General features: G+C 64.7%; 52 protein-coding genes, 1 tRNA gene and 1 pseudogene (2 of these 54 only partly in view). 35 read left to right on the top strand and 19 right to left on the bottom strand.

Features of this window, described 5'->3' with window-relative positions; translation table 11 throughout:
- Both P6U24_RS36330 and P6U24_RS36325 read right to left on the bottom strand, forming a co-directional pair.
- On the bottom strand, positions 1-1,087 hold the 5' portion of the coding sequence (locus P6U24_RS36330; protein WP_407157176.1) for an AMP-binding protein. It extends 488 nt beyond the left edge of the window; 1,087 of the gene's 1,575 nt are visible here — the first part of the coding sequence; its start codon is at positions 1,085-1,087; its stop codon lies beyond the left edge, outside the window.
- 134 nt (positions 1,088-1,221) lie between these two features.
- Entirely contained in the window at positions 1,222-1,632 is a 411-nt protein-coding gene (locus P6U24_RS36325; RefSeq protein WP_407157175.1) for a VOC family protein, read from the bottom strand.
- A 107-nt stretch (positions 1,633-1,739) separates the two neighbouring features.
- On the opposite strand from P6U24_RS36325, the gene P6U24_RS36320 reads away from it, so the two are divergent.
- Together P6U24_RS36320 and P6U24_RS36315 are read left to right on the top strand one after the other, a co-directional pair.
- Complete coding sequence (locus tag P6U24_RS36320) at positions 1,740-2,714, top strand: Bug family tripartite tricarboxylate transporter substrate binding protein (protein WP_407157174.1); 975 nt, start codon at positions 1,740-1,742, stop codon at positions 2,712-2,714.
- A 255-nt stretch (positions 2,715-2,969) separates the two neighbouring features.
- Positions 2,970-3,242, top strand: a complete 273-nt coding sequence (locus P6U24_RS36315) for a DUF3551 domain-containing protein (protein WP_407157173.1) — start codon at positions 2,970-2,972, stop codon at positions 3,240-3,242.
- Between the two features lie 100 nt (positions 3,243-3,342).
- On the opposite strand, the gene P6U24_RS36310 is transcribed toward P6U24_RS36315, so the two are convergent.
- Positions 3,343-3,969 carry a S1C family serine protease gene (locus tag P6U24_RS36310; RefSeq protein ID WP_407157172.1) on the bottom strand — a complete coding sequence of 209 codons (627 nt, stop codon included), beginning with the start codon at positions 3,967-3,969 and terminating at the stop codon, positions 3,343-3,345.
- 281 nt (positions 3,970-4,250) lie between these two features.
- Here P6U24_RS36310 and P6U24_RS36305 point away from each other — a divergent pair, with 281 nt between their 5' ends.
- The 5 genes from P6U24_RS36305 to P6U24_RS36285 all read left to right on the top strand — a co-directional run bounded on the left by P6U24_RS36305 (position 4,251) and on the right by P6U24_RS36285 (position 8,626).
- A complete protein-coding gene (locus P6U24_RS36305; RefSeq protein WP_407157171.1) occupies positions 4,251-4,421 on the top strand; it encodes a hypothetical protein in 171 nt (56 codons plus the stop codon).
- Between the two features lie 372 nt (positions 4,422-4,793).
- Positions 4,794-5,411 carry a hypothetical protein gene (locus P6U24_RS36300; protein WP_407157170.1) on the top strand — a complete coding sequence of 206 codons (618 nt, stop codon included), beginning with the start codon at positions 4,794-4,796 and terminating at the stop codon, positions 5,409-5,411.
- Positions 5,398-5,775 carry a transcriptional regulator gene (locus P6U24_RS36295; protein WP_407157169.1) on the top strand — a complete coding sequence of 126 codons (378 nt, stop codon included), beginning with the start codon at positions 5,398-5,400 and terminating at the stop codon, positions 5,773-5,775. Before P6U24_RS36300 ends, P6U24_RS36295 begins: the two co-directional genes overlap by 14 nt.
- Positions 5,776-5,841: 66 nt before the next feature.
- Complete coding sequence (locus P6U24_RS36290; RefSeq protein WP_407157168.1) at positions 5,842-6,588, top strand: di-trans,poly-cis-decaprenylcistransferase; 747 nt, start codon at positions 5,842-5,844, stop codon at positions 6,586-6,588.
- 97 nt (positions 6,589-6,685) lie between these two features.
- Positions 6,686-8,626 (top strand): tetratricopeptide repeat protein, encoded by a 1,941-nt coding sequence (locus tag P6U24_RS36285; protein WP_407157167.1) that lies wholly within the window; start codon positions 6,686-6,688, stop codon positions 8,624-8,626.
- Here P6U24_RS36285 and P6U24_RS36280 read toward each other — a convergent pair.
- Positions 8,623-9,846, bottom strand: coding sequence for a helix-turn-helix transcriptional regulator (locus P6U24_RS36280; RefSeq protein WP_407157166.1), 1,224 nt, complete (start codon positions 9,844-9,846; stop codon positions 8,623-8,625). The genes P6U24_RS36285 and P6U24_RS36280 overlap by 4 nt on opposite strands.
- A 168-nt stretch (positions 9,847-10,014) precedes the next feature.
- Here P6U24_RS36280 and P6U24_RS36275 point away from each other — a divergent pair, with 168 nt between their 5' ends.
- Positions 10,015-10,536: a GNAT family N-acetyltransferase gene (locus tag P6U24_RS36275; RefSeq protein ID WP_407157165.1), complete on the top strand. Its 522-nt coding sequence runs from the start codon at positions 10,015-10,017 to the stop codon at positions 10,534-10,536.
- 47 nt (positions 10,537-10,583) lie between these two features.
- On the opposite strand, the gene P6U24_RS36270 is transcribed toward P6U24_RS36275, so the two are convergent.
- Entirely contained in the window at positions 10,584-11,006 is a 423-nt protein-coding gene (locus tag P6U24_RS36270; RefSeq protein ID WP_407157164.1) for a GFA family protein, read from the bottom strand.
- 334 nt (positions 11,007-11,340) lie between these two features.
- On the opposite strand from P6U24_RS36270, the gene P6U24_RS36265 reads away from it, so the two are divergent.
- The 3 genes from P6U24_RS36265 (at position 11,341) to P6U24_RS36255 (ending at position 12,900) form a co-directional block, all read left to right on the top strand.
- A complete protein-coding gene (locus tag P6U24_RS36265; protein WP_407157163.1) occupies positions 11,341-12,216 on the top strand; it encodes an AraC family transcriptional regulator in 876 nt (291 codons plus the stop codon).
- A gap of 77 nt (positions 12,217-12,293) precedes the next feature.
- Complete coding sequence (locus P6U24_RS36260) at positions 12,294-12,440, top strand: hypothetical protein (protein ID WP_407157162.1); 147 nt, start codon at positions 12,294-12,296, stop codon at positions 12,438-12,440.
- 205 nt (positions 12,441-12,645) lie between these two features.
- Positions 12,646-12,900 carry a hypothetical protein gene (locus tag P6U24_RS36255; protein WP_407157161.1) on the top strand — a complete coding sequence of 85 codons (255 nt, stop codon included), beginning with the start codon at positions 12,646-12,648 and terminating at the stop codon, positions 12,898-12,900.
- Positions 12,901-12,930: 30 nt separating this feature from the next.
- Here the strand turns inward: P6U24_RS36255 and P6U24_RS36250 are convergent, their stop codons facing one another.
- The 3 genes from P6U24_RS36250 to P6U24_RS36240 all read right to left on the bottom strand — a co-directional run bounded on the left by P6U24_RS36250 (position 12,931) and on the right by P6U24_RS36240 (position 15,915).
- Entirely contained in the window at positions 12,931-14,577 is a 1,647-nt protein-coding gene (locus P6U24_RS36250) for an acetolactate synthase large subunit (protein ID WP_407157160.1), read from the bottom strand.
- Positions 14,578-14,590: 13 nt separating this feature from the next.
- Entirely contained in the window at positions 14,591-14,809 is a 219-nt protein-coding gene (locus P6U24_RS36245; protein ID WP_407157159.1) for a hypothetical protein, read from the bottom strand.
- Between the two features lie 146 nt (positions 14,810-14,955).
- Positions 14,956-15,915, bottom strand: a complete 960-nt coding sequence (locus P6U24_RS36240; protein ID WP_407157158.1) for a LysR family transcriptional regulator — start codon at positions 15,913-15,915, stop codon at positions 14,956-14,958.
- 103 nt (positions 15,916-16,018) lie between these two features.
- On the opposite strand from P6U24_RS36240, the gene P6U24_RS36235 reads away from it, so the two are divergent.
- A complete protein-coding gene (locus P6U24_RS36235; RefSeq protein ID WP_407157157.1) occupies positions 16,019-17,200 on the top strand; it encodes an MFS transporter in 1,182 nt (393 codons plus the stop codon).
- Positions 17,201-17,215: 15 nt separating this feature from the next.
- Complete coding sequence (locus tag P6U24_RS36230) at positions 17,216-18,250, top strand: aldo/keto reductase (RefSeq protein WP_407157156.1); 1,035 nt, start codon at positions 17,216-17,218, stop codon at positions 18,248-18,250.
- 42 nt (positions 18,251-18,292) lie between these two features.
- Here the strand turns inward: P6U24_RS36230 and P6U24_RS36225 are convergent, their stop codons facing one another.
- Entirely contained in the window at positions 18,293-18,970 is a 678-nt protein-coding gene (locus tag P6U24_RS36225; protein ID WP_407157155.1) for a GNAT family N-acetyltransferase, read from the bottom strand.
- A 327-nt stretch (positions 18,971-19,297) separates the two neighbouring features.
- Positions 19,298-20,611, bottom strand: a complete 1,314-nt coding sequence (locus P6U24_RS36220) for a CapA family protein (RefSeq protein WP_407157154.1) — start codon at positions 20,609-20,611, stop codon at positions 19,298-19,300.
- A gap of 149 nt (positions 20,612-20,760) precedes the next feature.
- Here P6U24_RS36220 and P6U24_RS36215 point away from each other — a divergent pair, with 149 nt between their 5' ends.
- The 11 genes from P6U24_RS36215 to P6U24_RS36165 all read left to right on the top strand — a co-directional run bounded on the left by P6U24_RS36215 (position 20,761) and on the right by P6U24_RS36165 (position 31,768).
- Complete coding sequence (locus P6U24_RS36215; protein WP_407157153.1) at positions 20,761-21,720, top strand: N-carbamoyl-D-amino-acid hydrolase; 960 nt, start codon at positions 20,761-20,763, stop codon at positions 21,718-21,720.
- 81 nt (positions 21,721-21,801) lie between these two features.
- The gene (locus P6U24_RS36210; protein ID WP_407157152.1) at positions 21,802-23,406 is read left to right on the top strand and encodes an ABC transporter substrate-binding protein; all 1,605 of its coding nucleotides are present in this window, start codon (positions 21,802-21,804) and stop codon (positions 23,404-23,406) included.
- Between the two features lie 14 nt (positions 23,407-23,420).
- Positions 23,421-24,362 (top strand): ABC transporter permease, encoded by a 942-nt coding sequence (locus P6U24_RS36205; RefSeq protein WP_407157151.1) that lies wholly within the window; start codon positions 23,421-23,423, stop codon positions 24,360-24,362.
- Complete coding sequence (locus P6U24_RS36200; RefSeq protein ID WP_407157150.1) at positions 24,359-25,279, top strand: ABC transporter permease; 921 nt, start codon at positions 24,359-24,361, stop codon at positions 25,277-25,279. Before P6U24_RS36205 ends, P6U24_RS36200 begins: the two co-directional genes overlap by 4 nt.
- A 31-nt stretch (positions 25,280-25,310) precedes the next feature.
- Positions 25,311-26,300, top strand: a complete 990-nt coding sequence (locus P6U24_RS36195) for an ABC transporter ATP-binding protein (RefSeq protein ID WP_407157149.1) — start codon at positions 25,311-25,313, stop codon at positions 26,298-26,300.
- Positions 26,297-27,271: an ABC transporter ATP-binding protein gene (locus P6U24_RS36190; RefSeq protein WP_407157148.1), complete on the top strand. Its 975-nt coding sequence runs from the start codon at positions 26,297-26,299 to the stop codon at positions 27,269-27,271. The genes P6U24_RS36195 and P6U24_RS36190 overlap by 4 nt, the downstream gene beginning before the upstream one ends.
- A gap of 40 nt (positions 27,272-27,311) precedes the next feature.
- A complete protein-coding gene (locus tag P6U24_RS36185; RefSeq protein WP_407157147.1) occupies positions 27,312-28,325 on the top strand; it encodes a formamidase in 1,014 nt (337 codons plus the stop codon).
- 250 nt (positions 28,326-28,575) lie between these two features.
- Positions 28,576-29,001 (top strand): hypothetical protein, encoded by a 426-nt coding sequence (locus P6U24_RS36180; RefSeq protein WP_407157146.1) that lies wholly within the window; start codon positions 28,576-28,578, stop codon positions 28,999-29,001.
- A gap of 250 nt (positions 29,002-29,251) precedes the next feature.
- Positions 29,252-30,850 carry an alpha-amylase family glycosyl hydrolase gene (locus tag P6U24_RS36175; protein ID WP_407157145.1) on the top strand — a complete coding sequence of 533 codons (1,599 nt, stop codon included), beginning with the start codon at positions 29,252-29,254 and terminating at the stop codon, positions 30,848-30,850.
- Positions 30,851-30,964: 114 nt separating this feature from the next.
- Positions 30,965-31,138, top strand: a complete 174-nt coding sequence (locus P6U24_RS36170; RefSeq protein WP_407157144.1) for a hypothetical protein — start codon at positions 30,965-30,967, stop codon at positions 31,136-31,138.
- Between the two features lie 339 nt (positions 31,139-31,477).
- On the top strand, positions 31,478-31,768 hold the full coding sequence (locus tag P6U24_RS36165; RefSeq protein WP_407157143.1) for a hypothetical protein: 291 nt from the start codon (positions 31,478-31,480) through the stop codon (positions 31,766-31,768).
- A 262-nt stretch (positions 31,769-32,030) separates the two neighbouring features.
- On the opposite strand, the gene P6U24_RS36160 is transcribed toward P6U24_RS36165, so the two are convergent.
- Positions 32,031-32,264, bottom strand: a complete 234-nt coding sequence (locus P6U24_RS36160; protein ID WP_407157142.1) for a hypothetical protein — start codon at positions 32,262-32,264, stop codon at positions 32,031-32,033.
- Positions 32,265-32,326: 62 nt separating this feature from the next.
- Here P6U24_RS36160 and cyoB point away from each other — a divergent pair, with 62 nt between their 5' ends.
- A complete protein-coding gene (cyoB, locus tag P6U24_RS36155; protein ID WP_407157141.1) occupies positions 32,327-34,333 on the top strand; it encodes a cytochrome o ubiquinol oxidase subunit I in 2,007 nt (668 codons plus the stop codon).
- A gap of 24 nt (positions 34,334-34,357) precedes the next feature.
- On the opposite strand, the gene P6U24_RS36150 is transcribed toward cyoB, so the two are convergent.
- Positions 34,358-34,777, bottom strand: coding sequence for an NUDIX hydrolase (locus P6U24_RS36150; protein WP_407157140.1), 420 nt, complete (start codon positions 34,775-34,777; stop codon positions 34,358-34,360).
- Positions 34,778-34,960: 183 nt separating this feature from the next.
- Between P6U24_RS36150 and P6U24_RS36145 the strand changes: the two are divergent.
- From P6U24_RS36145 to P6U24_RS36125, 5 genes and pseudogenes are all read left to right on the top strand, one after another.
- Positions 34,961-35,164 (top strand): annotated as a pseudogene (locus P6U24_RS36145) (patatin-like phospholipase family protein); the annotation flags it as partial.
- 85 nt (positions 35,165-35,249) lie between these two features.
- Entirely contained in the window at positions 35,250-35,915 is a 666-nt protein-coding gene (locus tag P6U24_RS36140; RefSeq protein WP_407157139.1) for a patatin-like phospholipase family protein, read from the top strand.
- Positions 35,916-36,061: 146 nt separating this feature from the next.
- A complete protein-coding gene (locus tag P6U24_RS36135; protein ID WP_407157138.1) occupies positions 36,062-37,258 on the top strand; it encodes an NADH-quinone oxidoreductase subunit D in 1,197 nt (398 codons plus the stop codon).
- Between the two features lie 185 nt (positions 37,259-37,443).
- Positions 37,444-38,328, top strand: coding sequence for a manganese catalase family protein (locus P6U24_RS36130; RefSeq protein WP_407157137.1), 885 nt, complete (start codon positions 37,444-37,446; stop codon positions 38,326-38,328).
- Between the two features lie 209 nt (positions 38,329-38,537).
- Positions 38,538-40,292 (top strand): SDR family oxidoreductase, encoded by a 1,755-nt coding sequence (locus P6U24_RS36125; protein WP_407157136.1) that lies wholly within the window; start codon positions 38,538-38,540, stop codon positions 40,290-40,292.
- Between the two features lie 16 nt (positions 40,293-40,308).
- Here P6U24_RS36125 and P6U24_RS36120 read toward each other — a convergent pair whose 3' ends face one another.
- Together P6U24_RS36120 and P6U24_RS36115 are read right to left on the bottom strand one after the other, a co-directional pair.
- A complete protein-coding gene (locus P6U24_RS36120) occupies positions 40,309-40,698 on the bottom strand; it encodes a c-type cytochrome (protein ID WP_407157135.1) in 390 nt (129 codons plus the stop codon).
- Positions 40,699-40,712: 14 nt separating this feature from the next.
- The gene (locus P6U24_RS36115; protein WP_407157134.1) at positions 40,713-42,668 is read right to left on the bottom strand and encodes a thiamine pyrophosphate-binding protein; all 1,956 of its coding nucleotides are present in this window, start codon (positions 42,666-42,668) and stop codon (positions 40,713-40,715) included.
- A gap of 392 nt (positions 42,669-43,060) precedes the next feature.
- Here P6U24_RS36115 and P6U24_RS36110 point away from each other — a divergent pair, with 392 nt between their 5' ends.
- The 4 genes from P6U24_RS36110 (at position 43,061) to P6U24_RS36095 (ending at position 48,365) form a co-directional block, all read left to right on the top strand.
- A complete protein-coding gene (locus P6U24_RS36110; protein ID WP_407157133.1) occupies positions 43,061-45,358 on the top strand; it encodes an MHYT domain-containing protein in 2,298 nt (765 codons plus the stop codon).
- Between the two features lie 428 nt (positions 45,359-45,786).
- The gene (locus P6U24_RS36105) at positions 45,787-46,020 is read left to right on the top strand and encodes a hypothetical protein (protein ID WP_407157132.1); all 234 of its coding nucleotides are present in this window, start codon (positions 45,787-45,789) and stop codon (positions 46,018-46,020) included.
- Between the two features lie 538 nt (positions 46,021-46,558).
- The gene (locus P6U24_RS36100) at positions 46,559-47,542 is read left to right on the top strand and encodes a hypothetical protein (RefSeq protein WP_407157131.1); all 984 of its coding nucleotides are present in this window, start codon (positions 46,559-46,561) and stop codon (positions 47,540-47,542) included.
- Positions 47,543-48,083: 541 nt separating this feature from the next.
- Complete coding sequence (locus tag P6U24_RS36095) at positions 48,084-48,365, top strand: GYD domain-containing protein (RefSeq protein WP_407157130.1); 282 nt, start codon at positions 48,084-48,086, stop codon at positions 48,363-48,365.
- Positions 48,366-48,438: 73 nt separating this feature from the next.
- On the opposite strand, the gene P6U24_RS36090 is transcribed toward P6U24_RS36095, so the two are convergent.
- The 5 genes from P6U24_RS36090 to P6U24_RS36070 form a co-directional block, all read right to left on the bottom strand.
- A tRNA-Arg gene (locus P6U24_RS36090) sits at positions 48,439-48,515 on the bottom strand.
- Positions 48,516-48,678: 163 nt separating this feature from the next.
- A complete protein-coding gene (locus P6U24_RS36085) occupies positions 48,679-49,083 on the bottom strand; it encodes a YccF domain-containing protein (protein ID WP_407157129.1) in 405 nt (134 codons plus the stop codon).
- 98 nt (positions 49,084-49,181) lie between these two features.
- Positions 49,182-52,301, bottom strand: coding sequence for an EAL domain-containing protein (locus P6U24_RS36080; protein WP_407157128.1), 3,120 nt, complete (start codon positions 52,299-52,301; stop codon positions 49,182-49,184).
- 238 nt (positions 52,302-52,539) lie between these two features.
- Entirely contained in the window at positions 52,540-54,306 is a 1,767-nt protein-coding gene (locus P6U24_RS36075; RefSeq protein WP_407157127.1) for a putative bifunctional diguanylate cyclase/phosphodiesterase, read from the bottom strand.
- A 167-nt stretch (positions 54,307-54,473) separates the two neighbouring features.
- A complete protein-coding gene (locus P6U24_RS36070) occupies positions 54,474-55,436 on the bottom strand; it encodes a sensor histidine kinase (RefSeq protein WP_407157126.1) in 963 nt (320 codons plus the stop codon).
- Between the two features lie 189 nt (positions 55,437-55,625).
- Between P6U24_RS36070 and P6U24_RS36065 the strand changes: the two genes are divergently transcribed.
- Positions 55,626-56,386, top strand: partial view of an SDR family NAD(P)-dependent oxidoreductase gene (locus P6U24_RS36065; RefSeq protein ID WP_407157125.1) — the 5' portion only. It continues 82 nt past the right edge of the window; the window shows 761 of its 843 coding nt (coding positions 1-761); its start codon is at positions 55,626-55,628; its stop codon lies off the right edge, out of view.

The following is a 56,386-nucleotide window of genomic DNA, read 5'->3' as shown; positions in this document are numbered from 1 at the left end:
CGGTCGGGCGCCCGTCATCATCGGTGATGCGGATGGTGTATTCAGGCGCGGCGCGTCCGATCGCCATCGGCGTGTTCGGCTGGTCGACCTCGCCGACGATGCCGTGGGTGATGGTCTCGGTCATGCCCCACCAGCCGATGATCTTGATGCCGAACGCGGCGAAGGCCGGCGGCTCGCACGCTGCCGTGCCCCAGAGCCTAAACTTGTGCTGCTTCGGGATCTCGTGCTCGAGCAAGGCCTTCATGCAGAACGGGATGGTCGAGGTCCAGGTCGCGCCGTGCTCGAGCGCGACGCTCCAGAACCGGCTTGCCGAGAAGCGCGGCTGGATGATGCAGGAAGCACCGACCCACAAGCTTGCGAGCATGGAGTAGGCGAGCGCGTTGGTGTGGAACAGCGGCAGATAGGTCTGGTGGACATCGTTCGCGTGCAGGTCCTGATGCGCTGCGTTGATCTTGGCGCCCCACAGCGCGTTGGCATGCGTCCACAGCACCGCCTTCGGCCGTGACGTTGTGCCCGAAGTATATTGCACGCTGCAGGGCGCCAGCGGATCGGCCAGGCGCCGCGGCCGATCGGCGCTGTCGGCAAACAGATGCTCGAAGCTGTCCCCATGCGACGCTGCGCTCGAAGCAGGCTGCCCCGGGTCATGCGAGATCACGGCGATCCAGCGCAGCTCCTTGCAATGCGCCGATATCAGCTCGGCATAGGCCGGCTGCGTGATGGCGGCGACCGCGCGGCAATGGCCGGCAAAATAGTCCATCTCGGCGGCAGCGCAGCGGGTATTGGTGGTGACCGCGATTGCGCCCAGCTCGACGCAGGCGAACCAGGCCAGCATCGCCTCGATGCAATTGTCCAGATGGATCAGCACCGCGTCACCGGGCTTGACGCCGCGCCTGACCAGGCCGGCGGCGAGCGCGCCGACCCGATCATGGATTTCACCGTAGCTCCAGTGGCGTGCCGGCGCGTCGAACGGCGCCCAGATCAGGAACGGATGCTCGCGCCGCGTCTCGCTTCGCATGCGCAGCAACCAGGGAACGTCCATGCCGTCGAACGGCATGACCGTGCCCGGCACAAAGGGCGATTCCGGCATGTGTCCTCCCGTGCGGCCTTCGATGAGGTCGCTTCGTCTTGCTTGGGAGCAGTTGTGCCACCGGATGCGCCGATCGGCAAATGGCTGTTATGTACTGGTCATCCGCTGCACCTCGGCGCGATGACAACGCTAGACTAGCTCTCGTAGGACGAGATCTCGATCAGGCTGCCGTCCGGGTCGCGGCAATAGACCGAGCGCAGCGTGCCGCGGGCGCCCTGCCTCGCGTCCGGTCCGGCCTCGATCGCCACCCCGTGCGCCTTCAGATGCGCGACCACCTCGTCCGGCGTGCTCGTGGTCAGGAAGCACAGATCGTCGCTGCCGGCGCATTCATGATCGGCGGTGAACCACTCGACCTTGTCCGCATCCCTCGGCCGCACGTTGATCTTCTGGTTGCCGAACACCAGCGAGGTGCGCTTGGCCTTGCCTCCTCCGGGATCGAATATCTTGACCTCCATGCCAAGGATCGTCTGGTACCACGCAGTGGTGCGGGCAACGTCGGCGACATTGATGACGAGATGGTCGAGCGCGTGAACCTTGACCGGCATGGGTGCTCCTTTGTGTCGCATGGCGGCCATGCTGGTCGCCTCCTGCTGCGTCTGTTACAACGCAGAACAAAGGCGGTTCAATAACAACCATATGTCTGAGGAAACACATGATTTCACGTCGTCGCGCGCTGGGCCTGGTCGCATTGGGGCTCCCCGCCATCGTCACGTCGCGCCGCGCGGCCGCGCTCGATTATCCGACCCGTCCGGTGCGCTTCGTGGTCGGCTATCCGCCGGGCGGCGCCACCGACATCCTGGCGCGCCTGGTCGGCCAGAAGCTCTCGGAGATGACGGGCCAGCAATTCGTGATCGAGAACAAGCCGGGCGCCGGCAACAACATCGGCACCGAGGCGGTGGTGAATGCCCCCGGTGACGGCTACACCGTGCTGCTGATCAATCCCGCGAACTACATCAACGCTTCGCTCTACGCCAATCTGAAGTTCGATTTCGTGCGCGACATCGCGCCCGTGGCGAGCTTCAACCGCGTGCCGAACGTGATGACGGTCAACAAGGATGTGCCGGCCAAGAACGTCGCCGAGTTCATCGCCTATCTGAAGGAGAATCCCGGCAAGGTGAACATGGCGTCCTCCGGCAATGGCACCTCCGTGCATCTGTCCGGCGAGATGTTCATGGCGATGACCGGCACCAAGATGCAGCACGTGCCGTACCGCGGCGCCGCACCGGCGATCACCGACATGCTCGGAGGGCAGGTGCAGCTGATCTTCGACAACATGCCCTCGATCATCCAGCACATCCGCTCCGGCGCCCTGCGTGCGCTCGGCGTCACCACCGCCGAACGGTCGTCGCTCCTGCCCGACGTGCAGGCGATCGCCGAGACGGTGCCGGGCTATGAGGCGAGCGCCTTGTTCGGAATGGGCGCGCCGAAATCGACGCCGAAGGAGATCATCGAGAAGCTGAACAAGGCCATCAACGTTGCGCTGGCCGACGCCAATATCAGAGATCGCCTGGTCGATCTGGGTGGCGCGCCGCTGATCCAGTCGCCGGAGGAATTTGGCAGGATGATCGCGGATGAGACCGCCAAATGGCAGAAGGTTGTCGCCTTCGCCGGACTGAAGGTCGAATAGTCGCTCTCGTCCGTCGCACTCGTGCGATTTTGATATCGAGCGCAGCAGCGGCATACGAAGCTACGGCGGCAACTCATGAGCGTTTCACACGCGGCGAAGAAAATTCTCGCAGGTCACGTCACTGTGTCGGTTATAGCCGCTTGTGCGTGAACCGGCGCGTGCCAGATCTACACAGAGGGAGTGCAGATGAGCAAAGGCCGTTTTTCGAACACGGGGTTGTGGTCGATTGCGGCGCGGCACGGAGGAGTAGATATCATGCGTAAGATGGTTTGGACGGCAGTGGCCCTGGTCGGGGCAGGCTTTGCGAGCGTGGCCGGCACGGCGCCTGCAGCCGCCTTTGATTATCCCTGGTGCGTGCAGGGCCGCGGCGTCGGCTATCCCGGCGACTGCTCCTATCAGACCTTCGCGCAGTGCCAGGCCAGCGCATCCGGCCGCAATGTCGGCTGCGGCATCAATCCGCGGGTCGCCTTCGAGCGGGCCTATCGCGGCCCGTACTACCAGTCGGGCCCTCGCCCGGCCCACTACTGAGTGGCTTGCGATTGAGCCGAGAGCTCAAAAGCGCTGTCATTCCTGACAGCGCTTTTTTCGATGAGGCGATCAAGCATGAGGCGCCCCGCGCGAGCGTGGCTCATTTCTTCTCCGCCTGCTCGGCCGCAGAGCACGTGATCAGCAGCGTATAGGCGCGGGCATTGCCGGCGATCTCGGGCGTCTTCAGATCGCCCTTCGCTTCAGCGGTCTGATAGGGGACCACGCTGTTGTCGAGGAAGTCGCGCAGCGCTCCGGTCTTGATCGCGAAGTTGATGTTCTCCGGGATGTTGCCGGTGGCGCGGGCGAACTTCATCGCGTTGAGCTTGCTCGAGACCACGCCGACGATCTCGCCGGAGGTATCGAGCAGCGGGCCACCGGAATTGCCGGGCTGCACCGCCGCGCTAATCTGCAGGAAGCGCGTGTCGTTGAGGATGCCGCTCAGCGAGGAGACGATTCCCGTCGTTACCGTGAAGTCCGAGGACAGCAGACCGTGATAGGGAAAGCCGATCGCGACCACGGAATCCCCTGACCGAATCGAGCGGTCGCGGATCCTGGCGTAGTCCTTGAACGAGGCGGCGGGGCCCTGCAGCAGCGCGAGGTCGTTGGATTCGTCGGCCGACACCACGCGCAATGTCGCAGGCGCGTCGCCGGTGAGATTGCCGCGGATCTCGCCGCAGCCGGAAATCACGTGGTTGTTGGTGACGATGTGCCCGTTTGGGCTGACCACGAAGCCGGTGCCGGTCTTGCCTTCCGTCGCTCCTGGCCGGCTTGGTACCTTTATCGGCGGGCTGCGGATCCGATTTGGCGGCGACAGGCCTGGCGGCCGAGAAGTCTCCGGCGCTGTTGATCCCCTGGGCCTTGATCTTGGCGACGCAGTTGGCGAGCACCGGCAGCAAGGGGCCGGTCGAGGTGAGATTGAACTGGTAGGTATTGCCCCCGGTCGTCGCCGCCATCAGGCTGGATTTTTGCAGCGTGCGCGCGACGTTCAGGGGCAGGATCGCCGTCATCATGATCTTCGAATTGGCATTGGCGAAGATCCTTGCCGCCGATTGCCCGTCGAAAATGACGTCGATCGGGATGCTCTGGCCGGTGGTGAAGCTGAACGCCGGGCTGGCGAAGCCGAGCAGCCAGGAATTGGCGGCGTTCTGCCCGATCACCAGGATGATGCCGCTGGCATAGGCGGTCGTCGCGGCACAATGCGAGAACGCGCCTGTCTTGTCGTCGGTGAAGGCGCCGCCGATCCAGCCGCCGACCTTGATGCTGCCGTAAGGCCCCGCCGCGAGCGCGGAAGAGATGATTGCCGCCTGCAACAGGCAGGCTGCCACGAATGCCCTGAACATGAACGTCCCCTGACCCGAACCAGCCCCATTGTACCCTGTTCGTTCTGGCCAAAGCACCTGGAAGTGGCGCGTCTCTTTCGAGCTCATCATGACTTGTCGGCGTTATCACGGCGCTTCCAGGCCCGCTTGCATTGACTTTGCGGTCCGATATACTTTGCAATGCAAAGTTCGAATCGGGTCGGCACGGCCGGCGTTTCGGTCAAGGTTTGGGATGAGCGATCTCGACAAGGCGCTTGCCGACATCATCGCCATTCGCAGCCAGCTCGCTGCGGGAACGGCGTTTCGCGGTTACGGACCGGCGACCATGGCTGCGACCGCGGCGGTCGCGCTGACGACCACTTTGCTGCAGCACATCCTCCTCGCTGACCCGACCGGGCAGCCGCTGGCGTTCCTGCTTGGCTGGGCCGCCGCCGCCGTGATCTCGCTGTCGATGATCGGGATCGAGATGCGCGCGCGCTCGCGCCGGCATCATTCGGGACTCGCGGACGTGATGATCCACCAGGCCGTCGAGCAATTCCTGCCTGCCGGAATCGCCGGTGTGCTGCTGGCGGTGCTGTTGTGGAAATTCGCGCCTGAAACACTGTGGATGCTGCCCGGGCTATGGCAGTTGCTGACGTCGCTCGGCGTCTTCGCTTCGGTACGGTCGCTGCCGCGCACGGTGGCGCTCGCCGGCGCCTGGTATTTCCTGGCGGGATTTGCCGTGCTGCTGCTCGCGAGCACCAATCACGTCCTATCGCCCTGGACCATGGGCCTGCCATTCGCGATCGGGCAGGGACTGATGGCGGCGATCCTGTATTTCGCGTCCGGAGAGGCTGATGCCGAAGAGTGAGAATAGCGCGCCGTTTTCCTATGACGGCCTCGATCGCGTGATCCACGAGAAGGCGCGGCTCGGCCTGATGACCTCTCTGATGGCGCACCCGAAGGGCTTGGCGTTCGCCGACCTGAAGCAGCTCTGCGGGCTCACCGACGGCAACCTCTCGCGGCATCTGCAGGTGCTCCAGGAAGCCGGTCTGGTCGAGGTCACCAAGGGCTATGAGGGCAACCGTCCGCACACCACCTGCCGCCTGACCAAGCCCGGCCGCCGCCGCTTCCTCGACTATCTCGCCGTGCTCGAAGGGCTGGTGCGCGACGCCGCCCGGGCCGCGGGCAGGGAGCAGGCACCGCTATCCGGGCTCGGCATGCTGCCGACCTGAGCCCATCCCAGCCTTTCCACCCATTTTCGCCGCTTCTCGTCGTGTTTCTCGTCATGGAGCTTTGTAATGCAAAGTCTTTCTGAGCCTCGGCCGCCGGCATTGCCGAATGAGAGGCTGCATGTCGGCATTATCATGGACGGCAATGGCCGCTGGGCGACGCGCCGCGGCCTGTCGCGGCTGCGCGGCCACGAGGCCGGCGTCGAAGCGATCCGCCGGGTGGTCGAGGCGGCACCCGACCAGGGCGTCGGCACGCTGACGCTCTATGCCTTCTCCACGGACAATTGGCGGCGGCCGCGCGCCGAGGTCGCGGGGCTGATGACGCTGCTCCGCGTCTATCTCGCGCGCGAGGTGGAAAGCTTGATCCGCAACGGCGTCCGCCTCACCGTGATCGGCCGTCGCGATCGCCTGCCGGATGGCATCGCGAGCGCGATCGGGCGCGCCGAAGCCGCGACCGCTGGTGGCACCACGCTGCATCTGCGCATCGCCGTCGATTATTCCGCGCGGGATGCCATCCTGAATGCCGCATGGAAGGCACGCGGTGTGGCAAGCCTGGATCGCGAGACCTTCTCGGCACTGATCACCGGCGAAGCCGGCCTGCGCGACGTCGACCTCATCGTCCGCACTTCGGGAGAGCAGCGGTTATCCGACTTCCTGCTTTGGGAAGGTGCCTACGCCGAGCTGCACTTCACGCCCCGGATGTGGCCCGAATTCGATGCCGAGGACCTCGCCGAAGCGCTGGCCTCGTTCCGGCGCCGCGAACGTCGCTTCGGTGGTCTCGCGGCGCTGCCGCTGGAGCCCGCGCCGAGTCTGTGACGCCGGCGCTCGCGCCCCGCACTGCAGCGCATGCAATCTTTCCGGGTGTTCGGGAATCATCTAGTGCTGCGTGCAGGAATCCCTGCCGAGAGTGTCGATGAGCCGCCAGCAGCGCCGGACTTCCGGCAAGTCTTCCGCAAGGGCGGCGTCCCCGCAGCGCGAGCAGACACCCGAAGCTCTTTGCGCCGCAGCGCTGCGGCTGCTCCAGGCCGGCCAGCCGGCCGACGCCGAGGCCGCGTGCCGCAAAGCCCTGACGCTCGATGCCGGCCACGCCAACGCGCTGCATGCGATGGGCCGGGTCTGCCTGGCTCTGGGCCGCCAGCAACTCGCGATCGAATGGTTTGCCCGCGCCATCACCCAGGATCCGACCGTCGCGGACTATTTCTCCGACCTCGGCGAGGCCCTGCAGCTGTGCGGCCGGTTCGACGAGGCGATCAAGGCCTATGACCGCGCCCTGCAGATCAAGCCCGATGAACTGGAGAGCTGGCAGCAGCTCGGCCGCCTGTTGCAGCGGCAGGCCCGCTTGGGCGAAGCCGCGCAAGCCTATGACCGTGCATTGCAGCTCGCGCCCGAGAATGCCGAGTTGTGGCATCAGCTCGGCGAGGTGCTGAAAGCGCAGGATCGCCGCGAGGAGGCCGTGCTCGCCTTTGAGCAGGTGCTGAAATTCGAGCTCGGCCATGTCGATGCCGCGAACGCGGCCGGCCTGCTCCATTTCGAGTCCGAGCGCTATGATGCCGCGATCGCGCATTTCGATCTCTCGCTGCAGCAGAAGCCGGACCAGGCCGGCGTGCTGTGTCTCAAGGCCATCTCGCTGCGCCGGCTGCGTCGATATGAGGAGGCCTTTGCGAGCGCCGAGCGGGCGCATGCGCTGGCGCCGCACGATCCCGACATTGCCAATAGTCTTGGCTGCATCCTGCAAAATCTCGGTCGCCATGACGATGCGATCGCGGCGTTCGACAAGGCGATCGCGATCCGGCCTGCATTCGCCGAGTTCCACAATCACCGCGGCACCTCGCTCGCGGAGCTGCATCGCTTCGACGAGGCCTTTGCAAGCTTCGACCGGGCGATCGCGCTGAAGCCGGATCTGGCGGACGCGCATTGGAATGCCGCGCTGTTCAAGCTCCTGGTCGGCGATTTCGCCGCCGGCTGGGCGGCCCGCGAATGGGGCCGCAAGTGCCGCGCGGTCGGCTTCGTCGAGCGCAGTTTTGACGCGCTGCTGTGGATTGCCGATGCGCCGCTCGCTGGGAAGACCATCCTGCTGCACGGCGACGAAGGTCTTGGCGATACCATCCAGTTCAGCCGTTACGCCACCATGGTCGCGGCGCAGGGCGCGCGCGTGCTGCTCGAGGTCGATCCGGTACTGCAGCCGCTGCTCGCCAATGTCTCCGGTGTCGCTGCGTGCCTGGAGCGCGGCCGCGACCCGCTGCCGCCAGCCGATTTTCATTGCCCGCTGTCGAGCCTGCCGCTGGCATTTGGCACGCGACTGAACACGATTCCGGCCGCAATGTCCTATCTGCCGGCGCCGGACCAAGACCGGTTGCGGCGCTGGGAGCACCGGCTAGGGCCGCACGACCGCCTGCGCATTGGTCTGGTGTGGTCGGGCAATCCGGCGCATCTCAACGATCACAATCGCTCGCTGCCCTTGCACAGGCTTGCGCCTGTCATCGAGCTCGACGCTCGCTTCGTCAGCCTGCAGAAGGACGTGCGGCCGGCGGACCGTGCGGTTCTCGCGGCATCCCCTGCCATCATCGATCTTACGGCTGATATCAGCGACTTCGTCGACACCGCGGCGCTGATCTCCTGCCTCGATCTGGTGCTGACCGTCGACACCAGCGTGGCGCATCTTTCCGCCGCGCTCGGCAAGCCGACCTGGATCATGCTGCCGCATACGCCTGACTACCGCTGGCTGCTCGGCCGCGACGACAGTCCGTGGTATCCGAGCGTGCGGCTGTTCCGCCAGGATGCCAGCCGGGACTACACGGCCGTGATCGCACGCGTTCGCGCCGCGTTGAGCGCATTGTTAGCGGAGCAGCGTTAATGCGCACGTAGCGACACCGAGAGCTCGTGGAAGCGTCGCGTCAGTTCGGCGACGCTGCGCCACCCGGTCTTCTCCCGCGTCCGCTTCAGATGCGTATACACGGTGGTGATGCTGACGCCGCGGCTTTTCGCATAGGCGACCGCGGTCAGGCCGGCGCTCAGCGCCTGCACCAGATGCGCCTCGGCATTGGTCAGGCCATAGAGTTCCTGCAGCATCCGCACCGTGGAGACGTGCTGCTGCAGCGGATCATGCACCAGCAGCATCGCGATCGCATCGTTCTGCTCGGTGCGATCCTGACCACCGCGCAGTGGCCGCACTGAAATGGTGTAGGGCGGCAGCCCGTTCTCGCGCGGGACGGCGAAGTCCGCGGGCAGCAACGCGGCCGAGGGATCGTCGATCCGTTCCACCGCCGCCAGCGCGGCGGCGAAGCGGCTGCGCAGCTCGGGCGAGACGAATTCCATCGTATGGCGGCTGATCCGGAAGTCCTTCGCGCGACTGGCCAGCAGCCGCAGCGCGTCGTTGAGATAGACAATGCCTCCGTCGCGCCGCAGCAGCGCGACGCCGTCGCTCAGCAGATCGAGCGCATGCTCGTACAGGCTTTCGCGGCCCGAGCCGGTGTCCAGGCGCATTCGCGTCTGGTAGGCGCGTTGGAGATGTGGACCAAGACGTTGCATCAGCGCGATCTCCCGTTCGCCGACATGTCCCTGCCGCGGCGTGCGCTGGATCGTCACGACCGTCAGGCGGTTGCACGTTTGCTCCACGACGGTGGACATGAAGTAGCGCAGCCCGACCCGCGGCAGAAACTCCGCATAGAACGGATCGCACGCCATCGCGTCCTCGCCGAGGATTTGATAGTCCCAGCTCACGCTGCCCGGGCGCTGCGCGAGCACCGTCGGCAGGCGTGGGCTCAGCGGCGCAAAATGCACCAGATAGTCCGGCCTTGCGGTCGACGGCAGCCCGACGCTGTGAAATGCCGCGGGGCGTTGGGTGACCTTGTCGATCACCTCGAACGTCGCACCGCCGCCTGCCACCAGACGATTGAGCACGTCGAGCATAGGCGCAATGCCGTCCGTCTCCGTGAAGCCCGTGTAGATCGCCTCGACTGCCTGCGCATAGGACTCGCTCAATGTCGTCACCTCATCCCGCAAGAGCGCGATGCTGGCGCCGCGCCGACATGATCGCCCGATGCAGCCCGGACGCAGGTCCCCTTCATTGGTCATCTTCGGCCGGGTCCGGTTCAATACGCCGTCGATGGCGCGGCGATATGGCGACCGCTTCGCTTCAATCCGGATCATTGGCGGCGCTGTCCAAGCGCGATGACCCGGTTTGACGGATGATCGTCGCCGTTGCCGCGCGCCGTGCGGTCGTTGGAGCCAAGGAGACCAGGGATGGCCATGTCGATCGTCGGGTTGCGCGCCCGCGCGCTTCCCTGGCCGATCTGGATTCGCACGGCGACCATTCACGACGTTGATGGCCTGAGCGACCACTTCGGAACCTTGTCGCAGAGCTCGCGTCATAACCGCTTCATGGGCGCGGTCGGCAATTTCGCGCGGATTGCGCATGATTGCCTAGCGCCAAGCCGGAGCGGCGATCGCTTCACGCTGGTTGCCGAGACGCCAGCGCATGCCGGTCACCGCATCGTCGGCGAGGCCAGCTACGCGTTCGACCGGGACGCGCGCTGGGGCGAGTTCGCGATCTCGGTCGCTGATCGCTGGCAGCGCCGCGGGCTGGGCGCTGCGCTGCTGGCCGCGGTGCAGGCCCGTGCGGTCAGCCTTGGCTATTTCGATCTGTTCGGGGAAACATTGAAGACCAACGAGGCGATGCGACGGCTCGCATGCAGAGCAGGCTTTGCGACCACGCGCGCCTCCGATTGGCGCGCGGTTCGTTTCGACATGCGGCTCGGCGCTTGACTTGAACGGCTCGGGGCGTGCTCCGCCCCGAGCCTCTCTCGCTCGGGTCACTCGCTGACCATTTCCCCCGACCCGCCGAACTCGCTTGGAAAATCCTTCAGCTTGGGCAGCCCATCGCGCATCGGCAGCACCGTCTCCGCGTAGTTGACGTGCACCGCCGGCGCGAATTTCAGCTCTGGAATCGTGGCGGCGAACACGTCGATCAGGCCGAGCGGCGGATGTGTGGTCATCAGGTGCCCGCCGCATTTCGCGCAATATTGCCGTTGGCTCAGGCTGGATTTCTGGAACATGGCGACGTGCTCGGCACCGGATGTGATCCGCACCATCTCCGGTTTCCAGAGCGTGAAGGCATTGACCGGGCCGCCCGACCACGAGCGGCATGAGCTGCAATGGCAGTAGCCCATCGCTTCCGGCGCGCCGGAAACCTCGATTTCGACAGCGCCGCAAAAACAGCGTCCAGACAGTTTCATCCCGTGCCTCGTTGGTTCGCGATGACGGCATCAAGACCATCGCTCGCAATGTCGCGTCTTGGACGGTGGCGACCATCGCCGGGGCCAGGGCGACTGAACGTGATGCATACCACACTCGGCGCTGCATCGCCGAATTTTGTCCTCTGATCGGGGGACGCGTGCGAGCAGAGGAGCCGGTATCAGGCTGGTGGTTGAGGGCGCTGCAGGGGGATTGGCTTTCAATCGTTTGGTTTGACCTATGACAGAGATAAGCCCTCGTATCGTTGAATTCTCGACCGACCACATTCCCGTATCCGATCGCGCCGCCATCTGGCGCGAGCATTATGGACAGCTGATGCTCCGCGTTGACCTGGAACCGGAGCCGGGCGTCGTTTTTGAGGCCCACAACCGGGCGTTGATGTTGCCAGGCCTCCAACTGATGGAGGCGCAAGCCTCTCCGGTGCGGGTCTCCCGCAATGGCCGCTATCTCGCGGACGGCAATGACGATGTCGTGATCGCGATCAACCGCGCCGGCTCGGCGCTGATCGAATCGGCAGGCCGATCGCACGTCCTGCGTGAGGGCGAGGCCATCATCCTGAGCGGCGGCGAGCCCACCTCGTTTCAGCGCACCAGGGAAGGCAGATCGTTCACGCTGCTGGTGCCGCGGGTGGCGATCGAGGCCGCCGTAGTCGGCATTGATGACGCCCTGATGCGGCCGATCCCGGCCGAGCACGGCGCGCTCAAGCTGCTCGACAATTATGCGAGCTGGTTGTTCAACGTGGGCGGATCGGTCGACCCGCAACTGCTCAACCTGTCGATCCGGCATGTGCAGGACCTGCTGGCGTTGACGATCGGGCCGGCGGCCGATTTTGCCGACACGGTGCGGGCGCGCGGGTTGCGCGCCGCCCGACTGAGGCTGGCAAAGTCCTTCATCGTCGCCAACAGCCACCGTCGCGACATCTCGATCACGACCGTGGCGGCGAAGCTCAACGTGACGCCGCGCTATGTGCAGCGCCTGTTCGAGGCCGACGGCACCACCTTCTCGGAATTCCTCACCCGACTGCGGCTGTCGCGCGCGCATCGGCTGCTCTGCGAGCCGGGATCGAGCCAGGCGGCGATCGCAACCATCGCCTATGACGTCGGCTTCGGCGACCTCTCTTACTTCAACCGCCGCTTTCGCCGCCAATACGGCCAGACGCCGCGCGAGGTGCGTGGCGATCGGGCGCGTTAGCAGGAGCGCGGGATGACATCCAAGATCCTCGCACTGAAGGTTCTTGACGGTCTCTTCGTGGCGTTGCCGCTTTCCTGTTGCTGCTGGCCATGGGCTTGCCGGCCGGGTGGGTGCTGCGCGCGCTCGGCATGTCCTTCCGCGAGTTTCAGGCGTTTGCGCTGTTCATCCTGTTCGGCACGCTGCTGTTGATCCACGCTATCGCGACCTCCGATTCCGCGCCGTGACCGCGGCATCGCCGCGATGTCGCGCGGCGGCGACAGGTCCACCTCTTTGCGAAACACGGTTAATGCCAGGCCGGCCGGTCGCAGCGGCGCGGCGGCAACAGTTCGCCAACCATCCCGCTTGCTGGGTGCGCCCGTTAGCGATTTGGAAAATCGTGCCGGTGCACCTTCGCGTTGTCCTGAGGGGGACGGAGTGGGGAGAGTATCCATGGCGATCAACGGGCAAGCGGTTCTGGAAAACGTGCGGCGCTATCGCACCATCGCATCTCTGTATCGGCAGACGGCGGCATTCCGTCCACACCAGCGCATCTCGCTCCTGGAGCAGGCGCAGCTCTGGGAAGAGCGCGCGGTGAGCGAGCTTGAAGACTATTTCGTCGCGCGCGATGCCGCTGCCAATCCGCATCTCGCCTATCATCCGTCGACCTATGCTTCGGCGCGTTGGCAGATGGCTGCGGCGGCGTGAGCCGGGCCGCGACCTGCGCGCTGCCCGCTATCAAGGCTTTTTCGGCGCATGCGCCTGCAGCTCCTGCACCAGCACGCGCATGTTCTCCGAATAGTCCACCGGAACGGACACCAGATGCACGCCGCCGGCGTCGAATGCGGCGTTGAGGGTCGGCACGAGCCCGTCGGCGGTTTCGACCCGGCTGCCCTTGGCGCCATAGGCCTGCGCGTAAGCGACGAAATCGGGGTTGCCGAAGGTCATGCCGAAATCCGGAAAGCCGTCGACGCCCTGCTTCCAGCGGATCATGCCGTAGGCATTGTCCTGCAGGATCAGCACCACGAGATTGAGGCGCAGCCGCACCGCGGTCTCGAGCTCCTGCGAGTTCATCATGAAGCCGCCGTCGCCGCACACCGCCATCACCCGCCGGGTCGGATTGAGCAGCGCGGCCATGATCGCCGAGGGCAGGCCGGCGCCCATAGTGGCGAGCGCGTTGTCCAAAAGGAGCGTGTTGGCGACGCGGGTGCGGTAGTTGCGGGCGAACCAGATCTTGTACATGCCGTTGTCGAGGCAGACGATGCCGTCCTCCGGGATCACCTGGCGCACGTCATGCACGGTCCGCTGCGGCGTCAGCGGATAGCGGCTCTCCTCGGCGCGGTCCTCGATGTGGCGCAGGATCTCCGCGCGCAGGGACAGCAGGGCGCCGGCATTCGGCAGCTTGCCCTCGAGCCGGTCGGCGAGGAGCCTTAGGCTCGGACCGACGTCCCCGACGAGCTCGGCATGCGGAAAGAACACCTCCTCCACGACCGCCGGCAGGTAGCCGACATGCAGCACCGTCGGCCCGCCGGGTCCCATCAGGAACGGCGGCTTCTCGACAGTGTCGTGGCCGATGGCGATAATCAGATCGGCCTGGTCGACGGCGTCGTGGACGTAGTCGCGCTCCGAGAGCGCCGCTGTGCCCATGTAGAGACCGGAGCCGCCGGCGACCGATCCCTTGCCCATCTGCGTGTTGAAGAAGGGGATCTGCAGCCGCCTCACGAAATCCGCCAATGACGCGGCGAGGCGCGGCCGGCTGGCGGCGGCACCGAGCATGATGAGCGGGCGCTGTGCGCCCATGATCAGCTCCGCCGCGCGATCGAGCGCCGCGGGCTGTGCCTCCGGCATGTCGATCGGGTGCGGCGGGATCGGCGACATCGCGGGGGCTTCCGCGCCGGCGATGTCCTCCGGCAATTCCAGATGCACCGGGCCCGGCCGCTCCTGCTGCGCCACGCGGAAGGCATCGCGCACGATCGCAGGAATGGTCGCGGGGCTTACGATCTGCCGCGTCATCTTGGTCAGCGGCGTCATGGTCGACACCGTGTCGACCATCTGAAATCCAGCCTGCTTGCGGGTCAGGATGCCCTTCTGTCCGGTGATCATCACCATCGGCATGGCGCCGAGCAGTGCGTAGGCAGCGCCGGTGGTGAAGTTCAGCGCGCCCGGCCCGAGCGTGGCGAGACATACGCCGGGCCTGCCGGTGAGCCGGCCATGGGTCGCGGCCATGAACGCCGCCGCCTGCTCGTGCCGGGTCAGCACCAGCTCGATCCTTGAGCGCCTGAGCGCCTCGACCACGTCGAGATTTTCCTCGCCGGGCACGCCGAAAATCTGCGTGACGCCTTCGTTGTCCAAGGCGGCGACCAAAAGGTCTGCACCGTTCATCATCAGCTCCTCTCGATTATTCGGGCGCGATGGTCGCGCGCCGGATGGCGATCGCCAAAGTCAAAATGCGGCGAGCTGCCATGCCCGACGACCATGGCTGGGCTTGCAGCGTCATTGCGAGCCAACGGGTCCGCGCGTATGCGCGGCCCGATGACGGGCTCAGCAAAGCAATCCAGCGCGAGCAAAGATTCTGGATTGCTTCGTCGCCTTCGGCTCCTCGCATTGACGGCGGCATTGATTGCTCCACTCGCTTTTCGGCGCAACGCATTTGCCGGCCCGCTCCTCGCCGGCTGCGGCGAGCGCGGCGGCTATCGATCTCACTGCTCGGCGTCGCCCCACGTCGCGTCTCGCGTTCACGCTGCGGTCTCTCCGATGGTGCTTTCAGCGGCCCACATGCAGGCGCCAAGAGCCGTCTGCACTGCGCTTGAGCGACGGATCCGGCATGCGGATGTGATGCGCGAGGAAATCGACGAACGCGCGCACACGTGCCGGAAGCGGCCCCCCATGTCCGGCGTAGACGGCGTGAATGTCTTCACGATCGCCGGGATTATGGCTCTGAAGCACCGGCACGAGGCGCCCGGCCTCGATATCGGGACCGACGTGAAACACGGCAAGCCGCGCCAGCCCGGCCCCGCCCAGCGCCAGCAGTCGGACGGCTTCGCCGTCGCTCGCCCGCGCCGCCGGCGGCGGCAGGATCTCCTCGATCCGTTCGCCCTTACGAAACGGCCAGCCTCTGATCGTGCGGGGAAAGGTCCAGCCGATGCAGCGGTGATCGGCCAGCTCGGCCGGCGTCTTCGGCATGCCGCATCGCGCCAGATAGTCCGGCGAAGCCACCAGCACCATGCGGCTCGTCGCGAGCTTGCGCGCAAGCAGCTGCGAGGAGCGCAGCGGGCCGACGCGGATGGCGACATCGGCGCGCTCCTCCATCAGATCGACGACCGTATCGGTGAGAACGATGTCGAGGGTCACCTCGGGATGCTGGGCTAGGAATTGCGGGACCAGCGGCATGACATAGCGCATACCGAACGGGATGTTGCTGTTGACGGCGAGATGACCGCGCGGTGCGGTGCCGGCACCGGCTTCGCGCTCGGCCTCCTCCATGTCTGCGAGGATGCGCAGTGCGCGCTGGTAGAACGCCTCACCCTCCGGCGTCAGTTGAAGTCGGCGCGTGGAGCGGTTGACGAGGCGGGCGCCGAGCCGCCCTTCCAGCCGAGAGACCAGCTTGCTGACGCCCGACGGCGTCAGCCGAAAGCTCCGCGCCGCAGCCGTGAAGCCGCCGAGGTCGACGACGCGGACAAACACCTCCATCTCGGCGGCGCGGTTGCTCTCGAGGCGGCTCATTCTTGAATTCATGTCACAAATGTCTGGACTTGTCGCCGGCTAATTCTCGCTGCCCGCAGCTTCTATGTGCGTCGCCTATCCATTCCCAATCGGAGTGACATCATTGCCTGCCGCCGTCCTTGCGCTCACCGCCGGTGCCTTCGGCATCGGCACCACCGAATTCATCATCATGGGCCTGCTGCTGCAGGTCGCGGCCGACATGCACGTCTCGGTCTCGGCGGCAGGCCTGCTCATCTCCGGCTATGCGCTCGGCGTATTCGCCGGCGCGCCGATCCTGACGCTTGCGACCCGACGCATGCCGCGCAAGATCGTGCTGCTGGCGCTGATGGCGATCTTCACGCTCGGCAACGCCGCCTGTGCGCTTGCGCCGAACTACGCGTTGTTGATGGGCGCGCGCATCCTGACCTCGCTCGCTCATGGCACCTTCTTCGGCGTGGGGTCGGTGGTCGCGACGAGTCTCGTCGCCGAGGACAAACGCGCATCCGCCATCGCGACCATGTTCATGGGCCTCACCGTCGCCACCCTGCTCGGGGTGCCCTTCGGCGCCTGGTTCGGGCTGCTGTTCGGATGGCGCGCCGCGTTCTGGGCGGTCGCAGCGATCGGCGTGGCCGCCGTCCTTGTGCTGGCGATGTTCGTGCCGGGCGGGGTCGGACAGGACGACGAGGCCGTGCCGATCCGCGCCGAGCTGGCCGTGCTTGCTCGTCCGCAGGTGCAGCTCGGGCTCGCCATGACGGTGCTCGGCTTCGCCGGGCTGTTCACGGTCTTCACCTATGTTCAGCCGATCCTCACCAGCGTCACGGGCTTTTCGGATGCGGCGGTGTCACCGATCCTGCTGGTGTTCGGCGTCGGGTTGTCGGCTGGCAACATCATCGGCGGCCGGCTTGCTGACCGCGGCCTCGCACGCGCCCTGCTCGCCACGCTTGCAGCGCTCGCGGGTGTGCTCGTCGTGTTCGCCTTCGTGCTGGCGCTGAAGAGCCTCACGGTCGCGTTCGTCGGCCTGTTGGGCGCCGCAGCGTTTGCGACCGTCGCGCCATTGCAGCTCCGCGTGCTCGAGAGCGCCGGTCCCGCCGGCCGAACGCTCGCCTCGAGCCTCAACATTGCAGCATTCAATCTCGGCAACGCGCTCGGCGCCTGGGCCGGCGGGCTGACCATCGATCATGGCGCCGGCCTGACCGGATTGCCGCTGGTCGCGGCAGTGATCTCCTCGGCCGGACTGGGCCTGGCTGCATGGAGCCTGCGGCTCGATCGCGTGTCAGCACGACTGGCGACTTGCCCGGCAGAATAGGAGAGGAGCTCGATCATGGACTATCGCCATCTTGGAAAGTCGGGACTGAAGGTGCCGGTCCTGAGCTTCGGCACCGGGACCTTCGGCGGCCAGGGACCATTGTTCTCCGCCTGGGGGCGGAGCGACATCGCCGAAGCGAGCCGCTTGATCGACATCTGCCTCGATGCCGGCGTCAATCTGTTCGATACCGCCGACGTCTATTCCAACGGAGCGTCCGAAGAGATCCTGGGCGCGGCGCTGAAGGGACGCCGCGCGCGAGCGCTGATCTCCACCAAGACCAGTCTTCCGATGGGCGACGGTCCCTATGATGCAGGCTCCTCGCGCAGCCGCCTGCTCACGGCCGTCGATGCGAGCCTGAGACGGCTCGGCACCGATCATATCGATCTCTTGCAGTTGCACGCCTTCGACGCCTTCACGCCGATCGAGGAGGTGCTGTCGACCCTCGACGGTCTCGTCGCCGCCGGCAAGCTGCGCTATGTCGGCGTCTCCAATTTTTCCGGCTGGCAGTTGATGAAGTCGCTCGGCCTTGCCGAGCGACTTGGCTTGCCGCGTTATGTCGCGCATCAGGTCTATTATTCGCTGGTCGGCCGCGACTACGAATGGGAGCTGATGCCGCTCGGCCTCGATCAGGGCGTCGGCGCGCTGGTGTGGAGTCCGCTTGGCTGGGGCCGTCTCACCGGCAAGATCAGGCGCGCCCAGCCGCTGCCGGCGGAGAGCCGTTTGCATGAGACCGCTCAATGGGGGCCGCCGGTCGAGGAGGAGCGTCTTTATCGCGTGGTCGACGCGCTCGAGGCGATCGCTGCCGAGACCGGACGCACGGTGCCGCAGATTGCCATCGCCTGGCTGCTCGCCCGGCCGACCGTGTCCTCGGTCATCATCGGGGCGCGCAACGAAGCGCAGCTACGCGACAATCTCGGCGCGGTCGGCTGGGTCTTGACGCAAGCGCAAATGCAGCGGCTCGACGAGGCGAGCAGCACGATGCCGGCCTATCCCTATTATCCCTATCGGATCCAGGAGGGGTTTGCCCGTCTGAATCCGGCTCCGGTATGACGTTCGATATGCGTCGGCCGGAATGTGCCACGCGAGGATTGTCTACGCCCGCGCAAAAACCATCAGCATCGGCCGCCAGCGCGTCACGAAGCCGAGCCGCTCGTAGAGCGCGATCGCGTTCGTATTGTCGGCAAAGGCGTGAAGGAAGGGCGTTTCGCCTCGCGCGACAATGGCGCGCGCCACCTCGCACATCAACGCTGCTGCGTAACCCCGTCCGCGATGATCGGGATGGGTGCAGACGCCGCTGATCTCGGTGAAGCCCTCCGGCTGCAAGCGCTCGCCCGCCATCGCGACCAGCCGGCCTTCATGGCGGATGCCGACGAAGCGGCCGAGCTCATGGGTCCGTTCGGCGAAGGGTCCGGGCTTGGTCAGGCCGGCAAGCGCGCGCATCTCGGGTGCGTCGGCGGCAGTCAGCTCCAAGAAGCCGCGCGTGGCAGGCGGTCTCTCGATAGATTCGGCGACCATCTGCACGACGGGCGCCGTGTGGCTGGCGACAAGCCCGGGCGGCGGCGCAATCGGCTCATCAAGCAGCATCGCGACATGCCCACCCACGGGCACGAGAGCGGCAAGCCCGGCAAGGCTTTCCGCCGTTCCCTCGGCGCTCGCGCCGAACGGACCAAAGGCGGGATCGAAGCGGCGTATTCCTCCCGCAACCTGCGCGCAGGTCGCCTGCCGGGTGGTCAACGCGGTCCAGATCGGGCGATCGAGTGGGTGGTTCATATCGGTCGGAGGGGGCACGTCGCGCTGGGCGCGGCTTGAAAGATGGAATGAGCTGCATCATCCCATAAAGCGTCTCACGGCGTCCAGCGCTGCTGATCCGAAATTCGGATCAATTCGCGTTCATCGCGAAGGCGCATTTGCTCGGCGGGCTCGCCCTGCTGCGGCAATCGATCTCGTCGGTCGAGACGGCTCGACTGCGCATCGGTGCGACTGACGATTTGCCTGGCAGAATAAGAAACGGAGCTCGATCATGGACTATCGCCATCCTGGCGGCCGCCTTGCGTGCGGCATGCTTGGATCAGTTGAACGACGCCTAGCACTTCACGCTCACGCCGCCAGCGTCGCGGTGTCCGTGCCGAGCGCAAGGCGCGTGCCGAACGGCTCAGACAGCGCGGCGAAGCGGTCGAGGATGCGGCGGCCCTCGTTTCCGACTGCGAGACGCGGGCGGCCGCGCAGATGGCGCTTGCTGCCGAGCCCGAGCGTCACCGGATGAATTTCGAGCCCAATGAGCCGGCCGTCGGCGAAACGGCAGACCGGCACCACCGTCTCCCAGAAGCGGCGGTCGGACGGGAAGCTCTTGCGGTCATTGTCGGCACGCTGGTTGAACAGCATGCCCGGCGTGAGCGCGGCGTCGGCGCGGAAGCGCTCATAGGCGTCGGCTGGCAGGCGCGGCACCAGCTCATTCTGGCCGATGAAATTGCCGAGACTGTAGAAGATCGGCTGGCCGCGATAGATCTCCATGCCACGCAAGAGGTGCGGCCCATGCCCGACCACGAGATCGGCGCCCTCGTCGATCATGCGGCGCGCGAACACCGGCAGGAACTCGGCCGGTTGCTCCTCGTGATTGCCGAATTCATGCGCGTGCAGGCTGACCAGCACGATGTCGCTGAGCGCGCGCGCCTCGCGCACCCAGCGCGCAATGCCTTCGACGTCCGCTTGTCTCAGCCTCGTCCGCACCGCCGGCCGTTCGGCCGCACGAAACTGCAGCTTCTCGAACTCCACGATCTCGGGATCGTCAGGCGGAAAGCCGAAGCCGAGCTGGATGATCTTCTGCCGCAGGCTTTCGATGCCGAGCTGCTCTGCCATCTCGGTAACCGCGGCAAGCTGCTGGGCAGTAACCTCGTAGACCGTGCTGTGGCGGAGCGGATTGACGCCGGGACGGCCCTGCATGTCCGGGCGCTGTGCGCTCGCTTCCTGCCCCTTCGCCAGCGTCGCGGTGCAGGAGATCATCGCCACCGTGCCATTGGGGTGGGTGTGATAGACCGGGCGCCGCGCGTCTTCGAGATTGCGGCCGATGCCGGCATAGCTCAGGCCGCGTCTGTCCATCTCTTCGATCGCACGCAGCAATCCTGACGTGCGGTAGTCGAGGCTGTGATTGGTGGCCATCGCGAACAGGTCGAAGCCGGCCTCGATCAGCTCGTCCAGCACCCAGGCGGGTGCGCCGAAATGCGTGCCGCCGCATTCGAACGCCGGCTCGCCGGCGAAGTCGTTCGGCAGCACTTCGAGATTGGTGAAGGAGATGTCGGCGCCGCGGATCAGGTCGAACAGCGGTCGCAGGCCATCATCCTCGCGCGTCAGCAGCCGGCGCTGAATGATGCTGTCGCCGGTCAGGGCGAGGCGGAGCTCGGATCGGTTCGTCATCTCTGGCATGTCCGACATGGGTGGATTGAAGGCGAACCGTGATGTTGGCATGCCGCGTGCTACATGCCGATGTCGGGTCTCGGAACTTGCGCTACCGACGTAACGCAGTGGTCAGGGATCGACAGTGACGGCGAATAGAGGGACATGTCATGGCGCGCTTCGTGAACGTCGCAATCGGCCAGCTCGGTCCGATCGCCAGGGAGGAGACGCGAACGGCCGTCGTGGCGCGGCTGACGTCCCTGATGCGCCAGGCGCACGCGACTGGTTGCGATCTGATCGTCTATCCGGAGCTGGCGCTGACGACATTCTTCCCGCGCTGGTACATGGCAGACCAGCGCGAGATCGACACCTATTTCGAGCGCGAGATGCCGGGGCCGGAGACGCGACCCCTGTTCGATCTGGCGCGCGAGCTCTCCATGGGTTTCTGCCTCGGCTACGCCGAGCTTGCGGTCGAGGACGGCATCGTCCACCGCTACAACACCTCCATTCTCGTCGACAAGGCTGGCGCGATCGTCGCCAAATACCGCAAGGTGCACCTGCCCGGTCACGCCGAGCACGAGCCGTGGCGAAAATTTCAGCATCTTGAGAAGCGCTATTTCGAGCCGGGCGTGCGCTTCGGCGTCACGGATGCTTTCGGTGGTGTGATCGGCATGGCGATCTGCAACGATCGCCGCTGGCCGGAAACCTATCGCGTGATGGGCCTGCAGGGCGTCGAGATGGTGCTGATCGGCTACAACACGCCGGTGCACAATCCGCTGGCGCCGGAGCATGACCATCTCTCGACATTCCATAACCGCATCGTCATGCAGGCGGGTGCCTATCAGAACGGCACCTGGGTGATAGGTGTCGCCAAAGCGGGCATCGAGGAGGGCGTCGATCACATCGGCGGCAGCTGCATCATTGCGCCGTCGGGCGAGATCGTCGCGGCCTGCGCGACCAAGGGCGACGAAATCGCGCTGGCGCGTTGCGATCTCGATCTATGCAATTCCTACAAGCAGACGATCTTCAATTTCGATCTCCACCGCCAGCCGCGCGCCTATGGCCCGATCGTCGAGCAGAAGGGGCAAACGTTGATGGCGGACGGCTCCAAGGTCGCGCCGCGCCGCTGATTCATCGTCCGGCTGCCTATCCCTTTGGCATGCCGCTTGCAGCGCAGGCGGCCAGTTGCGTCTGCTTTGGTTGGAGGAATCATGGATCGCAGGACGGTGTTGAAGGGTCTGGCCGGTGCCAGCGGTCTGGCGCTGACGGGCGGATTTGCCGCGCCGGCGATCGCGCAAGGGGCGGCCGCGCGCACGCTGCGTTTTGTGCCGCAGGCCAATCTTGCGAACTTCGATCCGATCTGGGGCACGCAATATGTCGTGCGCAATGCCGCGGCGATGGTGTGGGATACGCTGTACGGCATCGACTCCTCGTTCAAGCCGCAGCGGCAGATGGTGGAATCGGAAGAGACTTCGGACGACGGCCTGGTCTGGACCTTCCGCCTGCGGCCCGGTCTCAAATTCCATGACGGCGAGCCGGTGCTCGCCAAGGACGTGGTGGCGAGCCTGACTCGCTGGTCGGCCCGCGATCCGATGGGTCTGATGATCAAGGCGATCCAGAACGAGCTGGTCGCGGTCGACGACAAGACCGTGAAGTGGTCGCTGAAGCAGCCATATCCGAAGATGCTGTTCGCGCTCGGCAAGGCCAACGCCCCCTGCGGCTTCATCATGCCGGAGCGCATCGCCAAGACCGATCCGTTCAAGCAGATCGACGAGTATGTCGGCTCCGGGCCGATGAAGTTCGCCAAGGCCGAATGGGTGCCCGGCGCGAAAGCCGTGTTCGAGAAGTTCGCCGACTACGTGCCGCGGCAGGAGAAGGCATCATGGCTCGCCGGCGGCAAGCCGATGCTCGTCGACCGCATCGAATGGGTTGTGATGCCCGATCCCGCCACCGCTGCAGCGGCGCTGCAGAATGGCGAGGTCGACTGGTGGGAGAATCCGATCTCCGACCTGGTGCCGGTGCTGAAGGGCAACAAGAACATCGCGGTCGATATCGGCGATCCGCTCGGCAATGTCGGCTCGTTCCGCATCAATCATCTGCATCCGCCCTTCAACAATGTGAAGGCGCGGCGGGCGCTGTTGATGGCGCTAAGCCAGGAAGACTACATGCGCGCGATCGTCGGCGACGACGATACGCTGTGGAAGCCGCTGCCCGGCTTCTTCACGCCGGATACCCCGCTCTACACCGAGGAGGGCGGCGAGATCCTGAAAGGCAAGCGCGACCTTGCGGCCGCCAAGAAGCTGTTGGAGGAAAGCGGCTACAAGGGCGAGCCGATCACCTGCGTGGTGGCGCAGGACCAGCCGATCACCAAGGCGCAGGGCGACGTCACCGCCGACCTCTTGAAGAAGCTCGGCATGACCGTCGATTTCGTCGCCACCGATTGGGGCACGGTCGGCGCCCGCCGCGCGCAGAAGACGCCGCCGAGCCAGGGCGGTTGGAACATGTTCCACAGCTGGCATGCGGGCGCGGACTGCGTCAATCCGGCCGCCTACACCGCGCTGCGCGCCAATGGCGACAAGGCCTGGTTCGGCTGGCCGAGCAGCGAGGTGGTGGAGAAGGAGATCACCGGCTGGTTCGAGGCCAAGAGCCTCGACGAGGAGAAGGCCGCTGCCAAGCGCATCAATAAGGCCGCGCTCGATGACGTCGTGTTTGCGCCGACCGGCTTCTTCCTGACCTACACCGCCTGGCGCAAGACCATTTCCGGCATCGAGAAGGGACCGCTGCCTCAGTTCTGGGGTGTGTCCAAGACCGCCTGATGCGGTGAGGCACCATGCTCTCCTACGTCGCAAGGCGGATCGTCTCGACATTGCCTGTCATGGCAATCGTGGCGCTGTTCGTGTTCAGCCTGCTCTATATCGCGCCTGGCGATCCGGCCGCCGTGATCGCCGGCGACCAGGCGAGCCCGGCCGATGTCGAGCGCATCCGCGCCGGCCTCGGCCTCGATCGTCCGTTCCTGGTGCAATTCGGCAGCTGGGTCTGGCGCATCCTGCACGGCGATCTCGGCACCTCGATCTTCACCAACCTGCCGGTCGCTTCCATGATCGGACAGCGGATGGAGCCGACGCTCTCGCTGATGCTGGTGACGCTGCTGCTCACCATCATCATCGCGGTGCCGCTCGGCGTCATCGCGGCGTGGAAGGCGGGCAGCCTCATTGATCGCGCCATCATGACGTTTGCGGTGTTCGGTTTCTCGCTGCCGGTGTTCGTGGTCGGCTACATCCTGGCCTATGTGTTCGCGCTAAAATTCGAATGGCTGCCGGTGCAGGGCTATACGCCCTTGAGCGACGGCGTCTGGCCGTGGCTGAAGAACCTGATCCTCCCCGCCATCGCGCTCGGCTGCGTCTATATCGCGCTGATCGCCCGCATCACCCGCGCCGCGATGCTGGAGGTGCTGCAGCAGGATTACATCCGCACCGCGCGCGCGAAAGGGCTGGGGCAGGGTGGCATCCTGTTCGTGCATGCACTGAAGAACGCCGCAGTGCCGATCGTCACCGTGGTCGGCATCGGCATTGCGCTTCTGATCGGCGGCGCCGTGGTCACTGAGAGCGTGTTCGCGATTCCCGGCCTCGGCCGGCTCACCATCGATGCGATCCTGCGCCGTGATTATCCTGTGATTCAAGGCATCGTGCTGCTGTTCTCCTTCCTCTATGTGCTCGTCAATCTCCTGATCGACGTCACCTATACGCTGGTTGATCCAAGGATCCGCTATTGACCGCCTCTCTCACCACAACGTCCGCACCGCCCGGCCTCGTCGTCGCGCCACAGCTGCCGGATCTTCTGCTGCCCGTGAAGGTGCGGCGCGGCGTCGCCGGCTTTCTGCGCAACCACCCCACCGTCGCGATTGGCGGCGCATTGCTCTTGTGCCTCGTGCTGATCGGCGTTCTCGCGCCCTATCTGGGGACGGTCGATCCGACGGCCATCGCCCCGGCCAAGCGCACGCGGATGCCGTCGGCGGATTTCTGGTTCGGCACCGATGCGCTCGGCCGGGACATCTATTCGCGCGTGCTGTACGGCACGCGGGTCTCGCTGACGGTCGGCCTGTCGGTGGCCGTGTTCGCCTCGTTCGCGGGACTTGCCATTGGGCTTGTCGCGGGCTTCGTGCGCTGGGCCGACGGCGTGCTGATGCGCTGCATGGACGGGCTGATGTCGATCCCGCCGATCCTGCTGGCGATCGCGCTGATGGCGCTCACCAAGGGCAGCGTCGGCAATGTCATTCTCGCCATCACCATTGCCGAGATCCCGCGCGTTGCGCGCCTCGTGCGCGGCGTCGTGCTGTCCTTACGCGAGCAGCCTTATGTCGACGCGGCGGTCACGTCGGGCACAGGCACGCCGATGGTGATCCTGCGCCACATCCTGCCGAACACCTTGGCGCCGATGCTGGTGCAGGCCACCTACATCTGCGCCAGCGCCATGATCACCGAGGCGATCCTGTCCTTCATCGGCGCCGGCACGCCGCCGACCATCCCATCCTGGGGCAACATCATGGCCGAGGGCCGCGCGCTGTGGCAGGTCAAGCCCTACATCGTGTTCTTCCCCGCCGCCTTTCTATCCGTGACGGTGCTCGCAGTGAACCTCGTCGGCGACGGCCTGCGCGATGCGCTCGATCCGCGCATGGCCAAGATGCCATGAGAGATGCCTTGAGCATCGGGAGAAGCTGACGATGGCGATGCTCGAGGTCGAGAATCTGCAGGTGCATTTCCGCACGCCGGCGGGCATCAACCGTGCCGTCAACGGCGTGTCCTTTCATGTCAATCAGGGCGAGACGCTGGCGATCGTCGGTGAATCCGGCTGCGGCAAGTCGGTGACCTCGATGTCGCTGATGCGGCTGATCCCGGAGCCGCCGGGCAAGATCGCGGGCTCCGTGCGCCTCAACGGCAAGGACCTGCTGCAGCTACCAGATCGCGAGATGCGCAAGCTGCGCGGCAATGACATCTCGATGATCTTTCAGGAGCCGATGACGAGCCTCAATCCGGTGCTCACGGTCGGGCGGCAGATCGGCGAGACCTTGCGGCTGCATCAGGGGCTCGAGAAGCCCGCGGCGCAGGCGCGCGCCATCGAGATGCTGACTCTGGTGGGCATCCCCGAGCCAGTGCGGCGGGTGCGCGAATATCCGCATCAACTGTCGGGCGGCATGCGCCAGCGGGTGATGATCGCGATGGCGCTGGCCTGCAATCCGAAGCTCCTGATCGCCGACGAGCCGACCACCGCGCTCGACGTCACCATCCAGGCGCAGATCCTGAAATTGATGCTGGATCTCAAGCACCGCGTCGGCGCGGCGATCATCCTGATCACGCATGATCTGGGCGTCGTCGCCGAAGTCGCCGAGCGCGTCATGGTGATGTATGCCGGCCGCAAGGTCGAGGAGGCGCCGGTGGCCGAGCTGTTTCGCATCCCGCGCCATCCCTATACCCAAGGCTTGCTCGGTGCGCTGCCCAAGCTCGGCTCGTCGCTGACAGGCGGAGCGCAACGGCTCGCCGAGATTCCAGGGCAGGTGCCTGATCTGAAGCAGCGCATCGAGGGCTGCGTGTTTGCCGGCCGCTGTGCGCTCGCCACCGATCTCTGCCGGCAGTATGCGCCGGGGCTGGAGGAGAAGGGTCCGCGCCACATCGCGGCCTGCCACTACGCGGTAAAGGAGCAGGTCGCCGCATGAGCGCGCCGCTGCTCCAGGTCAACGATCTCAAGAAGCACTTCCCGCTGCGTGGCGGCCTGTTCGGCGGCAGGACCGGCAAGGTTCACGCCGTTGACGGCGTGTCGTTCGAGGTCGCGCGCGGCGAGACGCTGTCGCTGGTCGGCGAATCCGGTTGTGGCAAGTCCACGGTGGGGCGCGCCATCTTGCGGCTGTTCGACATCACCGCGGGTCAGATCGTGCTCGATGGCCAGCGCATCGACGACCTCGGCCCGCGCGGCTTGCAGAACATGCGCCGCCGCGTCCAGGTGGTGTTCCAGGATCCGTTCTCCAGCCTCAACCCGCGCATGCGCGTGCGCGACATCCTGGCCGAGCCGATCCGCAACTTCGGTCTGGTGAAGACCTCGGTCGAGCTCGATGCGCGCGTCGCCGAGCTGATGGAGATCGTCCGACTGCCGCGCGATGCGGTGAGTCGCCGGCCGCATGAATTTTCCGGCGGCCAGCGCCAGCGCATCGGCATCGCGCGGGCGCTCGCGGCCAAGCCCGAGCTGATTGTCTGCGACGAGGCGGTGTCCGCGCTCGACGTCTCGGTGAAGGCGCAGATCGTCAATTTGCTGCAGGATCTGCAGCGCGAGTTCGGTCTTGCGCTCTTGTTCATCAGCCATGATCTCGCGATCGTCGAGCACATGACGCACCGCGTTGCGGTGATGTATCTCGGCAAGATCGTCGAAGTCGCGCCAAGGCGGCAGATCTTCGCAATGCCCAAACATCCCTACACCAAGGCGCTGCTCTCGGCCGTGCCGGTGCCCGAGCCGGGCGCGTCACGCAAGCCCATGATCCTCAAGGGCGACGTGCCGAGCCCGGTCAATCCGCCCAGGGGCTGCCGCTTCCACACCCGCTGTCCCCTCGTCTTCGATCGCTGCCGAGCTGAGGAGCCGCAGCTGCGCAGCGTCGCCGGCGATCAATGGGTCGCCTGCCATCTCGAAGCCAATTAGATCGTTTCTTGCGTCGATTGAAACTTCCAGGGAGGGTCACATGAACGGGCTCGGCGGACTCAACAAATCGCCCAATGGCGTCGTCATCGGGCTGGTGCAACTGCAGCTGCCGGTGGTTGCGACCAAGGCCGATCTTGAGCGACAGACCGAGAAGATCGTCTGGATGGTCGGCAAGGCGCGGCGCAATCTCCCCACCATGGATCTCGTGGTCTTTCCGGAATATTCGCTGCACGGCCTGTCGATGGACACCAATCCCGCGATCATGTGCAGCCTCGACGGCCCCGAGGTTGCCGCCTTCAGAAAGGCTTGCATCGACAATCAGATCTGGGGCTGCTTCTCCATCATGGAGCACAACCCGCACGGCAATCCCTACAATTCCGGTCTGATCATCGACAACCACGGCGAGATCAAGCTGTACTACCGCAAACTCCATCCCTGGATTCCGGTCGAACCGTGGGAGCCCGGAAACATCGGCATTCCCGTGATCGATGGGCCGAAGGGCGCCAAGCTCGCGCTGATCATCTGCCATGACGGCATGTTCCCGGAGATGGCGCGGGAATGCGCCTACAAGGGCGCGGAGATCATGATCCGCACCGCCGGCTACACCGCGCCGATCCGCGAGAGCTGGCGCTTCACCAACCAAGCCAACGCCTTCCAGAACCTGATGGTGACTGCCAATGTCTGCATGTGCGGCTCGGACGGCTCGTTCGATTCGATGGGCGAGGGCATGATCGTCAATTTCGACGGTACCATCATCGCGCACGGCACCACAGGCCGGCCGGACGAGATCATCACCGCCGAGGTGCGGCCCGATCTCGTGCGCGAGGCACGGATCAACTGGGGCGTCGAGAACAACATCTACCAGCTCTGGCATCGCGGCTATGTCGCGGTGAAGGGCGGCGCGATGGATTGCCCCTACACCTTCATGCAGGACATGGTCGCCGGCACCTTCCGCCTGCCCTGGGAGGATCAGGTCAAGATCACCGACGGCACATCCTGCGGCTTCCCGGCGCCGACGCGCCTGTTCGGCCAGGTGGATAAGGCGGCAGAGTAGCGGATCGCCTGCGGACCACGTTCCTCTGGTGCCAGTCGAGACGTCGTGAGGCTGGACGGCCCACTGCGGCCAGATCGCGGGCGGCTCGAAACGCATCGCAACAACGGTCGCGATGTCCTTTTGGAACAGTTCGGAAAGAAGCTGGGTTTTCCTGGTGTTAAACGCTCGTCGAAGCGCCGGCATCAAGTCTTGGGGCACCCCGGCGCGTCGTGCGAGCGGCTGAGACGGGTGAGCAACAGGAGAATCGTCCATGCGTATCTCGAACGTTGTCGCAGCGCTGTCCTTGTCGGGCGCGCTCGTGCTTGGAAGTCAGATGCCGGCTGGTGCGGCGCCGGTCACCGCGTTGTCGGCGGCAGCCAAGCCGGGGGCCCAGGCGGGTCAGGTGGTTCAGGTCCGCTTCGGCGGCTTCCACGGAGGCTGGGGTGGAGGCTGGCACGGTGGATGGCATAGGGGCGGTTGGGGATGGGGTCTGGGTGGTCTGGCCGCCGGTGCGCTGATCGGCGCTGCCCTCGCGGCGCCTCCCTATTGGGGCGACCCGTACTACGCCTATGCCGGCTATCCAGTCGCTTATGCCGGCCCGGTTTGCGGGCCGTGGGGCTGCGGCCCGGGCCCGTATTATTGGCGGCGGCCGATCGGTTGGCGTGTCGGCTGGGGCTGGGGTCCCGGTTGGTGGTGAACTGACCTGATTGCCGGGCCGCGGCGCGCCGCTGCGGCCCGGCTTCGGACGATAGGCTGCGGATGCGCTTCGATGGCGTGTCACGCGGGCGTGTGGGCGCTCGCAACTGTGTTGGGCGAGCGGAGATCGATTGCAGGCGATTCAGTCGACACATCCGCCCCATGCGCAACGCTTTGCGCCGTGAACAGGAACCGTCGCGGCCTGAGCGCATTGGGCTCGGGCTTTCAGGATCCAGCAAACATTCATCGAGATGCCGAGCGACATATCTTTTCCATCCGGATTGCACTGGTGGCAGGACGCGGTGATCTATGAGATCCCGCTGATCTCGTTTCAGGACAGCGATAGCGACGGGAGAGGCGATATTGGCGGGCTACTCAAGCGGCTCGATTACCTGCAATGGCTCGGCGTCGACGCGGTCTGGCTGACGCCGATCTATCCGACGCCCTTCCGCGATTTCGGCTACGACATTTCCGATTATTGCGGCGTCGATCCCGCTTACGGCTCCAGCGAGGATTTTGACCGCCTGGTGGCCGGCCTGCACGGCGCAGGCATACGTCTGATCATGGACCTCGTGCCGAACCACACTGCCGCCGAGCATCCCTGGTTCAGGGAGAGCTGCACCAGCCGCGATAACCCGAAGGCGGACTGGTATCTGTGGGCCGATCCCGCAGGCAATGGTGGGCCGCCGAACAACTGGCTGAGCCGATTCGGCGGCAGCGCCTGGCACTGGCACCGTGCGCGCGAGCAGTACTACTATCACTCCTTCCTGCCGGAGCAGCCGGATCTCAACTGGCGCAATCCCGAGGTCCGCGCTGCGATCAGCGAAGTCATGCGTTACTGGCTGGAGCGGGGCGTCGACGGCTTCCGCGTCGATGCCAGCGCCGTGCTGATCAAGGACGCGCTGCTGCGCGATAATCCGCCGGACGTGGAGGCGGACGCAAATACCCCGCCGCCGCAACGCTACACACCCGTTTTCACCGACGATCGCCCGGAGACGATGGCCTGCATCGAGACGCTGCGTTCGGTGATCGACGAGTATGACCGCAAGCTGCTCTGCGGCGAGGTGCAGGGCAAGACCGATCGCATCGGCCATTTCTACGGTGATGGCAGGCCGCGCCTGCATCTGCCTCTTAATTTTGCGCTGCTGGATAGCCAATGGAGCGCGTTCGCGCTGCAGGCCACGATCGACGCCTACTATAACGCATTGCCTGAGCATGCCTGGCCGGTGTGGGTGATCGGCGGTCATGACAAGCAGCGGGTCGCCAGCAAGATCGGACATGCCCAGGCCCGCGTGCTCGCGATGATGTTGTTCACCTTGCGGGGAACGCCGATCTTCTACATGGGCGACGAGCTGGGGATGGAGCGCGTCCGCATCCCGGATGACAGGGTGCGCGATCCCTTTGCGATCAAAGTGAAGGGATTCGATCTCGGCCGCGATCCCGAGCGCGCGCCGCTCCGCTGGGATGACAGCCCGCATGGCGGTTTCACCAAAGGCGAGCCATGGCTGCCGCAGGGCAGGCCTGAGTTCAATGTGAAGAGCCTGCGCGACGAACCGAACTCGATCCTCAACCTCTATCGCGAGCTGATGGCGCTGCGGCGCGCGACGCCATGCCTGATGCGGGGCGACTACCAACCGATCCGCGCCCGGGACGATGTGCTGGCCTATCGGCGCAGCCTGGGATCGGAGCAGATCCTCGTGCTGCTCAACATCGCCGGCGAGCCGCGCCGCTGGGACTGTGGCGGAACCGGACTGTGCCTGCTGTCCACCGATCCGGCGCGACAGCGTGGGCCGCTTGATCGTGCCATCCAGCTGCAGGGGAACGAAGGCATGATCATCGCCACGCAATGAAGCAATGCCCGGCGGATCCGTTTCCAACTCCCGGCGCAAGTTTGCGTGCAGCTGTTTGGGAACGTGTGCTCTTGGAACTCGTTGGTGTCATTCCGACAGATCAAGGAGTGACCAATGTCCAGGATGCCTCCCGTACCGCCGGAGCAACGCAGCGACAAAGGACCTGGCTCCGACCCGAAGATCGAAGTCGACGAGAAGGCGCCTGCCCGCGAGAATTTCGATACCCAGGGTCGGCAGGGCAACATCAAGCAGAACACCGCCAATCAAGGCTATCAGCAGGATCGATAATGCCCCACAAGAGTCCGAACACCGAGCGCTTCGGCGGACCCGGCTCATCGAGGCAGGATCGCGAGCATCCAGAGAAGGGTGGGCGCGAGCATGACCGTCCGACACCGGGCTCGCCGACCAGCGGACGAAAATCGCAGGTCTCAGGCGGTGGCGGCGAGCGAGATGCTCACCATACGCACGATGACAGATCGAGGAGCTGACGCTCGTAGCAGAGCCGGATCGTGACAATCTCTCGCACCTGTTATCACAGGTTAGTCTCGTGGCAACGCGTTGCGGGCGGGGCGATCCGACTCCCGTCCAGGCAGCATCATCAGAACATCTGCTCGCTGTATAGGAACGGTGACGCCGTTCGCGGCATTGCTGAGCATGACCCGAATCATATTCAGCGACTTTCGCGAGAGCGTCGCCGAGAAGGCTTATGAGATCGCCTACGATTACATCGAGCGATCCGGGGCCATGCGCGACGAGTTCGAAACCTGCGTATTCCTGGCGCAGCGCTTGAGTGCGATGATCGAGGAAGGCCAGACCAACAAGATCCGCATGGCGAACAGGGCGATCAGCGAGTACCAGCGCTACATCGGCGAACGCGAAGGGACCATCCGCAACGGAAGCTGCTGCGGCGATCACTAGCTATGTTCCGTTACAATTCTCGGTTCGGCGCGGCGTCATCGTTCCGCGCCGGCAGATCGACTGTTTTGCGCGCATCGGCCGGACACATGTCAGTTCGTTCGTCATTGTTGGTGCTCGCGTGATGAGTTCGGCGTGATGTTCAGGCCGATTTACCTATGTTGATGCAGAACCTCCCTCGAAATGTACTCTGAAGGCCAGGCGAGGGCGCATTCCGGTTGTGCTGAGATGGAAATCGAAACTCGGAAGAAGCCACGCCGCCGCTTCACGCCGCCGCTTCAGGCAAACCCAGCCGCTCGCTGAGCGGTTGTTGAGATCGGCGCGTGAGGCGCGCGACGCGGCCGAGCGGCTGCGGCCGGGACTGGACCGGGCGCAGCTGCTCAAGCGTGCGCGCGAGGCCGAGGTGATCGTGCAGCTCGATCAGTTCCCGAGAGCGCTGACGCGATATCCGCGCGGGTCGTGAGCTGATCATGAAGATGTGCAGCTTCACGATCCACATGTGCTGACGTCGGGCTGAATCGGGCAGGGCTAAGCTCTGCCGAGGGGTTGTTGGAGCGCGCGATGCTTGGAAAGCTCAGCTGGTCGGCCATCCCGATCGATCAACCGATTCCCCTGGTCGCTGCGGGTGTCGTCCTCGCCGCGATCATCGGCGTCCTGCTCTGGGTCCTGATCAAGGGCTACATGCCCTATCTCTGGCGCGAATGGATCACGAGCGTTGATCACAAGCGGATCGGCGTGATGTACGTGCTGCTGGCCTTCGTGATGCTGCTGCGGGGCGGCACCGATGCCATCATGATGCGGACGCAGCAGGCGTTTGCGTTCCACTCGAACGGTTATCTGCCGCCGGAGCACTATAATCAGATCTTCTCCGCTCACGGCACCATCATGATCTTCTTCGTCGCGATGCCGTTCGTGATCGGGCTGATGAACTTGATCGTGCCGCTTCAGCTCGGGGTCCGCGACGTCGCCTTCCCCACGCTCAACTCGGTCGGCTTCTGGCTGACCGCGACCGGCGCGTTGCTGGTGAACGTGTCGCTGGTGGTCGGCGAGTTCGCCCGCACCGGCTGGCTGCCGTTTCCGCCGCTGTCCGAGACGAGGTATTCGCCGGGTGTCGGCGTCGACTACTATATCTGGTCGCTGCAGATCTCCGGAATCGGAACTCTGGTCGCCGGCATCAATCTGGTGACGACGGTGCTCAAGCTGCGGACCAGGGGCATGAGCTATCTGCGGATGCCGATGTTCTGCTGGACGACGCTGGCATCGAACCTGCTGATCGTGGCGGCGTTCCCGATCCTGACGGCGACGCTGGCCATGCTGATGCTCGACCGCTACTTCGGCTTCCACTTCTTCACCAACGAAGCTGGCGGCAACATGATGATGTTCATGAACCTGATCTGGGCTTGGGGGCACCCGGAGGTCTACATCCTCGTGCTGCCGGCGTTCGGAATCTATTCGGAGGTCGTGGCGACCTTCTCCGGAAAATCCCTGTTCGGCTATCGCTCCATGGTGCTGGCGACGATGGCGATCTGCATCATCTCCTTCATGGTGTGGCTGCATCACTTCTTCACGATGGGAGCCGGGCCGGAAGTCAACGCGGTGTTCGGCATCGCCAGCATGATCATCGCGGTGCCGACCGGGGTGAAGATCTACAACTGGCTGTTCACGATGTATGGCGGCCGCGTCCGCTTCGAGACGCCGATGCTATGGTCGATCGGATTCATGGTGACCTTCATCATCGGCGGTCTCACCGGCGTGCTGGTCGCGGTGCCGCCGGCCGATTTCCTGCTGCATAACAGCATGTTCCTGGTCGCCCATTTCCACAACGTGATCATCGGCGGTGTGCTTTTCGCGGCGTTCGCCGCCGTGACCTACTGGTTTCCGAAGGCGTTCGGCTTCCGTCTCTACGAAAGCTGGGGCAAGGCGGCGTTCTGGTTCACCCTGCTCGGCTTCTACGTCACCTTCATGCCGCTCTATGCGGTCGGCTTTCTCGGCATGACGCGGCGCATGCAGCACTATGACGTCGCCGAATGGCGTCCCTGGCTGCTTGTCGCGACCTTCGGCACCGGGCTGCTCACCATCGGCGTCATCCTGCAGGTGCTGCAGCTGGTCTTCAGCGTTCGCGACCGCAAGCTGCTGCGCGACACCACTGGCGATCCCTGGGATGGCCGCTCGCTCGAGTGGGCCACATCCTCGCCGCCACCTGTGTTCAATTTCGCGATCCTGCCGAATGTCACCGGAGAAGACGCCTATTGGACGATCAAGGAGCAAGCGAAGCGACAGCAGCTGCGCCATAAGCACGCGCCGGAATACGAGGCCATCGAGCTGCCGCGCAACTCGCCGACCGGTTTCGTATGCGCATTCTTTGCCACGGTGATGGGCTTTGCCCTGATCTGGCACATCTGGTGGATGGTGGCGCTCGGTGGCGTCGGAGCGTTCGCGACCTTCGTCGTTTTTGCCTGGCGCGACCACGACGAATATGTCGTGCCGGCCGCGGAGGTGGCGCGGATCGATCGTGCCATCATCGAATCGCGACGTGGGCTTGTGACGCCTTCCGTGCCGGCCGAATAGCAAGGTGCGCGGGACTGCGGACGATCAGTGCCGGAGAGCCTGCTGGCGGGCGAAGCGCCGGATCAATCGCCGCAGCTCGGGCCGATCGACCCGGCGCGCGGCTTCGGACGCCGGCAGCCAGATCGCACGCCGCTGTCCGCGCTCGGGCCAGTCCTTGTGCCGCTTCTTGACCTTCAGGGGAAACACCTTCACGTCGAGCACCAGCTTGCGCTTGCCCTTCCGCTTGCTGTGCCTGAAGCGGCCGATCGCCTTGGCGCTCACGCGGCCGAGCAGCCCGGCTTCTTCGTAGGCTTCGACGGCCGCGGCCCGATGCGGCTGCTTGCGGCGCATCGGCCAGCCCTTCGGCACGGACCAGCGTCGCTTGCCGCGGGTCGTGATCAGGAGAATCCGCAGCTTTGCCGACTTGGTCCTGAAGGGGAGGGCGGCGATCTGCTTGTCCTTCATGATTGCCCCCATCTGTCGATCGGTGAACGGGTGTGTTTGGTGTTCGTTCCTATCAGCCGGCCTGCGCGCTGCCCACGCAGGGCGGAGTGAACCAAACTTGTCAGTTCCACGTTGCCGGAGCGCACGCGACCGCCGCCCCCTTCACTATCAATAGGATCACCAACATTGCCGGACAAGCTCAATGTGCTCGTGTTCTCGGGAGGCCTCGGGCTCGGCGCCTATCACGCCGGCGTCTACGAGGCGTTTCCATTGCCGCTGCATTGGTGCTGCGGCTCGTCGGTCGGCGCCATCACGGCCGCACTGATTGCAGGCAATCCGCCGGAGAAGCGAGTGGGCGCGCTGCGCGCCTATTGGGAGCAAAGCCTTGCGGCGCCGACCCGGCGCGGCGCCGATCCCTTGCGCCACGCCTTCGCCTGGATGTCCGCGCTCGGCACCCGGGTGGTCGGCAGCGAGGGGCACTTTCATCCAAGGCTTGATCGACCCGCTGCGCTTCCGCAGCTTCTACGACCTGGCGCCGACCCGCGAACGGCTGGCGCAGCTGATCGATTTCGATCGCCTCAATGGCGGCGAGGTGCGCCTCACCATTGCAGCGACCGATCTGAAGACCGGGGATGCAGTCCTGTTCGAGACGCAGCGCGATCGCGTCACGCTCGATCACGTCATGGCCAGCTGCGGCTTCCTTCCGGAGTTCGCCGCGCTGCAGATCGATGGGCGCTGGCTCGGTGACGGCGGCCTGTCGATGAATGCGCCGTTCGATCCCGTGCTCGCCGAGCCCGTGCCCTTGCGCCTCTATGTCGTCGATCTCTTTCCCCGCGACGGCGAGGCGCCGACCAGCCTCGAAGCGGCATCGGAGCGCAAGAGCGACCTGATAATGGCCAACCAGACCTACCAGCGACTTGGGATTGGACTGGCCGCACGCCAGCTCAAATGGCAGCTCGAACGGCAGGGGGTGCCCGACGATGCGATCCATCTGTTGAGCTACCGGCCGGGCGCAGAGGAGGCAGGTCCGGAAAAAACCTTCGATTTTTCGGCCGCCGCGATCGCGCAGCGCTGGCGCGCCGGCTCTCTCGATATGCAGCAGGCGCAGCATGCCTTCCGCGAGTCCGATGGAATAAGGCTGGTTCGCCGCGGCGCGTGACGGGCCGGCCGTGCCTCTACGTCGGTCCCCCGCGCACGCAGCTAGGAACGGAGCACCGAGGCGGCCGTTTGCGAATTGTCGGAAATCCTGCAAGCGATCATCTGCGCCGCGTGGATTTTCATCGGCTTTGTGCAGCAGGTGAACCAATGGACGAGCACCACGAAAGCTTTCGCAACTTCACCATCAATTTCGGCCCGCAGCATCCCGCGGCGCACGGCGTGCTGCGCCTCGTGCTGGAGCTCGACGGCGAGGTGGTGCGGCGGGTCGATCCGCATATCGGGCTGCTGCATCGTGGCACCGAGAAGCTGATCGAAGCCAAGACCTACCTGCAGGCGATTCCCTATTTCGATCGGCTCGATTATGTCGCACCGCTGACGCAGGAGCATGCATTCTGCCTCGCCATCGAGCGGCTGCTCGGCATTGATGTGCCCCGGCGCGGCCAGTTGATCCGGGTGCTCTATCACGAGCTCAGTCGGATCCTCTCGCATCTCCTGAACGTGACGACGCAGGCGATGGACGTCGGCGCGCTGACCCCGCCGTTGTGGGGCTTCGAGGAGCGCGAGAAGCTGATGGTGTTCTATGAGCGGGCGTCGGGCAGCCGGATGCACGCCAACTATTATCGGCCGGGAGGTGTCCACCAGGACCTGCCACCGAAGCTGATCGATGACATCGAGGCCTGGTGCAACCCGTTCCTGCGCGTGGTTGACGACCTCGACCGGCTGCTCACGGCGAATCGAATCTTCAAGCAGCGGAATGTCGATATCGGCGTGGTGCCGCTCGATAAGGCCTGGGCCTGGGGCTTTTCGGGCGTGATGGTCCGCGGCTCCGGCGCGGCCTGGGATTTGCGCAAGGCCCAACCCTACGATTGTTACGCCGAGATGGATTTCGACATCCCCATCGGCCGAAACGGTGACTGCTATGATCGCTACCTGATCCGGATGGAGGAGATGCGGCAGTCCGTCCGTATCATGCAGCAGTGCATCGCCAAGCTGCGCGCGCCGGACGGGCAGGGACCGGTGCTGATCCAGGACAACAAGGTCGCGCCGCCCAGGCGCGGCGAGATGAAGCGCTCGATGGAGGCCCTGATCCACCATTTTAAGCTCTACACGGAGGGCTTTCACGTCCCGCCTGGCGAAATCTATGTCGCCGTTGAAGCGCCAAAGGGAGAGTTCGGCGTCTTCCTCGTCTCGGACGGAACTAACAAGGCCTATAAATGCAAGATACGATCGCCAGGATTTGCACATCTTCAGGCCATGGACTTCCTGTGCAGCGGACATCTGCTCGCCGACGTCTCGGCGATCCTCGGCTCCCTCGACATTGTATTTGGAGAAGTCGATCGTTGAACATGAGCTCGGCCGCTAGCCGGTCTGCGCTGGGTGCCGCACATGAACGAGCTTACGCGTTGCGCGTCTAACCTGGATTAGCTCGTCGCAAACTTAGAGCCGTTCTGAATGTCACAGAGAGCGTAAGTAGGAACGTCGCACAAGGGTTCTCATTGCCGCTGTACATCCCAAATGGAGAACAGCGCATGTACTATTTCGACAAGAGGCTTCAATATCCCGTGGCGGTCGAGACTCCGGATCCGATCTTCGCACGGCAGCTCCAGCAGGCGATCGGCGGTGTCGAGGGCGAGATCCGCGTCTGCCTGCAATATTTCTTTCAGGCCTGGGGAGCGCGTGGTCCGGCCAAATATCGTGACGTTCTGCTCAACACCGCGACCGAGGAGATCAGCCACATCGAAATGCTGGCGACGGCAGTCGCCCTCAATCTGGAGAACGCGCCGGCGACCATGCAGGAGACCGCGTTGCAGGCCAATCCGGTCGTTGGCGCCGTCATGCAGGGCGGCGAACGGCCGCGTCATGTCATCGAAGGCATGTTGCACCGGCATCTTCTGTCGACGGGCATGGCCGCGTTTCCGGCCAACTCGGACGGCGTCCCGTTCGATTGCTCGCACATCTATGCCAGCGGCAATCTTGCCGCCGACATGTATTGCAATGTCGCGGCGGAAGCGACGGGCCGCACACTCGCCGTCCGGCTCTACAACTCGACCAGCGATCGCGGCATGCAGGACATGCTGAGCTATCTGATCGCGCGGGACACCATGCATCAGCAGCAATGGCTGGCGGTGATCGAGGAGATGGGGCCGAATGCGCTGCCGATTCCCAACAGCTTCGATCGCAGCAAGGAGGCCACGGAGTTCAGCTACATGTTCATGGGCACCGAACGGAATGGCGCGCCAGTCCCGCCCGGCCGCTATTCCGAAGGACCCTCGCTCGACGGACAGGGTACCTTCGCACCCAACGAACGGTTCGAGCCGCTCGGAGAGGCTCCCAATCTCGGGCCGGCGCGCCCCGATAGCGCGGCGCAGCGCGAGCAGATGAGCGGCGATCCCAAGACCATGGCGCTCACATAGGGCCTTCTGGAAGGCTGCGCCTTGCCTTTCGGACGGATTGTGCGGCCGCTCAGGGCGTGAGCGCTACGGTACGAAATGACGCAAATGGCTGCATCTGTCCCGGCCATTTGCATCGCAGCCCTCAGGCATCGACATCGATCGCGAAGGATTGCAACCATGGAGATGCCAGCTGGTTCTCCTGAAACAATCGCGGCGTCGGGAAAGCCATCATGAGCAGCAATCAACAGCACCTGAGACCGGTCACGGACGGCGTCTGGATCGTCGATGCCGGACACATCAATGCCGCCGGACTTTCGCTTCCGGTGCGCATGACCGTGATCAGGCTGTCAAGCGGCGATCTGCTGCTGCATTCGCCGACCAGATATTCCGAGGCCCTGCACCAGGAACTGACGCGCCTTGGGCCGATCAAATACCTGCTGGCGCCCAATGTCGCGCATTGGATGTTCCTGCCGCAGTGGCAGCACGCCTTGCCGGAAGCCGAGCTGTTTGCCGCACCGGGGCTCGCCGATCGCGCCCAGGTCCGCCGTTCTGGCCTCCACATCGATCGCGAGTTGGGCGATGCGACGCCAAACGAATGGGCTGAGGATATCGAATTGGTCCTGATTACCAGCTTGTTCTTTTCCGAGGTCGAGCTGTTTCACAAGCCGAGCCGCACCCTGGTGTTGACTGACCTGGTGCAGAACCTGGCGCCGGAGCGGCTGTCGTTCGTCGCCCGCGCCGCCGCCGATCTGCTCGGGATCACCGCACCCGATGGCACCGCGCCGGCCTACTTGCGGCTGCTGTTGCGGCTCGGCGGCCGCTCGGTGCAGCAGGCCGTGGCCCGGCTGATCCGGCTGCGGCCGGAGCGGGTGATCTTCGCCCATGGCCGTTGGTTCGAGAGCGGCGGCACCCAGCAGCTCCGACGCGCGCTCGCCTGGCTGCCCTCCGCGGTCAAGGCCAGCGATGCGCTGGCGGTTCCGCGAGACCTCGCTGCGCAGCGTGTGGTCGTGACCGGGGCGTCGAGCGGCATCGGTCGTGCGACGGCGCTGGCGTTGGCACGCAAGGGCGCCAGCATCGCGCTTGCCGCCCGCCGCGCGAATCTGCTGCAGGACCTGGCGGCCGAATGCAACGCGCTCGGCGGCCACGCCATCGCTGTTCCCACCGACGTAACCGACGCCGAAGCCGTGCAACGGCTCGCCGCCACGGCGGAAAAGGCATTCGGCGGCATCGACGTCTGGATCAACAACGCGGGGACCGGTGTATTCGGTGCCTTTCAGGATGCCGACCTCGCGCTGCATCGGCGCACCATCGAGGTCAACCTGCTGGGCACGATGAACGGCGCCTATGCCGTGCTTCCGGTGTTCCTGCGCCAGCGGCGCGGCATCCTGATCAACAACATCTCGATCGGCGGTTGGGCGCCGACCCCGTTCGCCGCTGCCTACACGGCCAGCAAGTTCGGCCTGCGGGGATTCTCCGCCAGCCTGCGCCAGGAGCTGGCGGCCCATCCGAATATCCATGTGTGCAGCGTCTTCCCAGCCATGGTCGATACGCCCGGCTTCGTTCACGGCGCCAACGTGTCAGGTCGCAACCTCGATCCCGGCCCCATGCTGTATCGGCCCGAGGATGTCGCGGAAGCTTTCATGCAGCTGATGCGTTCGCCGCGCGATGAAGTCGCAGTCGGCTGGCCCGCCCGCCTTGGACAGATCTCCTATGCGATGGCTCCGTATCCGACCGAGCACGTGATGGGCGCAGCCTTCCGCTTTCTGCTGTCGCGGGCAAAGCGCGCCGCGCGCAGCGAGGGTACGATGCTTGCACCGGCCGAGATCGGCGCCACTGCCAGCGGCGGCTGGCTGGCGCGCAAGCGGCTGCCGCCGGCGGACCAGATGAGCAGGATAGGTCTCGTGCTCGGGCTCGGCTTTGCGGGGATGGTTGGCCTTGCGCTGATGCGCGGGACGGATCGCGGCGATCGGTACCGACGCAGGTAAGCAGCGGGCGTTATCGTCACTCGTTGAGCAAGGGAATATCCTTGGCCGGCCGCGGCCCCGGCAGCGAGCGCAGGAAGGCGTGGATGTCTGCGGCGTCCTTGTCAGTGAGCACCTCCGCGGAGAATGACGGCATGTCGTTCGGCGCCTCGCGCAGGTATGAGATGAAGGAATCGACCGGCAGCGCGATCTGAGCGAGCGCCGGCGTCGCATAGTTGAAGCGGCCACCCTGGCCGGCGCGGCCGTGACATTCGAAGCAGCCGTCAGCCATGTAGAGCCGTTTGCCGTTCACGGGATCGCCGGTCGGCGCGTCGTCATCGGCGCGGGCGACGGCTAACGACAGTACCGCGACCAATAGCGCTGTGGCCGCGATGGTCGATGCGAGGATCGTAAGCTCTCTGACATTCATGTCCGCCGCTCCGCTCAGCGCTGATCCATGACGACGTCGAGCAGCGCCGGCTGACCCGACTTGACCACATCGATGGCGCGCTTCAGCGCGGGCCCGAGCTGGCTCGGATCTTCGATCGGCCCCTCGCCATGGACGCCGAAGCCCCTGGCGATGGTCGCATAGTCGACCGAGGGATCCTTCAACGTCGTGCCGATGTCGGCCTTGGTGATGCCGCGGCCGTGTCGCGCCGCCATCGCCTGCAGGTACATGTATTCCTGGTGATAGGCGCGGTTGTTGTGGACGATATAGAGCAGCGGAATGCGGTGATGCGCGGCCGTCCAGAGCGTGCTCGGCACGAACATGAAATCACCGTCGCCGCCGATCGCCACGGTCAGGCGGCCGCTGCCCTTGTTGGCGAGCGCGGCGCCGAGCGAGGCCGGCAGCGTGTAGCCGACGCCGCCGCCGCCGGAGACGCCGTTCCAGCGATGTGCCTTGTCGAAGTTCCACAAGCGATGCGGCCACGACAATCCGATCGAGGTGCCGACCAGTGACCAGTCCTCGTCCTTGATCTGGCCATAGAGCTCGGCGCACAGCCGCGCCGACGTGATCGGGCTCGCATCCCAGCCGATGGTCGCGTCCGATTTCGCCTGCTCGACGGCCGCCAGATGCGCGGCGGCCAGCTTCTTGCCGCGCGCCTCGAAGGTGGCCTTGCGTCCCTCGTCGATCAGCTTTTTCACCTGCTCGGTCAGGGCCGGCAGGCTGGCCTCCGCGTCGCCTGCGATGTCGAGGTCGACCTCCTGGTAGCGGCCGAGATCCTGGTAGTTCGATTTCATGTAGAGACCGCGCGTGCCGAGCGTGGCGATCATGGCCGTTTTCTTGGTGCGCGGCTCGGAGGTGCGATTGATCCGGTCATGGAAATCGCTCAGCGTGCCCCACAATTCGTTGAGCTCCATGGCGACGATGAGATCGCTGGAGGCGAGGATGGAGCGGCGGAACGACTGGTTCAGCGGATGACGCGACGGGAAGTTCATCCGGCCGTAATTATCGATGACAGCGCATTGCAAGGTTTCCGCCAGCTCGACCAGCCGCGGCATGGCGGCCGGCGTGCGCGCGACGCGGTCGCAGATGATCACGGGATTTTCCGCAGCGACCAGCATCTTGGCGAGTTCGGCCAATGCCGCTTCGTCACCCTGCGGCGGCGTCAGGCGCGTCAGCTTCGGAATCCGCAAGGCGTCGCGATTCTCGATCGGGTTCTCCTGCAGCTCGGCATCGAGCGAGAGCATCACCGGCGCCATCGGCGGTGTGATCGCGATCTTGTAGGCGCGCACCGCCGATTCCGCGAAATGCTGCAGCGAGGCCGGCTGGTCGTCCCATTTGGTGAAATCGCGCGTCAGCGCCGCGGGATCGATCGCGGAATGGGGCCATTCGGCACCAGGCGCGCGCTTGTTCGCCTCCATGATGTTGCCGCCCATCACGACGACGGGCACGCGGTCGCACCAGGCATTGTACATCGCCATGCTGGCGTGCTGCAGACCGACCACGCCATGGCAGATCATCGCGAGCGGCTTGCCCGCCATCTTGGCATAGCCCTGTCCCATGTGGACCGCGATCTCCTCATGCGGGCAGGTGAGGATCTCGGGTTTGGTGTTGCCGCCGTGATTGATCAGCGCCTCGTGCAGGCCGCGGAAGCTCGAGGCGCAGTTCATGGCGAGATAGTCGATGTCGAGCGTCTTGAGCACGTCGACCATGAAATCGCCGCCGCTCGAGATCTGATTGACCGGATCGGCCGATGGCGGCATCGCATCTGCCGCGGCAAGCCTGGGTCCGGGCACGCGCGCCTTGGCGCGCGGTGCTTGTTCGGCCGTGGGAGAGACGGCGGCGCCGGCGGGCGCCGTGAGGGCTGCCGCGCCCACCAGGCCGGCGCCCTTCAGGAAACTCCGCCGCTTGTCGTCAGGTGCGCCGCCTCGTCCAAAGCTGTTTGTCTTGGACATGAGTTCCTCCCGACGATGTGCAGCAGTTCCTTGTGTCCGCCGATCATCGGGAGTTTCAGCGCCGCTCTCGCGCGCGTCAACAAACGGACGCGTGAGGGTGCAATGTGTCCGCTGCATCCCCCAGGGTTGTGCGGCGCGGGGCGTTCAGAAAATGTGCGACGACGGTCCGCTTCTCAAGAAGACCGGCCGACTTGCGGCCATCTTTGCGGCGTAGGATTGCAACGAGCTCGCTTCTCAACCGATTCGTTTCGGGACGAAGGGTGCGAATACGGCGGCTGGCGTCGGCATGTCGCGCGCATGGGACCAATCCTGATGCCGAAGGTGATTTCGGCACCGTCGAGGGGGACAATTTGCGTAAACGCGAATCCGAATTCGACTAACGTGGTCCGAACATGCACCACCATACGGCTTTTCACGATCCCGTCCTGGTCGCCTTATCGATTCTGATCGCGGCGCTCGCTTCCTATACGGCCCTGGACCTGGCGACCCGGATGCGCGCCGCTTCGGGGAGGGCCCGCCGAGCCTGGCTTGTCGCCGCTGCGATTGCCATGGGCGGTGGCATCTGGTCGATGCATTTTGTCGGCATGCTGGCCTTCAGCCTGCCTGGAACCGAGATCGCGTACGATCCGTTCCTGACGTTTCTTTCCCTTATCATTCCCATTATCGTCGCTGCTGCCGCATTTGCCGTCGTCGGACGGCGTCCGCAGGCGCTCCTCGCATCGGGCTTTGCGATGGGATTTGGCATCTCCGGCATGCACTATACCGGCATGGCCGCGATGCGAATGGCGGCTCTCACCGAGTACGATCCAGGATGGGTTGTGTTCTCGATCGTGATCGCGATCAGCGCCTCGGTCGTGGCGCTCTGGCTCGCCTTTCGCCGCACTAACGCGCTGCAGCGGCTGTTCGCGGGATTCGTGATGGGCGTCGCGATTTCTGGCATGCATTACGCGGCGATGAAAGGCGCAATGTTCCTGCCGACGATCCCCGTGGCAGGGGATGCCGGATATATCGGCGTCGGTCAGGCGCCGCTTGCGTTCCTGCTCGCCGGCACCACCATCATGATCCTGAGCATCGGGATCGCCGCCGCCGTCTATGACAGGGCATCCGCGGAACGCGCCCAGCGCGAGGCTGCCGCATTGAGACGCAGTGAAGAACGCTTTCGGCTCCTGGTCGAGGGCATCGCCGACCACGCGATCTTCATGCTCGATCCGGATGGACGCGTGGGCAACTGGAACCTCGGCGCGCGCCGGCTCATGGGCTATGGCGACGACATCGTCGGGACGAGCTACACGGTCTTTCACACCGAGGAGGATTGCGCGGCCGGGACGCCGGCCCGCGCGCTCCTTGAAGCCGAGCGGCATGGGAAATCCGCCATCGAAGGCTGGCGTGTGCGCAAGGACGGCACCCAGTTCTGGGCGGAGGCGACGATCGTCGCGGTTCGCAACGAAAGCGGCGCAATTGCCGGCTTTGCAAACATCGTGCGCGATGTCAGCGAAAGGAAACGGGCGCAGGAAGCACTGGATCGGGCGCGCGAAGCACTGATGATGTCGCAGAAAATGGAGACCATTGGTCAGCTCACCGGTGGCGTGGCCCATGATTTCAACAATCTGCTCTCCGCCGTTCTGGGCAGTCTCGAGCTTCTGAAGAAGCGCCTGCCGCCGGACGATCCGAAGAACGAGCGCCTGGTGAACAACGCGATGCAAGGCGCGCTGCGGGGCGCCTCCTTGACCCAGCGCATGCTCGCTTTCGCGCGCAAGCAGGATCTCAGGCCGGCGGTCGTCGATGTCCGCGAGTTGGTCCACGGCATGGCGTCGCTGTTGAAATTTGAGCCCGGCATTCGTGTCGAGACGCTGTTTCCGATGGATCTGCCGAAGGTGAAGGTTGACGCGAACCAGCTTGAGCTCGCGATCCTCAATCTCGCGGTCAACGCGCGCGATGCGATGCCGGATGGTGGCCTGATTACCATCGCCGCCCGCGCGGAATTGAACAGTGGTGCCCTTCCGACCAGCGGCTATGTTGCGCTTTCGGTGAGTGACACCGGCTGCGGCATGGACGATGAGACCCTTAGGCACGCCCAGGAGCCGTTCTTCACAACCAAGGGCGTCGGCAAAGGCACCGGGCTCGGCCTGTCCATGGTCCATGGACTTGCGGAGCAGTCCGGCGGCAGGCTCGTTTTGAAAAGCCGTCCGGGGGAGGGCACGACAGCCGACATCTGGCTGCCGATCGCCGTGGAGACTGCGGAGCCACAATTGCGCGCAGAGGAGGCCCCCGCAGTGGTACCTCGGGCCGGCCGGCGGCTTTCCGTACTTGTCGTCGACGACGATCTGCTGGTGCTTGAGAACACGGCAGCGATGCTGGAGGATCTTGGGCACACAGTGGTCGAGGCTCGCTCGGGCGAGGAGGCGTTGGCTCTGTTTCGCCGCACGCGCACCGTCGACCTGGTCGTGACCGATTATGCCATGCCTGGCATGACCGGGCTGCAACTTGCCAGCGCCATCACGGCGGAGCGCCCTGGGACGGTCATCCTCCTGAGCACGGGATATGCGGAGCTTCCCAGTGATGCGCGATCCGACCTGCGGCGTCTATCGAAGCCGTTCGATCAGGTCGCGCTCGCGAAGGCCATCGAGGCAGCGATGCGCGAGCAAGAACCGGCCGGGTCTGTCGTTGCGTTTCGGCCGAGAAGCGCGTGACTGCCTGAACGGACCGACTACGATCGACGCGTCGCGGCCGATGCAGATGGGCCTGTTGTCGCCATGCCTTGCTCGGCGAGCGCGCAATTTGCCCTGAGGGAGCGAGCCGTGGCGGGCGTGTACAATGAGTAGCGCCATGTTTCCGAGCCCGGAAGGCTGCCGAGCATGCCTTCAATCGACCTCATGTCACGCGCTCAGCGGGCCCTTGGTCTGCGACATTTCGCAGTGGTTGTAGTTCGGCGCCTGCTGGCATCAAAAAATCGCAATCCAGTTCGCGGCCTGGGCGGCTTATGCTCATTCCGGTGCAGACGCCCTTGATGAGTTCGGGCATTCTTTGGTCCGGCAATGATGGCCGGCTTTGTCATCTCCCGTCCTTCACTGCTCTTTGCCGACAAACATAAAAAATATTGACGAACAGGGGGATCGACATGGCCATCCTCGAGAGCGCGCTTTGCAAGGCTCACCAAAATAATATCAATCGATATAAGCGACTGCTGGACACCTATCTCACTGACATCGAACGAAATTTCGTTGAAGGGCGTCTTTCGGAAGAGCAAGCTGCCTTGCGTCTTCTGGATCAAGAACAGCCGTCCTCCCGGCTCACGCATTCTTATCAGCCTGCCGCGAGCCCGTTTGCGACTATGAGAGCCGAAAGACATTAGGTACCGATTCTTCGAAGTGCGTCGTTGCCGTGACATCTTTCACGGACTTGGGAAGATCATGGGCACCGGCAAATGCTATAGTCCTGGTGCTGGTTTCGATCTGAGCTCCCCATGACGGGGGCTTCTGTTTGCCGAAAAGCTAGGCGCGAATGCCCTGTGCTGAGTACTACGGCGATGCTAGATCGGTGCAAGCATTGTCGGCTTTTGTAGTCGGATCGTTTGTTATTACGCGTACCTGAATAGTTGCGGGGGAGTACAATGATTAATCCCAAACCGTTATTCCATTTCAGCTTGATTACGCTTGGTGTTCTCGATCTCGTGCTGGCGACTCTCCTGATCTCGGCTTTCCTGGAGGGCTAACAGCCGATCGCCGGCGTCCTAAGTCGCAATCTGGACCGGATCGCTTGCGCGTTTCATCGCCGGCGATGGCACGGCCGTTGGCCGTGCCCGATGCGAGAGCAATCACGATTGATGGCAGGCAAGTCTATTAGCATTTGATATTGCTCGAGAGGTTAATCCACCGGGTCGGAGTTGCGTCATGTCGCAGGTGGTGCAAGATGATCGATCAAGCGTTCTCGTACTGACCGAGCTCGCACCCGACGGTGCACCTTGGAAGGCCATTGGGCGAAGTCCGTTTGCGTTCAAGCATCAACTCGCCCACCATCCGCTCTTTGATATCTCCCAGCTTGCGTATCTTGCGGGGTGCGTTGTGAGACGTGGCGATCCGAATAAATACGGCGTGCGGTTTGAAAGCTCCGGCAGGTCGGATCAGCGTGATATTGAACGATTGGCTCGGCAAGGACAACTCGCCGAGATCGTCGGATGCATCGAGCAAGGCGGCGTTTGGCTCAAAATGTCGAGCTTGCACGAACTGGATCCGGGCTATGAGCAACTGCGCGCCGATTTCATTGCTGAGCTGGAAGAGCTGACGAAGTCGCGGTTGAGGGACGAGATCAGTTGGTCGGGTCTATCGGTGTTCGTTGCGTCTCCGGACATGGTGACACCGTATCATTTTGACCACGATGTGAATTTCCTGTTCCAGATCCAGGGCGAGAAAGATGTCTATCTCTTCGATCAGGAGGATCGTTTCGTTCTCACGGAACAAGAGATCGAGCAGTTTTACCGGGGGCGGGCTTTTGCGGGTCGGCTGCGCGAGGAGACGCGCCATCTTGGAAAGAAGTATCGGCTGGTCCCCGGCGTTGCGGTCCACCAGCCGCCGCTCGCGCCTCACCTGATTTGCAATGCGAATAACGTGTCGGTCAGCGTGAGCATCTGGTTCGCGCTCCGCTCCTTGGATCGGCGCGCCAAGATCTACCAAGCCAACGCATGCCTGCGACAATTGGGGTGGCGGCCGGCTCCGCCCGGCGTGTCGAACCTGTCCGATCGCTTGAAAGTCGCAGCTCTGTCCGCTGTATCCAAATCCAATCCCACGACGCAACGAGAGCTGCTCTATTCCGGCATCGACAGGATTTCGGCTCCGGCCAGATTGGCTAAGCGTATGCTTGGTGCAGCACGCGCCTGAAACGCCGTTGTCGAGATGAGCCGTGGGCCGGGGTCGGTCGAAGAAGGCCGATGCGCGGGTCTGCGTCGTTCGACAGTCGGTGATCAGGAACGTATTCCTCGTTTGCCCATGAGCCGGAAAGTCTGGCACGAACCGTCCAGCCGAGAAGTGATACGGCCTGAAATCAAGCGTCGAGACGAGCTCCAGCAACTGCGGCTTGTCGTGCTGGCTCTCGACCAGCCCACGGCCGCAAGCGCCTGGCCGATCAAATCTCTCATCTCCGGGGACGCTCCCAGTCCGGAAGGTCGATTTCCGATGGATCTGGCCAAGCCCGATGAAGATGGACACCATTGCTTCGCCCTGGCGCATGATGCGACGGCCGGCTCCCGTCCTGCCACGAGGGCACGGCAAGCCTGCGACTTTGAACGATGGGGCATCGTCCTGCCGGGCCCGGCTCCCGTCAGCGTCTCCGCGGAGCGAAGGGGCATGTACGCGGACCACGGGAAGGCGTAGAGTTGCCGGGTCCCTCGCGCAAATGATCCACATGACGTGGGAGGTGGCCATGAAATATGTGCTGCTTGGTAATTTGGGCCCGGAGTGGGCGAGCAAGCAATCGGAGCGGATCGGCAAGGCCAAGGCAAAGCTCGACAACCTGGGTATCAAGATCGAGTCGATCCACTACACGCAGGGCTACTACGATTTTGTGGACATCGTCGATGCCCCGAATCCGGAAGCGATGCTCGCGTTCTCCGTCTGGTACGCCACTCAGGGTCTCGGGCGGATCCAAAGCATGCCGGCCTTCGATGCAAAGAGTTTCGAGGCCGCGATCAAGAACGCAGGCTGAGCGCCGCGTACTGGCGAGCGAAGTGCCGGAGGAGGTGGTGGGGCCTTTGATAGGGGCACCCCATCGCGCAGAGTGGCGCGCCCGACACGATTCGAACGTGTGACCTTTGCCTTCGGAGGGCAACGCTCTATCCAGCTGAGCTACGGGCGCGTGCGACCGACCATTTAGCCGATTGGCGGCAGGTCGGCAACGGGCTTGGCGGCGGTCTGGACGCTTTCGGCGGGCGGGGCGACCGGGCGTGAGCCCACGGCCGATGTCCCGGATGTTCCGTTCGCGCTGATCGACCCTCATTCCGAGCGGGTAAGGCCGATCATCACGCCGGAACGATGGCCTTGCCGATCGGCCATAATGCGATGCCTGCGAGCTTCAGGTGGGCCCAGGCGAAGGGAATGCCGACGATGGTGACGGCGAGTGCAATCGCCGTGACGAGGTGGCCGAGTGCCAGCCACCAGCCGGCCAGCACGAACCATATGATGTTGCCGATGAGCCCGAGCGGGCCCGTGCCGATATCGCTTTCGCCGGTCACCATGTCGCGGCGGACGGCGCGCGAGCCGAACGGCAGCAGCGTGTAGACCGCGATGTTGAAGGCCGACCGCGCCCAGGGCAGGCCGATGATGGTGATCGCCATCACCACCGCGGCGACCAGCCAGCCGAACGCCATCCAGGCGCCGCCGAACAGGATCCAGAGCAGGTTCAGGAGGATGGAGACGGGCTGCATGGGAAAGACCTCCTGGCAGGACGCGGCCCCCGCTTATAGCGGGTCGCGGCGCGACGGCATAGCCGGACGCCTATGGCACGTCCCGGGCCGGTCTGCGGTCAGCCTGCAGCCTGGATCGGGGAGCTCTCTTCCGTCGCCGCAACCATGGCGTTCGCCGCAAACAGCTTGCGCACTTCGGAGGGCGGCTTCGGCGCGCTGAACAGGTAGCCCTGCATCTCGGTGCAGCCGAGCTGGCGCAGCATCCTCTGCTGCTGTCCGGTCTCGACGCCCTCCGCCGTCGTCGTCATGTTGCTGGCCGTGGCGATGTTGACGACGGCCTGCACGATCGCCGACGAGCCGCCGATCTCGATATCGCTGACGAAGCAGCGGTCGATCTTGATTTTGTCGAAGGGGAAGCGTTTCAGGTAGCTCAGCGATGAATAACCGGTGCCGAAATCGTCGAGCGCAATGCGCACGCCGATGTGGTGCAACTCGTGCAGGATCTTCAGTGCGCTGTCGTCGTCGTGGATCAGCACTGCCTCGGTGATCTCGATCTCCAGCCGTCCCGGCGCGAGGCCAGACGCGGCGAGGGCGCTTGCCACGCGCAGCGCCAGCGTCGGCGATTTCAGCTGCACCGGCGAGACGTTGACAGCCAGGCGGATGTGTGGGGGCCAGGCGGCCGCCTCCGCGCAGGCGGTTCGCAGCACCCAGTCGCCGATCTCGTTGATGAAGCCGGTGTCTTCGGCCAGCGGAATGAAATCGAGCGGCGGAATCATGCCGAGCTCCGGATGGCGCCAGCGCAGCAGCGCCTCGCAACCGGTCATGCTGTTGTCGGTGAGGTCGACCAGCGGCTGATAGTGGATCTCGAATTGGCCGTCGGCGAGCGCGCGGCGCATGTCCTGCTCCATCTGCAGGCGGAAGCGGGCGCTTTCGTCCATTGCCGGCTCGAAGAAGCGGAAGGTGCGGCGGCCGCCGGCTTTCGCGGCATACATCGCAAGGTCGGCGTTCTTGGTGAGCTCGTCGGGCTCGGTGCCGTCGAGCGGCGCCATCGCGACGCCGATGCTGGCGTCGCTGGTAAGCTGGTGGCCCAGGCAATGATAGGGAGTGCGGATGGACTCGAAGATCCGCTGCACGGCCGCCACGACGTCGTCCCGGGCATCGATCGAGGTCAGGAGCACCGCGAATTCGTCGCCGCCGAGCCGGGCCACCATGTCGGCCGCCTTGATGCAGCTCTTGATCCGCTCTGCGACCGTCTTCAGAAGCTCGTCGCCGACATGATGGCCGAGCGAGTCGTTGATGCCCTTGAACTCGTCGATGTCGATGTAAAGCAGGGCAAAGATCTTGCCGTGCCGGGCTCGTTCGAGCTCGCGATCGAGTTGCTCGCGGAACAGCACCCGGTTCGGCAGCTCCGTCAGCGCGTCGAAATGCGCGAGCCGCGTGATCTTCTCGGCCGCCTCGCGCCGTTCGGTGACGTCCTCCACCACGTTGATCAGATAGCGCGGTGTGGCGGTGTCGTCATGGATCGCGATCCGGTGCGAGGTGACGTAGCGCGGGCCGAGCGCCAGGCTTTGGGTGGGGTACTCATCCATGAACAAGCCATCGGGGCGCGTGATGGCGCGATCGTCATCGGCCGTGATCTGCTCGGCCGCGGTCTGCGGGAACAGGTCAAAAACCGTCTTGCCGATGAGGTTGTCGCGGCTGCGCAGGAAGTGCTGTTCCGCGACTCGGTTGACGAGCACGTAGCGCCGATCGCGAATGTCCTTGACCGTGATCTGGGACGGGATGTGGTCGATGATCTCGCGCAGAAAAGCGTGATTGCGGTCGCGCTCTCGCTCCAGGGCGCGGCGGTGGCTGATATCCTCGATGGTGGTGACCCAGCCGCCCTGCGGCAATGGCTTGTCGATGACGTTGAAGGAGCGGCCGCTCTTGATTTCATACGTCGCCTGTCGAGTCCGGCCGGTGGCGACATTCGCGCTGACTGTCGCACAGAACTGGTCGACGTCGCCGTCGAACGCGCCGCGCTGCCGGCAATGCTCCATCAGGTCGCGGAGATGACAGCCGGGCTTGATCACTTCGCCCGACAGGCCGAGCAGATCGATGAAGCGCTGATTGAACATCACGATGCGCGCGTCGGCATCATACAGCACGAGGCCCTGGGTCATGTTGTCCAGCGCGGTGTCGACGCGCTGCTTCTCGGCCTCGAGCCGCAGTGTGGCATCGCGATTCTGCCGGACGATCTGTCGGACGACCAAAGCGATCATCGCGACGACCACGATGACCACCAGCGTGGCCGTGACGCTGAGCAGCCAGGTCTGGGAATACCAGTCCGCCAAGGCGGCCGCCTCTGTCTTCGTCGCGATGGCGAGAATCGGGAAGCGGCTGACCGGCGCGGTAGAGGACAGACGGACGATGTTGTCGATCGGGCTGGTGAAGAAGCCGGTCTGCCGGGCCCCGCTCCGCATCGCGGCGGTTCGCAGATCGCCGTTCGGATACTTCTTGCCGATCAGACCTTCCACCCGTGGATAGCGTCCGAGCAGAGTTCCGTCATAATGGAATATCGTGATCGATGAATCGGGGCTGAGCGTCATGGATTCGAGAAAACGCTCGTAGCTTTCAGCATCGATCCGCCGGGTCAGCAGGCCGAGAAAGATTCCATCAGCGCCCGTGAGCCGGTGAGCCACGATCATGGTCCATTTGCCGGTGACCCGGCTTTCGACCGGCTGCATCACGAAGTTCTCGGGCGGCGGATTCGATTTCAAAGTCTGGAAGTAGGCGCGGTCGCTCACCACGATCGGCGGCAGCGGTCCATCTCCCGACGAATTGATGATATGGCCGTCGCTATCGATGATGTTGAGATCGCCGATATAGGACAACCCGGTGACCACCCCGTGCAGCAGGTCGTGCACGGATTGCTCCGTCATCCGCTGCCGGAAGCTCTCCTGCGAGGCGATCGACGACAGTTGCAGTCGCTCGATCGCATCCTTGGCGACGATCTCCGCGTCCTCGAATTTCTGCTGGAAATGGCGTGCCAGCAGCAGCACGGTGTTGTCGAGCTCTCGCCGGGCATTCTCCAGTGCGCGCTCGCGAAATCCGCTCGCTATCACGACGGTGCCCATGACGATGGCCGTGATCAAGAGGCTGCCGCAGATGACAAGCCAGGTCACCGGGTCGCGCCGGCGAGGTGAGGTGCGCTGCGCCTCCGCCGCGTCGGTTCGGGACGTTTCTGGTCCGCGAGGCATGCTGGATCGTTCCCGCAATTTCGTCGTTCTGCTCACCCGCATCGTTACGGATCACTGGTGGCGCAGCCGTTAGGAAAGGCGGTTACCTGTGTCTTAAGGAGCCGCGGGCTGCGGCGGGGGAGGGGCGGAATCGCGGTTTTTCACCAGCCCGATACCGGGCGGCATCCGAGAGCAGGTGGTGATGCGACGTCGGTAGAATCCCGGATGGCTCGCGACGCGCGCGACGAGTGCAACGGTATCAGCGGCGATAGCTGGTGCCGCGGGCGAGAGACGGCCGGCTTTCCGGCATCGCGCGGCTTGCCAGGCTCTTGCGCGCATCGCTGGCGAGCGGGATCGCGGGCTTCAGCTCCTCCAGAAAGATCGGACGCGAGAAGTAATAGCCCTGCGCGTGGCGGATCCTGGTTGCGCCTTGCAGATAGGCCAGCTCCTCGAAACATTCGATCCCTTCGGCGATCACGGTCATGCCGAGCGCCTCGCTCAAGGATTCGATCGCGCGCAGGATGCCCTGGCTGCGCGGCCGTTTATGGATGTCGGTAATGAAGGAGCGGTCGATCTTGATCTCGTCTGCGGTGATGTCGGCGAGCGCCGAGAGCGACGAATAGCCGACGCCGAAATCGTCGATCGAGATGCCGACCCCGATCTCGCGCAGCAGCGGCAGAATCTCGTCCTGGAAATGGCTCTTGGTGACAAAGGCGTCCTCCGTCACCTCGACCATGAAGCGACGCGGGAAGCCGGTGGCGGCGAGCGCCTCGGCAAAGGGGCGCATGAAATCCGGATTGGCGGCCTGCTTGGCTGCGACGTTGATGCTGATCGTCGCCTCATGCCCGAAGGTCTCGTTAATGAGGTCGATCGACTTGACGATCTCGGCGAGCACGAGATGGGTGAGCTCGTCGATGAGCCCGAGCTCGACGGCGAGATTGACGAAGGCGCCCGGCGCCTGGATCACGCCCTCATTGTCGCGCAGCCGCACCAGCGCCTCGATGCCTGTGATCTCCTCGGTGCGGATGTCGACCTTGGGCTGGAACGCACAGCAGAAGCGCTTTTCCAGGATCGCGAGCCGCAGCGACTGCTCGACCTTCATGCGGGCGAGCGCCTCCTGCTCCATGGCGCTGTCGAAGAACGCCACCGCGCCCTTGCCGCGGTTCTTGACCAGGTACATCGCCAGATCGGCATTCTGGCGCAGCGCGTCGTAGTCGTCGCCATGCTCGGGAAACAGGCTGACGCCGATCGAGGCGGAAGCGAACACCTCGGCGCCGTCGATGAAAAAAGGCGCGCTCAGCCGATGCAGCATGGACCGGGTGAATTCGGCGACCTCTTCGAGCCGCTCGACCGGATGCAGCAGCAGCAGGAATTCGTCGCCGCTGATGCGCGACAGCAGGTCGGTGCCGCGCAGGTCGCGCCCGATCCGCCGGGCGAGCTCGACCAGCAGCGCATCGCCGGTGGCGTGGCCGTAATAGTCGTTGATGTACTTGAAATTGTCGAGGTCGATGAAGGCCAGCGCGAAGCGTTCGCCGCCGCGCCGCACCAGCTCGCTGGCGCGGCGCTCGATCACGCGGCGCATCGGCAGGCCCGTCAGCTCGTCGAAATTGGCGGAGCGGATCAGCAGCTCCTCGAACGCCTTGTGCCCGCTGATATCTGCCGAGCTCGACAGCAGCAGGTTGCGAGCGGCGATCCGCACCGGCTTGTGCGCCGTAAGCAAGGTCTGCGCGCCGTTGGCGCGCTCGATATGCTCTTCGATGACGACAGGCCGCCCGTCACGGAGCAGTGCGCGGCCCGCCTCCTGCCGCCGCTCCAGAGGCGAGGGCGCCGTGCCATCCTGCTCATCCGCCTCTGTGAGCTGCGAAGCGGCAGCGTCATTCATCAGCAGGATATGGCCGTGCTCATCCTGCACCGTGACGCCTGTGGGCAGCATCTTGAGCACGCCGCGCAATAGGTCGAGCTCGGCGTTCGCGCCGCCGGGCTCGCTCAGCCAGGAGGAAAAGTTGTACCGATCGAAATTCTGCATGCGCCGATTGTGCGCAGCGCCGGCTTCGTTTTGGTTAAGCGTCACGTAGAAACACGGGGTCAATGAATTGTTCAGGGATTGGTGCGCGGCGTCTGCGCATCGCCGGTTAACTGATTATCAACGTTATCGTCGGCGCTCCGTGGTCTCCGAAGTTCGCAGCGCTGCGCTCAGCTCGGCGGGATCCGGCACTGCATGGTGCAATGGATGCCGGTCCTGAGGAATGAGGTCTCGGTCTTGCCGTCGAACGCGATGAGCGCAGCACCGAGCAGCTTGGTGCCGAAGCCCGGCTTGCCGACCTGTTCGATCACGGGTCCTTCGGTCTCATCCCACGTCAATTTGAGCCGGTCGTCGAGCCGCGTCCAGGACACCTGCAGGAAGCCGCGCGGCGAGGAGAAGGCGCCGTACTTGCCGGCGTTGGTGGCCAGCTCGTGGAAGACCAGCGACAGGCTGACGGCGAGCTTTGCGGGCAGGAACAGCGGCTCGCCGTTGAGGTCGAAGCGAACATGGCCGTAAGGGCCGAGCTCCGCCAGCAGCAGGTCCTTCAAATCGCAGCCGCGGCCGTCGACCTTGCTAATGAGATCGTCGGCGGTTGCCAGCGCGCGGATGCGGCGGTCGATGCTCGCCCATACCTGCGGCTGATCATGCAGCACCTGGTGCAGCACCGCGTGGATCGTGGAGGTCTTGTTCTTCAGCCGGTGCTGCAGCTCATCCACCAGGAGCTTTCGGTAGGTCTCCTCCTCGGTCAGGCGCTTCGAGATCTCGCGCTGCTGTGCGGCGATCGTTCGGTAATGGCTGAGACCCCAGATCATCAGCGCGCAGGCCAGAAGATAGATCCCGAGCAGTGCGATCCGGGACGCGTCCACCGTTTCACTGCCGAAATTGAGCGTCAGGCCGAAAACGCCGCCGGCCAGCGCGGTCACGATGGCGACCTGCCGGCCGCCGAGCGCGCAGGCGACGAACACGGCCGGGATATAGGGCGAGAAGAACACGTCGGGCCGGATGTGGGCGAGGCCCCAGCGGAACAGCGTCGCCAGCAGCAGACACACGGCCGCCAGGACCGTGCCCAGCAGCGGGGACGGCTGCGTCACTCCGTGCCAGGAGCGCCTGAACTCCTCGATGAGTCGTCTCATGATGCCCATCAGCCCGAGCCGCGCATCTAAAATAAGGCCGCGTAGTCCAAATTTAAGGTCGCCGTCCCCGGTCCCACTTGTCTTGTCATGCCGCACGCCGGATGATGGTTCCAGTGCCCGGTGATGATCCCCGCCTGGCGCGGACTGGCCGCATGGGATCGTTCGATTGGATGAGAAAAGGCGAAGGCTATGGGACGGCTCAATGGCAAGGTTGCAGTGATCACCGGAGCGACCAGCGGCATCGGCCTGCGTACGGCCGAGATCTTCGTGGCCGAGGGCGCAAAGGTCGTGATCGCCGGCCGCCGCGCCGCCGAGGGCGAAGCGCTGGCCGCGAAGCTTGGTCCGGACTGCATTTTCCGACGGACCGATGTGACCGTCGACGCCGAGGTGCGCGAGCTGATCGAGCTCGCGGCCAGCAAGTTCGGCCGGCTGGACTGCCTGTTCAACAATGCCGGCGGCCCGGCGCAAGTCGGCGGCATCGAGGGGCTCGAGGCCGATCGCTTCGATGCCGCGATGGCGGTGCTTCTGCGCAGCGTGATGCTCGGCATGAAATATGCCGCACCTCACATGAAGAAGCAGGGCAGCGGCAGCATCATCAACAATGGCAGCATCGCCGGCCGGCTCGCCGGCTACTCCACCTCGTTGGTCTACAGCACCGCCAAGGCGGCGGTGATTCATCTCACCAAATGCGTGGCGATGGAGCTCGGCGAATCCGGCGTGCGCGTCAATTCGATCTCGCCCGGCCTGATCGCGACCGGCATCTTCGGCAAGGCGCTGGGGCTGTCGACCGACGACGCCGAGAAGACGCCGGAGACGATCCGCAGCGCCTACGCGACCGCGCAGCCGATCCCGCGCGCCGGCCTGCCGGACGATATCGCCTATGCCGCGGTGTTCCTCGCGAGCGACGAATCGGGCTTCGTCAATGGGCACGATCTCGTGGTCGACGGCGC

It is taken from the genome of Bradyrhizobium sp. STM 3557 (assembly GCF_045571465.1).
Classification (GTDB): domain Bacteria; phylum Pseudomonadota; class Alphaproteobacteria; order Rhizobiales; family Xanthobacteraceae; genus Bradyrhizobium.
The sequence above is the reverse complement of the archived record's forward strand: the minus strand, read 5'-3'. Positions and strand labels throughout refer to the sequence as shown.

Excerpts from the sequence above, each read along its gene's own strand:
- P6U24_RS36230 (WP_407157156.1), top strand. The coding sequence starts at position 17,216 with ATGGACTATCGCCATCTTGGAAAGTCGGGACTGAAGGTGCCGGTCCTG.
- P6U24_RS36080 (WP_407157128.1), bottom strand. The coding sequence starts at position 52,301 with ATGCCTCGCGGACCAGAAACGTCCCGAACCGACGCGGCGGAGGCGCAG.
- P6U24_RS36120 (WP_407157135.1), bottom strand. The coding sequence starts at position 40,698 with ATGAATGTCAGAGAGCTTACGATCCTCGCATCGACCATCGCGGCCACA.
- P6U24_RS36105 (WP_407157132.1), top strand. The coding sequence starts at position 45,787 with ATGGCCATCCTCGAGAGCGCGCTTTGCAAGGCTCACCAAAATAATATC.
- P6U24_RS36130 (WP_407157137.1), top strand. The coding sequence starts at position 37,444 with ATGTACTATTTCGACAAGAGGCTTCAATATCCCGTGGCGGTCGAGACT.
- P6U24_RS36285 (WP_407157167.1), top strand. The coding sequence starts at position 6,686 with ATGAGCCGCCAGCAGCGCCGGACTTCCGGCAAGTCTTCCGCAAGGGCG.
- P6U24_RS36160 (WP_407157142.1), bottom strand. The coding sequence starts at position 32,264 with ATGTGGATCGTGAAGCTGCACATCTTCATGATCAGCTCACGACCCGCG.
- P6U24_RS36245 (WP_407157159.1), bottom strand. The coding sequence starts at position 14,809 with ATGCCGCCGTCAATGCGAGGAGCCGAAGGCGACGAAGCAATCCAGAAT.
- P6U24_RS36075 (WP_407157127.1), bottom strand. The coding sequence starts at position 54,306 with ATGCAGAATTTCGATCGGTACAACTTTTCCTCCTGGCTGAGCGAGCCC.
- P6U24_RS36180 (WP_407157146.1), top strand. The coding sequence starts at position 28,576 with ATGCGTATCTCGAACGTTGTCGCAGCGCTGTCCTTGTCGGGCGCGCTC.
- P6U24_RS36125 (WP_407157136.1), top strand. The coding sequence starts at position 38,538 with ATGAGCAGCAATCAACAGCACCTGAGACCGGTCACGGACGGCGTCTGG.
- P6U24_RS36190 (WP_407157148.1), top strand. The coding sequence starts at position 26,297 with ATGAGCGCGCCGCTGCTCCAGGTCAACGATCTCAAGAAGCACTTCCCG.
- P6U24_RS36175 (WP_407157145.1), top strand. The coding sequence starts at position 29,252 with ATGCCGAGCGACATATCTTTTCCATCCGGATTGCACTGGTGGCAGGAC.
- cyoB (WP_407157141.1), top strand. The coding sequence starts at position 32,327 with ATGCTTGGAAAGCTCAGCTGGTCGGCCATCCCGATCGATCAACCGATT.
- P6U24_RS36210 (WP_407157152.1), top strand. The coding sequence starts at position 21,802 with ATGGATCGCAGGACGGTGTTGAAGGGTCTGGCCGGTGCCAGCGGTCTG.
- P6U24_RS36215 (WP_407157153.1), top strand. The coding sequence starts at position 20,761 with ATGGCGCGCTTCGTGAACGTCGCAATCGGCCAGCTCGGTCCGATCGCC.
- P6U24_RS36195 (WP_407157149.1), top strand. The coding sequence starts at position 25,311 with ATGGCGATGCTCGAGGTCGAGAATCTGCAGGTGCATTTCCGCACGCCG.
- P6U24_RS36265 (WP_407157163.1), top strand. The coding sequence starts at position 11,341 with ATGCTCCGCGTTGACCTGGAACCGGAGCCGGGCGTCGTTTTTGAGGCC.
- P6U24_RS36305 (WP_407157171.1), top strand. The coding sequence starts at position 4,251 with ATGATCTTCGAATTGGCATTGGCGAAGATCCTTGCCGCCGATTGCCCG.
- P6U24_RS36110 (WP_407157133.1), top strand. The coding sequence starts at position 43,061 with ATGCACCACCATACGGCTTTTCACGATCCCGTCCTGGTCGCCTTATCG.
- P6U24_RS36255 (WP_407157161.1), top strand. The coding sequence starts at position 12,646 with ATGGCGATCAACGGGCAAGCGGTTCTGGAAAACGTGCGGCGCTATCGC.
- P6U24_RS36240 (WP_407157158.1), bottom strand. The coding sequence starts at position 15,915 with ATGAGCCGCCTCGAGAGCAACCGCGCCGCCGAGATGGAGGTGTTTGTC.
- P6U24_RS36295 (WP_407157169.1), top strand. The coding sequence starts at position 5,398 with ATGCCGAAGAGTGAGAATAGCGCGCCGTTTTCCTATGACGGCCTCGAT.
- P6U24_RS36315 (WP_407157173.1), top strand. The coding sequence starts at position 2,970 with ATGCGTAAGATGGTTTGGACGGCAGTGGCCCTGGTCGGGGCAGGCTTT.
- P6U24_RS36150 (WP_407157140.1), bottom strand. The coding sequence starts at position 34,777 with ATGAAGGACAAGCAGATCGCCGCCCTCCCCTTCAGGACCAAGTCGGCA.
- P6U24_RS36280 (WP_407157166.1), bottom strand. The coding sequence starts at position 9,846 with ATGACCAATGAAGGGGACCTGCGTCCGGGCTGCATCGGGCGATCATGT.
- P6U24_RS36170 (WP_407157144.1), top strand. The coding sequence starts at position 30,965 with ATGTCCAGGATGCCTCCCGTACCGCCGGAGCAACGCAGCGACAAAGGA.
- P6U24_RS36290 (WP_407157168.1), top strand. The coding sequence starts at position 5,842 with ATGCAAAGTCTTTCTGAGCCTCGGCCGCCGGCATTGCCGAATGAGAGG.
- P6U24_RS36250 (WP_407157160.1), bottom strand. The coding sequence starts at position 14,577 with ATGATGAACGGTGCAGACCTTTTGGTCGCCGCCTTGGACAACGAAGGC.
- P6U24_RS36070 (WP_407157126.1), bottom strand. The coding sequence starts at position 55,436 with ATGAGACGACTCATCGAGGAGTTCAGGCGCTCCTGGCACGGAGTGACG.
- P6U24_RS36205 (WP_407157151.1), top strand. The coding sequence starts at position 23,421 with ATGCTCTCCTACGTCGCAAGGCGGATCGTCTCGACATTGCCTGTCATG.
- P6U24_RS36275 (WP_407157165.1), top strand. The coding sequence starts at position 10,015 with ATGGCCATGTCGATCGTCGGGTTGCGCGCCCGCGCGCTTCCCTGGCCG.
- P6U24_RS36085 (WP_407157129.1), bottom strand. The coding sequence starts at position 49,083 with ATGCAGCCCGTCTCCATCCTCCTGAACCTGCTCTGGATCCTGTTCGGC.
- P6U24_RS36115 (WP_407157134.1), bottom strand. The coding sequence starts at position 42,668 with ATGTCCAAGACAAACAGCTTTGGACGAGGCGGCGCACCTGACGACAAG.
- P6U24_RS36320 (WP_407157174.1), top strand. The coding sequence starts at position 1,740 with ATGATTTCACGTCGTCGCGCGCTGGGCCTGGTCGCATTGGGGCTCCCC.
- P6U24_RS36220 (WP_407157154.1), bottom strand. The coding sequence starts at position 20,611 with ATGACGAACCGATCCGAGCTCCGCCTCGCCCTGACCGGCGACAGCATC.
- P6U24_RS36300 (WP_407157170.1), top strand. The coding sequence starts at position 4,794 with ATGAGCGATCTCGACAAGGCGCTTGCCGACATCATCGCCATTCGCAGC.
- P6U24_RS36185 (WP_407157147.1), top strand. The coding sequence starts at position 27,312 with ATGAACGGGCTCGGCGGACTCAACAAATCGCCCAATGGCGTCGTCATC.
- P6U24_RS36135 (WP_407157138.1), top strand. The coding sequence starts at position 36,062 with ATGGACGAGCACCACGAAAGCTTTCGCAACTTCACCATCAATTTCGGC.
- P6U24_RS36100 (WP_407157131.1), top strand. The coding sequence starts at position 46,559 with ATGTCGCAGGTGGTGCAAGATGATCGATCAAGCGTTCTCGTACTGACC.
- P6U24_RS36325 (WP_407157175.1), bottom strand. The coding sequence starts at position 1,632 with ATGCCGGTCAAGGTTCACGCGCTCGACCATCTCGTCATCAATGTCGCC.
- P6U24_RS36095 (WP_407157130.1), top strand. The coding sequence starts at position 48,084 with ATGAAATATGTGCTGCTTGGTAATTTGGGCCCGGAGTGGGCGAGCAAG.
- P6U24_RS36270 (WP_407157164.1), bottom strand. The coding sequence starts at position 11,006 with ATGAAACTGTCTGGACGCTGTTTTTGCGGCGCTGTCGAAATCGAGGTT.
- P6U24_RS36225 (WP_407157155.1), bottom strand. The coding sequence starts at position 18,970 with ATGAACCACCCACTCGATCGCCCGATCTGGACCGCGTTGACCACCCGG.